The following is a 52,120-nucleotide window of genomic DNA, read 5'->3' as shown; positions in this document are numbered from 1 at the left end:
TTATGGCTGCCGGTTATCTGAATGCCGCCATCAGCCTCTTCTAGAACGGCTTCGGCGTAATAGAGCATCGGGGTCGGCCCCATGCCGACGCTTATCGCATTGATGCCGCTGTCGTTCAGCCCCTTGATCAGCGCAGCCTCGAGCACCGGCGAGCTGACGCGGCCATCATAGCCCACCACCACGCAGGCGCCGCCAGAGCGCGCGATCAGCGTCGCAAATCCGCGACCGATGGCATAGGCATCGGCCTCGCCCAGCGTCTCGTCGATAATCCCCCGGATGTCATATTCACGCAAGGTGGTGGGGTGAAACTCGTGTGCCATAGGAAAAAACTCTTACGGAATAAAGTCGGTCAATAAGTGACGTTTAACGGTGCGATGCCGCCGGCTCGCAGTACTGGCAAAAAATGGGAAACTCAATCGGTTTGCGTACGCGCCAACGCTCCGAGCCGCCGACAGATGGTACGCACCGTCCGGGCGGAGCACGTACTGGCAACCCGGTGAGGATTTCGTGAAAAGGATGCAATATCGCCTAGGCAACCAGAGCTTTTCAACCGGTACCGTTGCGTGAGTCTGCAATGCGGATAGCAGCAAGCTCAGGTGAAGCGGACGATCGTGAAAGAAATCGACAGCGAATGCGGACCCTCAAAAGGCGTTCTTGTGGAAAAGGACTGCCAGCGTCCCCACCAGAATGCGAAGGTCCGACCGCAAATGCCAATCGGACACATATTCCAGATCCGACTGCAGGCGCATGGTCAAATCCATTTCCTGCTCGGTGGCACCGCGGAAACCTCTGACTTGCGCAAGGCCGGTCAGGCCAGGCTTGACCACGTGGCGTTCCCAATAGCGCTCATCGACATCCCAGTACAGCAGTGTTCCGGCGCGCGCGCCCAAAGCGTGCGGGCGCGGCCCGACAAGACTCATATCCCCCAGAACGACGTTGATGATCTGGGGCAGCTCGTCGATGCTCGTCTTGCGCAGGATATTGCCGAGACGGGTCACGCGATCATCGTTCCTGGATGTCAGACGGGAAGCCTGAGCGTCGCACATCTCGGTGCGCATTGTCCGGAATTTCCAGATCATGAACGGACGGTTGCCCAGGCCGATGCGCTCCTGCTTGAAGAATACCGGCCCCTTGCTGTCGAGCTTGATCAAGATTCCGACAAGCACGAAGAGGGGTAGGAGTAGCGGCATCGCAGAAAGCGACAGTACTAGATCGAAGGACCTCTTCACTAGCTGCTGGTTCCACGCCAAGCGACCGCTGTTAAGCAGAAGGCTGGTGTGACCGGAGCGCTTGGAAATACTCAATGCCGCGAAATGGTCAAGCTCAGGAACCACGATTTCGCACCTCACGTCCAAAGTCTTGAGAGCGAGCGCCCATGCCTGGCGGGCCTGCGGTGCACAATGCACCACGACCCGATCCATGCCCTTGGCAAGCCCACCCAGCCGATTGACACCGACAGCGCTGGACAGATCGGGATGCAGACCCATCACCCGTGCATCGACGGCGCCGGGACCAGGGTTCGCGCCCATCGGAATACCGTCATACACGCACAAGATCGCGTAAATGCCTTGCTGGAGGCGTTTGCGGAGGCATAGGCGGGTAATCGTGCGCACGGTGATGATCGTGGTCAGGCTCAAGACAATACCAAGAAAGAAAACACCGCGCGAAAATTCCGCACCGACCTTCAGGAAGAACGCAATCAGCAAAAGGCTGCCAGTGGCCATCATGAAGGCGCCGCTAGCAGCCCCGATGCCGGACCACAGATTGCCCAGCTTACGCACGTTATGCGCGTTATTGTTGAGCGAGAAGATCAGGAACAGGGGGACGCAAACCGCCACCATGTTGGGAGCGTGCTCGCCCGGCGCGCCGCCAAGATAGATGATGCTCGCAGCGTAAAACCCGATGATGATCGACGCCGTATCGGCCACGATCGACCACACCGAGAGCATCGAGCGGAATCGCTTCAGGCCCTTCAGCCGGTCGAGACGATTCAGCGCTTCGAAATCGGGTTGCGGACCACCTGTCTGGATCGGCGAAGGATCGAGATCTTGGCCAGTCAGCAGTGCAGGCGTGGCTTTGGCGGGAAACTTTGCAGTCTTCATGATGGCGAATGGACTCCAGTAAGACACATTGTTTGCACCCGTTCTGTGTCGGCGCATACCAGCGTTTGCCGCATTGCACAATAGGTCCGAACTAGACCTGATCAGTCCGTCGAAGGTCCTTCTTCAACGGGCTGTCCAGCTGCTGCACTGGGCAAACGGCACGGTTTTACGCCGCCTGCGCCGGTATACTCCTGAGGCGGTTGACCCTGGATCCACGCTGCACAACTTGCCTTGTTTGCCGTTAGGCATATCCGTATTGCGGTCGTACCTGCGCCGAAATCTAACCAGTTTTGTACGGTGCTGTATGCTAAAGCCCACCGATATATGCGCCTTCCGGCGGCTTCTGGGCGTAGCCGGTCGGTTCAAATCGGCGTGATCGCCAATCCACGCTGGACGTTTGCCAGCGGCAGTTTGAAAAGGAACGATATGATGCAGGCACGCCAGGCGATTTTCACGCGCACCGGTGGTCCCGAGGTGATCGAGTGGCAGACTGTCGATGTGCCCGCGCCGGGTGCAGGAGAGGTGACGCTCAAGCAGACCGCGGTTGGGCTCAACTATATTGACACCTATCACCGGCGCGGCATCTATCCGGTCGATTTGCCGAGCGGGCTGGGGCTGGAAGCCGCCGGCATCGTGGAAGCGGTGGGAGACGGTGTCGAGGGACTGAGCGTCGGTGACCGGGTCGCGACCTTTGGGCCGGCGCGCGGGGCTTATGCCGATATCCGCAATGTCGCGGCCAGCAGCCTGTTCAAGCTGCCCGATGCCATTTCTGACGACGTCGCCGCTGCCGCTCTTCTCAAGGGCTGCACCACCGAGTTTCTGGTCGAGCGCTGCGCCAAGGTCGAACCCGGCCAGGCGGTGCTGGTGCATGCAGCAGCGGGCGGCGTTGGGCTGCTGCTGGTGCAATGGCTCAAGGCCGTGGGCGCGACCGTCATCGGGACGGTGAGCAGCGAGGAGAAGGCCGCGCTCGCGCGCGAAGCCGGGGCCGACCATATCGTGTTCTACACCCGCGAGGACACGGCCAAGCGGGTCCGCGAACTCACCGGCGGCGCGGGTGTGCGCGTGGTGTTCGACGGCGTCGGGCTCGACACCTGGGAGGCCTCGCTCGACAGCACTGGCAAGCGCGGGCTGATCGTCTCGTATGGCAATGCCAGCGCGCCGGTGACCGGTATCAGCCTGGGCGTGCTCGCCACCAAGGGCTCGCTGTTCAACACGCGCCCCACGCTGTTTGATTATTACACCGACCCCGCCGAACGCGCTGCAGGCGCGGCACGGCTGTGGGAGATGATCGCATCGGGCAAGGTCAAGGTCACGATCGGCCAGACCTATCCGCTAGAACAGGCCGAGCAGGCGCACCGTGATCTTGAATCGCGCGCAACCAGCGGCTCGACGGTGCTGCTGCCGTAACGCGGAGATGCCGGTCTCCTGCAGTGCAGGGGACCGGATGCGCTCAGGAGGCGATGCACACCGGGCAGTCTTCGGCCACCTCGCCTGCCACTGCGTCCACCATCGCGCGGAGCAGGGCCGGACGGCCGTCGCGGGTCTGCGGAACCTGGGTGAGCGGCGGAGCGGCCAGAGCGGCGCGCACCCCGGCGGCGAGCGGATTGACGATGGGTACGCTGGCGGCGCTCGCAATCGTATCGGCCATGCCCGACATGCACGTGCAGCCCAGCAGAACCGCCTCTGCACCGCGCGCCGCGAGGTCTGTCACGCCTGCCAACACCTTGCCGACCACCGCCGCGCGACCTTCACGGACCTGCGAGAGATAGCCATCCGGGCCGGAGAGCAGTTCAGTGTCGGCATCCTCGCCGACATTGACGATACCAACGCACGATCCGGTGACGCCGCACGCCTGCAGCCGTTCTGTAAGGATGAAGTTCATCGATTCGGGCCACACGCTGACGATGCCGAACGGGCGTCCGCCGCGCGCCGCCTTGGCGAGGCCCGCCTCGCCTGATCCCACCACCGGAATGGGCAGCATCGCGCGCATCGCGGCAAGGCCATAATCGCCGACGCTGTCGATCACGAGCCTCTCGCAGCCCTGCTCGGCGGCGGTCAACGCAGCTTCGGCATGGCCCAGCGCCTGCATCGCCTGTTCGAGCGGGGTATAAGGGAAGGCCGGCACGCGCGAGGGGAACGCGATCAGTTCGACACCGGGAAACAGCGCCGCCAGCTCGGGCGCAGGCCCGCCAAGCACCAGCGGATTGTGCGGCGTTCCGATCAGCCCGATCCGCATCAGGACAGCCCGGTCTCGATCAGCTCGACCAGTTCACCCGAGGGGCCGCGCACCGTTGCTGCCATGTTGCCCATGTACAGGTCGCCATGGCGCAATACCGGGGGCGTAATGAATTCGACATCGAGGTCTTCAAAGCTCTCGACTGCCAGCGTCACCAGCGCGTTGCCCGGCGGCAGCATGCCGAGATGGGCAGGCCGCTCGGTCGCCTCTGCGGGGTAATCGTCGATCTCGAGGATCGGCAGCCGCTCGTTCTGCACCATGGTGATGACTGACTGCGTGCCTGCAGGCTTGCCGAACGCCGCATTGATCATCGTGTATTCGAGCGTGTAGCTCTCGCCCTCATCGAGCCGCAGCGCGTGGCGGTACCAGTCGACCGAGGCCATGCGGTCCTGCGCTGCGAGGATGACGATGAAGATATGGTCGGTAAGGCTCTGCGCCTTGGGCAGGTCTGACGAGGGCGTGTCCATTGCCACCTCGTTGAGATAGATCATCTCGTCGCCGCGCCCCAGCACCTGCATCGGGATGAAATAGGGCAGGCCTGCAATCTCCCTGGGCGGGCCGATGACGCGAAAGCCGCTGCCGTCGAGCCGATCGGGCCAGCCGAACACATCCTTGACGGTCAGCTCATAGGCCGCCCAGCCATAGGTGCGCGTCGGACGGAAATCGGGGTGGTCTGCCTGCTCGACCAGCCGGATGAAGCAATGCGCGCCGCTGGTCGGGCGCAGCATCGCATAAGGCGCGCCTGCGCTTTCCGGGCAGCCCCAGGCGGCGGCGAGATCGGCGGGCAGCGGGCCTTGCTCGACCAGATCGAGCCCCAGCCGCCCCTGATAATCGGCGAGCGAGGCGGTGAGGTCGGGCGTGACGACAACGCCGCCCATGATCGTTCCGTGCTTCAGGTGATGCGACATGATCGGACCTTTCGGGTTAGGCAGACAGGACGGGGGCATTGGCGCATTCGGGCAAGGCCAATGCGCCAAAGGGGTCGGCAGATGCGCCAAGGAAGCTCTCGACCAGGGCTGCAGCTTCCAGCGCATGCAGGTCGAGAAAACCATGGCCCCAGCCATCGAGCATGACCATGCGCGCGTGCTTGAGCAGCGCGGGCGCTGGCATGCTATGGTCGCGCAGATCATCCTCAGGGTTCAGCAGCAGCACCGGCTGGGTGACCTCTTCGAGCCGCATGCCGGGGACGAAGCCGAACGCGGCATCATGGCCCCAATGCTCGATATTACGGCCCATCAGCCCGTCGGGGAACGCCGCGTTGATCGCGTCGAGCGACAGGCCGCCCGCTGCAAAATGATGGTGGAAGCGCTGCCAGCGGTGCAGGATGTGGCTGCCATCGGCTTGCGGTGCGCGATGCTGGTACTCGGCGCGCATCGCGGCGAGATCGTCTGCGCTGAACACCGGGGCGGAGATCAGCACCAGCCGTCGCACGAGATCGGGATGCTCCGCCGCCAGCTGGCAGGCGATCATCGATCCGGTGTGATAGCCCATCAGGTCAACAGGCCCGGTGACGCCGCACGCGGCGATTCCCGCCAGCAGCGCGTCGGCATAATCGGCGATCGATGGCGCATTGGGCGGCGCGTCGGACATGCCGAAGCCCGGCGTGTCGAACGCCAGCACATGCCTGCCGCTAATCGCTGCCAGCACGCCCATGAACGCTTCGAATGTGCGTCCGGTCATCGGGCTCATGTGGAAGCAGGCGAGGCTGGCCCTGTATGCGCTGGCCGTGCCCGATTCGCGGACATGTAACTGGCCGAACGGGCCATCGACATAGTGGCGGCGGACGGGGAGGGTCTCAGCCATCGCCTCAGAACTCCGGTTTGCGCTTGCCCAGAAACGCTTTGACCCCTTCGCGGAAATCGGGGCCGTCAAAGGCATCGGCGAACTGCGCGAGCGTATTGGGGTCATCCTCTGCCTGGCCGTGCACGATGCGCGCAATCATCGCCTTGCTCGCGCGCACGCTGTGCGGCGAGACGCTGGCGATCTGCGCCGCGAGCGCCCCGGCGGCGGCAGCTGCATCGTCGGCGATCTCGTCGATCAGGCCGATGCGGAACGCCTCGCTGGCGTCGACCAGCCCAGCGGTGAACAGGATGCGCTTGGCCGCCGAGGGGCCGACCAGATCGACCAGCAGCTTGGTATCGTGCAGCGAATAGACGAGGCCAAGCTTGGCCGGCGTGATGCCGAACCGCGCGGCCGATGTCGCGATGCGAAAATCGCAGGCGAGCGACAGTCCGCAGCCGCCGCCGATGCAATCGCCCTCGATCTGTGCGATCACCGGCTTGGGCGCGCGCGCGAGCGTCTCCATCGCGCGGCGGATCGCGGCCTGGTTGCGGATGCGCCAATCGGGATCCTGCGCGCCCGCCCCGAACTCGGCGATGTCCGCCCCGGCGCAGAACGCCCCTGGCGTACTCGCGCGCAGGATCATCACGCGCACATCGGGGTTGATCATCGCCTGGTCGATCAGGCCGGGCAGCGCCTCCCACATCGCTTGAGTGAAGGCATTGCGCTTGTCGGGCCGGTCGATGACGAGGTGCGCGATTGCCCCATCGAGGGTGAGGGAGAGGGTCACATCTCCTCTCCCTTTACGGGAGAGGACAGGCTTGGCTTGGCAGCTTGCTGCCTAGCAAGCCTTGGAGAGGGCTTTATGCAGCGCAACCGCCGCTGCCCCCTCTCCCAGCTTCGACTAGGCGGCCAAGCCGCCAAGTCTGCGCAACCCTCTCCCTCGGGGGGAGAGGAGGATATCGCGAACCCCCTCACGCTGGCACCGTTGCAGCGAAGTGGCTGGCGATGGCGCGGCGTGTCGTCACCCACACATCAGGCTTGCTGCGGACATGGCGGAAGAACTCCTCGAGCGCCCAGATGCGGCCCGGCCGGCCGATGATGCGCAGGTGCAGCCCCAGCGACATCATCTTGGGATTGCCCTCCTCGCCTTCGGCATAGACCTGATCGAAGCAGCGCACCGCGTAATCGAGCCATTGGTTCGGCGTCATCGCCGGGTCGGTCCACATCTTCATGTCGTTGGTATCGAGCTGATAGGGCATGATGACCATCGGTTTGCCGGGCACCGTCGCGGTGTCCCAATAGGGAATATCGCCTGAGTAGTCGTCCATATGGTATTCAAACCCCGCCTCACTCAGCAGGCGGCGGGTGTTGTCGGTGTGCAGATAGCGCGACAGCCAGCCATAGGGCCGCGTGCCGGTGGTCTTCTCGATCGATGCGACCGCTTTCTGGATGAACTCGCGCTCGGTCGCCTCGTCCATCTTGAACTGGTGCACCCAGCGCCAGCCATGGCTGACCGGCTCGTGGCCCAGCTCGACGATGGCCTCAGCAATCTCGGGATGGTTCTCGAGCGCCATCGCGGCCACGGTCCAGCTCGCCAGGATGTCATAGCGCTTGAGCAGTTTGACCACGCGCGGCGCGCCCGCCTTGATCCCGTAGAGATAGTTGCTCTCGTTGCCATAGTTGCGGATGGCGGACTTCACGAACACGCCCAGCTCGTCGACCGGCTCCATCCCCCGGTCGCCGCGCGCGATCGTCATCTCGCTGCCTTCCTCGACATTGACGACGACGCTCAAGGCCATCTTCGCGCCGTTCGGCCAGTCCATTCGCTCTTCGATCATCTCAATGCATCTCCTCGCCGCCGCTCACGTTGAGCGCCTCGCCGGTTATGTAAAAACTATCGTCGCTCGCCAGCCACGCGCAAGCAGACGCGGTGTCGCTGGCCAGGCCCGGGCGTCCCATCGGGTTCTTCGCCTTCATGTTGGCGAGATACGCCTCGACACTGGCGAAGCCCAGGAGCTTGGAGAAATATTCGTTCTGCTGTGCGCCCAGGCCCGTGGTGACATGGTTGGGGCAGACCGCGTTGACGGTGATGCCGTGCGCGCCGAGTTCCACCGCGCTCGCGCGCGTCAGCCCGACCATGCCGTGCTTGGAGCTGACATAGGCGGGCAGGTGCGGAAAGCCGGTCTTGGCGGCCTGGCTGGCGATGTTGATGATCCGCCCGCCGCGCCCCCCTGCGATCATCGCCTTGGCGGCGGCCTGCGTGCAGTAGAACGCGCCCGACAGGTTGACGGAAAGCACCTGGTCCCAATCGGCCGGATCGACATCGAGCAGCGGCTTCATCATGAAGCCGATCCCGGCATTGTTGACGAAGACATCGACCGATCCGAACGTAGCGACCGCGCCATCGACCAGCGCGCGGCACTCGTCCACCTTGGCGACATTGCACGCGATCGCCTCGACCTTCGCGCCGCGCCCGCGCAGGTCTTCCGCGACCTCATCGGCCTCGGCGTCGATGACGAGGTCGGAGAGCACGCAGTTTGCGCCTTCATCTGCAAAGCGCTGCAGGATCGCTTGGCCCAGCCCCTTGTGCTTGCCCGAGCCGGTAACGACGATCGTCTTGCCTGCGAAGCGGCGCATCACAGGTCCTCGGTGAGGATGAACTGCGGGTTGTCGGCATAATCCTGGAACGGCGCGGCCATCGCCTGGAACTCGGGCGTGCTGATATCGGCCACGAACGGATCCATGCCGGTGATGTCGATGATCTCGACATAGTCATATGGCGAGGCGGCATCCGATCCGAACAGCCCGGTCGCGCGGTGGACGGTGAAGCTGCTGACCGAGGACAGCGCATTGACCCCCGGAATGTCGCGGGTGCGCGCCCATGCCTCGTAATCGGATGCCGAAACGCCGGGCTTCAGGTTGAACAGCACGATGATCTTCATGGGGGTTACTCCTTGTGGGCAACGGGCGGATGATAGCCGGCGAGCGCAGTGTCGAGCATGCGGGCGCGGGCGAACAATGCGGTTTCCTGACCGGGCAAGCCGATCAGCTGCACGCCGATGGGCAGGCCCTCGGCACTCATGCCCGCAGGCAGGCTGAGCGCGGGCAGGCCTGCGACATTGGCGAGGCAGGTGAAATCGGCCTGGTTGGCAGGCGCTGTTGCAGAGTGCGCAAAGGCGGTCTGCGGCGCAGTGGGCAACAGCAAGGTGCCGTGGCGGGCCAGCGCCGCCTGCAGTGCGTCGGCGGTCTCAGCGAGGATGCGCTGGTCCTCGGCCCAATCGACATCCGACCGACGCGGGCCATAAGCGATCAGGCGTTTGAGGTGATCGGACAACAGCGCCGGGTCGGCATCGGCAAACTGCGCGGCCATGAAGCGCACCGTCCGGATGAAACCGGCAAAGCGGACGCGCGCGAGTGGATGGGGCAGGGTGAATTCGGCGACCTCGCCCATCGCGGCTTTTGCGGCGTCGAAGCCTTGCAGCACGCTTGCGTCGCATTCGACACCGCCAAGGTCGGCGAGCGTCGCGCAGCCTTGCGGGGGTTCTTCATCGCCAACGTCCGAGATAACGCGCGCGACACGTTCGAGCAGGTCGAGCGAGCGTGCGAGCGGGCCGATTGCGTCGAAGCCGGGTTCGGCAAGCTCGAGCCCGTGCTGGCTGACACGGCCGGGCGCGGGCTTGAAGCCATAGACGCCGCAATAGGCCGCCGGGATGCGGATCGATCCCATCGTGTCGGTGCCGAGCGCCGCATCGCACAGCCCTGCCGCCACGGCAGCCCCGCTGCCGCCCGACGAGCCGCCGGGGGTGTGGCCGGGCGAGTGCGGATTGTGCGTCGCGCCGAACCAGGGGTTGTCTGTCTTCGCGCCTAAAGCGGCTTCCTCCATGTTGAGCACGCCGGTGATGCTGGCGCCTGCGGCTCGCAGTCTGGCCACAACCTCGGCATCCTGTTTGGCGATGCGGTCGCGGAACAGCGCCATGCCGGCGGTCCAGTGCATCCCGGAGACGGCAATATTGGCCTTCACGCCGATGGTGATGCCGGCGAGAGGGCCGGTCGCCGGTAGCGTATCGGGTGCGCGTTCGACGAGTGCGTTGAAGGGATCGAGAGTCACGCTCCCCTCCCTGCAAGGGAGGGGTTAGGGGTGGGTAGGCGGGAGCATACGAACCTCGGCGCGCTGCACCGCGACCCACCCCCAGCCCCTCCCTGTCCAGGGAGGGGAGCAAGATAGGTAGACTTCATAGCCCCCGCTCGTCGATCAGGCGGATCGGCTTTTGCCGTACCTCGATCTGCGTCAGCGGTGCGGTGCCGCCGGGTGCGACAAGGTCGATCTGGACCTCGACGCCCAGTCCGCGGCGCAGCAGTTCCGCAAGTTCGCCGATGTCCGTCCCACCGCGGCTTTCGAGCGTCACGGTCATGTCGTCGCGCTGGCTGGCAGGGTCGCGCACCAGGCGGCAGACGAACTCGCCGGTCAGGTCGGCGCGGTTCTCGATCAGCGCGCCGATGGCGTGCGGGAAGACGTTGATGCCGCGCAGCTTGACCATGTTGTCGCTGCGCCCCTTGAAGCCCGCGATCCGCTTGAACGCCATGCCGGTGGCGTTGGTGCCGGTCAGTTCATGCGTGATGTCATGCGTGTTGAACCGGATGCACGGCGCGATATCGTCCTTGAACAGACAGGTCACCACCATATCGCCGGTCTCTCCGGGGGCGACCGGGTGGCCCGAATCGATATCGAGTAGCTCGAGATACTGCGCGTCCTCCCAGACATACAGGCCGTCGCGCTCGGGCCCTTCGCCCGCAATCGATCCGGTATCGCCGACGCCATACCAGTCGAACGCCTTCGCTCCGCCCCAGGCGGCTTCGACCGAGGCGCGGTCTTCGGTGCCGAGGTGCCCGACGATCATGCGGATGTTGATCCTGTCGAGCAGCTGCTCGGCTGCGGCGGTATCGGCGAGCTTGCGGATGTAGTCGACGAAGCCAACCAGCACGGTGACGCCGAAATCGGCCATCAGATTGACCTGACCCAGCGAACGCGTTTCGATTCCGGTGCCGGCGGAAAGGAACAGCGAGTTGGTGAAATGGGTCACCGCCTCGCGGATGTAGTGGCCGCCGTTGATCATGCCATGGCCGTAGACCGACTGGATGACGTCCGAGGCTTCGAGCCCCTGCCAGCGGTACATGCGCCCGACCAGCAGGTTGGTGACCTCGCGTCCCTTGGGTCCGAACAGCAACGCCTGCGGGCGGCCGGTGGTGCCTGATGTGGTGTGGAAGATCGACGGCGCGCGGGCAGGGTCCTGCATGTTCAGCCCGGCAAAGTCGCCGAACGGCGGATGGTCGGCGATCGAGGCCATCAGGTCCGATTTGTCGTACACCGGCACCTTGGTGATATCGGCCAGGCCGTTGATATCCCCCGGCTCGAGCCCGGCATTGCCCCACAACCGCTGGTAGAACGGGATCTGCCAGCCGCGCTGCATCAGGCGGCGGAACTGGCGGTCCTGGATGCTGAACAGCTCATCGCGGCTCATGCCGGTGTAACGCTGCGTGAACGCATCGCCGACCGGATAGTCGGCGAGCATCTGTTTCGCATCAAAGGCTTCGAAATAGCTGGGGAAGGTCATTGCGGCTCCCTGCCACGGGGTTGAGTGAAATAGGCGAGCGGATCGTCGAACAGCCGCGCATCGGGCACTTCCCCCGCCAGCTCGCGGGCGAGCGCGCGCTTGGCGGCGGTGGCATGGGCTGAGAGCGGCGCATCGGGGCTGCCCAAGGTGTGCGGGATCGCGCGTTCGATCACGCTGCCATCGGTGAGGCGCACGATCAGCCGTTGCGGGAACAGCGCGTTGGGATCGGGATTTGCATCGACGGTGAAGGCGAGCTTGTGCGCCAGCCCCTGGGTCGCAGGGTCGGCCAATGTCTCGGGCGCAAAGCGTCGAGGGTCGATCCGGCCATCGGTGATCATCAGCGCGGCGAGCATCGGCAGGCACAGCCGCGCATAGGCGGGCGTCATGTCGGCGATCACCGGACGGCCCACCAGCCGCGCGATCAGCGGTGGGACAGAAGCTTCGATAGCTTCCAGCGAACCGGGGTCGAGCTGCAGATCGGCAAGCGTGCCGAGCACCGCATGGCTGGCGCGGCCCGAAGGATAGGGCTTCACGCTGATCTCGGCGATCCGCCAGATCTTGCCCAGATCAGCTGTGTAGCTGGCGAGATTGCCCGAATCGAACAGCTGGAAATATCCGAACGGCCCTTCGAGCGCGTCATGCGGTCCGCTGAGCCCCGCCTTGACCAGATCGACCGCAGCGATCGCGGCGCGCGCTGCGTTGGCGATCTGCAGCGGCAGCGCGATCGATCCTTCGACATGCGCCTGCATCGTGCCGGCGAGCGAGGAATAGGCGAGGCCGAGCACGTCTTCGAGCGGTTCGACGCCTTCGATCCGCGCCACGGCGAGCGCCGCGCCGATGCAGCCTGCGGTCGCGGGGCGGAAGAACGAAAGCGGGCTGGTCGCGGCCAGCCCAAGGCCTGCGGCGATATCGACGCCAACCGCGAGCGCGGTGAGCGCGTCATCCGGATCGCAGCCCCCCATCCGGTCGATGCTGGCTCCCAGCGCGGCGGTGACCACCGACAGTGCGTGCACCACCGCCGGTTCGTGCACCGCGTCCCATTCCAAGCAATGGATGCGAAAGCCGTTGACGAAGGCGGCGGATGCAGCGGGGAGCCGCTCGTCCGATCCGATCAGCCGCGCGTCGTCGCCCGCACCCCAGCCGCGTGCGGCGGCAAGCACGCCATCGGCCCCCGGAGCCGTCGCGCCCGCCGCGCCCACGGCAAGCGTATCGCCGAGCAGATGCAAAGCGGCTTCGCGCACTGGCGCGGGCAGCACATGGCGTGCGCGGACAAAATCGATCAGGTCGCCGGTCGCGCTCATTCCAGCCAGTCCTCGAGCAACGCGAGCAGCGGGCCGATGCTGGTGCCGTTGAGCGCGATCTCTTCGGCGCGATCGGCCTCGACCGGCTTCAACCCGCCCCAGCGAACCAGGCTGTCGAGCTTCGCGCGCAGCATCTGCGGGCTTGCCGGGCGCTCGGGGTCGCCTCGCGTGTCGATCAATGTGACCTGTTCCCCTCCCTGCAAGGGAGGGGTTAGGGGTGGGTTGGCGGCTGGATGCAAGGTTGGCGCAGTCGACCCACCCCCGGCCCCTCCCTGGCCAGGGAGGGGCGCGCAAAGGACACGCGCGCCGAAATGTTCGGGGTAACGATCGGTGAACTCCGCCGTCTCGCGCACCGTCACGAGGGCGCGTTTGTCCGCGAGCGCAGCGATAGCCTCGGGCGTGAAGTCCTCCGGCGTTGCATTGCGGCCATCGGCAATCACCGCGACCGCGTGCTGGATCGAGAACTTGGCGTCAAGTTCGGTGGCCGGGTGCGGGCGGTCGCAGAATTTCAGCGCGTCGGCATAGGTCTCGACCGTCACCGGCAATGTCAGTGCGCCGCGCGCGCGCAGTTCCATCGCGCAGTCGATCGCCGCATGCGCATGGCGGCACGCGGCCCAGGGCTTGAAACTGACCGCGTGGATCAGCCAGTCTTCGCCCAGCACCATTGGCTTGGGCTCGCGCACCATCGCCGCGTACAGGCCCTGTTCGCCCTCGAGCGCCGCAACCGGTCCGGTAAAGCCCTGCCGCGCCAACCGTGCGATCCACAGCCCTTCCAAGGCTGCGCGCGCGGCGTGCATCGCCTTGGTCATCACGTCCTCGTGCCGCATCCGCCACAACCCACCGGTGACCGATGCGGCATTGCCCAGCGCCCAGCCGGTCGCGGACTCATCGAGCCCGAAGATCGAGGCTGCGGCTGCCGCGCCACCAAAGCCGCCTGCGGTCGAGGTCGGGTGGAAGTGCGCATAATGGTGCGCATCGAAGGTCGCGCCGACCGCGATCATCGCCTCATAGCCGCGCACCGCGCCATCAAGCATCGCATCCATGTCGCACTTTTCCTGTCGCGCGGCGGACAGTGCTGATGGCCAGATCACCGGACCGGGGTGGAGCAGGGCGGTGCGGTGGACATCGTCCATCTCGAGCACATTGCCCAGCAACGCGGCGCGGGTGAGGATGTCGGGTTCGGCCATCCGCGCGACGGCGGCGACCGGCGATTGCCGCGCGCCAGCCACGCAGGCCAGCCAGTCGAGCAGGTGCAGCCGCGCGCGCGCGCGGTCGCTTTCATTTGGCGAACGGGCCAAATGTGCGCTAAGCCGCTGGATGAGGCTCGCGGCGGTCATGCACCGAAATCCGCAGAGCGAACCTGGAGCAGGAGCACGCGTTGAACAGCCCCGCAGAGGCCGCCGAACCCCTGATCGACAAGGCGCCAGACCGTTCGTCCGACAAGACCGTCGACAAGCCCCGGTACCAGCAGCTGGCCGATGAATTGCGCGCGCGAATTCTCTCGGGCGAGCTGGCGGGGACGACGAGCTTCCCCACCGAAAGCGTCCTGTGCGCCGAATATGGCGTCAGCCGCTTTACCGTGCGCGAGGCGCTGCGCCGTCTGCAGAACGAAGGCCTGATCGCGCGCAGGCGCGGGTCGGGCACCGTGGTGCAACCGGCGGCGGCGCGCGGTGGCGCGCTGCACCAGCCGCTGTCCAACGTCGGCGAAATTCTGCAATATGCGCGCGATACCCGCATCGCCTACGACCATCTGGGGATGCAGTCGCTGCCCAAGGCGATCGCGGTGCAGATCGCGATGCCGGTCAGCGACAAATGGTTTCGGTTTCGCGGGGTGCGCCGCCAGGTCACCGACGGCCAGCCGATCGCGCTGACCGAAGCGTATGTCATTGCCGACCTTGCCGACGCGGTCGCCGAGATCCTGCCGCCCGCCGATGCCGCCGACCAGACCATCAATCCGGGCAGCGACACCTTGTTCCAGATTATCAGCAATGCGGCGGGCCTGTCGATGTCGCGGGTGACGCAGGATATCCAGGCAGTCCCCGCGAGCGCCGAAGTCGCGGCCGCGCTCGACATTCCCCGCCGCTCTGCGTGCCTGCGCATCCTGCGCTGCTATCACGATCAGGACGGGCGGATGTTCGAAATGTCGGTCAGCCACCATCCTGGCGACAGCTTCGCCTACTCGATGCACATCGACGTCGAGGGGTAACACCCCGCTCATTGAGCGCTTCCCAGCTCGGGAGCGTCTTGCGGCTGCCAATCGGGCTCGCCGGCAAAGCGGATCGCAGGCGCGATGTGGTGCGCACCGCCCGCTTCGACCAGCAGGCCACGCGTTTCAACGTGCTCGCTGGCAAAGGCTTCGGCAAAATCGAGCACGGGTGAGAACGCGACGTCCTTGTCCTCGAACCACGCCACCCATTCGTCGCGCGTGCGCGTCGCGAACGTCTCGCGCAGGAACGCGACCAGCGGGGCCTGCGCGGGGCCAGCGTCAGCTTCGCCCAGCGGGATCAGGTCTGCACGGTCCAAGGCAGTCAGCAGCACCGTCACGAACTTCATCTCACGCCCGCCGAGCGCGACATGGCGGCCGTCGCGCGTCTCGTACACCTGATAGAAGCCCGCGCCGCCCAGCGAGCGCTGCGTCGCCGAGCGCGGAGCCTCGCCGCCCGCGATCGCGCTGCCGGCGATATGCGCGCACCACGGCAGCATGCTGTCGAACATCGCGATGTCGACATAGTCGCCCTCGCCGGTGCGCTCGCGCCCGATCAGCGCCATCAGCACCGCCGACAGCCCGGTCAATCCTGCGGCCATGTCGGCAGACGGCACGCCCGGCACCACCGGTGTGCCATCGGTCGCATCGTTGACCGATAGGAAGCCCGAGAGCGCCTGCACCGCAAGATCGTGTGCGGGATGGTGCGCCAGTGGCCCGCTCTGCCCGAAGGCGGAGATCGAGCAATAGATGATTTTCGGGTTGATCGCGCGCACCGCCGGATAGTCGAAGCCAAGCCGCTGCATCACACCGGGGCGAAAGCCCTCGACGAAGACATCGGCGGTCGCGATCAGCTCTGTCAGCCACGCACGCCCTGCATCGCTCTTGAGGTCGATCACCTGTGCCTGTTTGCCGCGATTGAGATTGCGGAACCAGACCGACTGGTCCTGCTCGAAGGGGGCCATCTGGCGCGCAGGGTCACCGGTCTTCGGTTCGATCTTGATGACGTCGGCGCCCTGGTCGGCCATCATCAGCGTCAGCATCGGCCCCGGCAGGAACTGCGACAGGTCGATCACCGTGATGCCCGATAGCTTGCCCATAAGTCAGATGATTCCGTCGCGTTTGAGGTCTGCAATCTCGGCTTCGGAAAGCCCGATATCGGCCAGCACGCCGTCATTGTCCGCACCCAGCAGCGGCCCGGCGCGGGCGGGCAGGCGTTGCCCATCGACGCGGATGGGGCTCGCGAGCACGCGCAAGTGTTCGCGGTCGGGATGCGCGACGGTCTGCATCATGCCGGTTTCGACGAGATACGGGCTGTCCATTGCGCTGGCGAGGTCATGCACCGGTGCGACCGGCACCTTGCCCGAGAGCAGATCGACCCAATGCTGCGTAGGCTGCGTGCCGAACACCGTATCGAGCACCTGTGTCAGCGTATCGCGGTTGGCGAGCCGGTCGGCGGGCGTCTTGAAGCGCGGATCGCCCTTGAGCTGGCCCTGCCCGATGGCATCGACCAGGATCGACCAGAATTTGGGTAGCTGCGCCATCACGAACATCCAGCCATCGGCGGAGCGGAACATCTGGCTGGGCGTGACCGAGGGATGCGCCGAGCGCGGCGCGCGCGGGGTGACATCGCCTTCGTTGAGGTACCAGACGGCAGGGTAAGTCATCTGGTGCGCGGCAACCGACATCAGATCGACATCGATATCGCAGCCGATCCCCGAGCGCTGCGCATCGAGCATCGCGGCGAGCAGGCCGACCGCCATCTGCGTTCCGGTCATGAAATCGACGATCGACAGGCCAAAGCGCACCGGCAGGCCATCGGGCTCTCCGGTCAGAGACAGAAAACCGGCCTCGGCCTGCATCAGATAGTCATAGCCCGGCCATTTGGCGCGTTCGTTGTCGCGGCCATAGGCGGACAGATGCGCGCAGACGATCGCCGGGTTGATGTCCGCCAACGCGGCATAATCGAGGCCCAGCCGGGCGGGCAGGTCGCCGCGCAGGTTGTTGACCATCGCGTGCGAGCTTGCCGCCAGCGTGCGCAAAATCTCGCGCCCGCGTTCGCTTTGCAGATCGAGCGTCAGCGATTTCTTGTTGAGATTGAAGCTCTGGAAATACAGGCTTTCATTCTCACGCAGGAAATGAGGACCCACCGCGCGCGCGGTGTCGCCGCCCGGCTGGCCAGGCTTACTGGGGGGTTCGATCTTGATGACCTCCGCCCCCATCTGCGCGAGGAACATGGTGCCATACGGCCCCGCACCATATTGCTCGGCAGACAGCACGCGATAGCCGGTGAGCGGCAGCCTCATGCGGAAATCTCCTCAAAAACCCCTCTCCCTGTAGGGGAGAGGGAAAGGCGCAAAGCGCCAGGGAGAGGGGTTGCAACGTCAACATGCCGCAAGATTGATTCAAGCACGTCGGAACAACTCCTCAAGACATCATGGTTCCAGAACCGGATCACCCGGTATCCTTCACTCACCAGAAATTCCGTCCGGCGCGTATCATAGCTCTGCTGGTCCGCGTGCTGACTGCCGTCGAGTTCGACGATCAGCTTCGCAGCTGGGCAGACGAAGTCGGCGATGTAATTGCCGATCGGGACCTGCCTGCGGAATTTCGCTCCGTTCAGTCGACCGGCGCGCAATCCGGACCAGAGCTTTGCTTCCGCCTCGGTCGGTTCACTTCGCATCCCTCGGGCACGATTCAGCAGCAGGTCGGGGGTTTTGCCGCGACGCAGCGGCCCCTCTCCCTGGCGCTGCGCGCCTGTCCCTCTACCCTGGAGGGAGAGGGGTAAAGGATGCTCGCTCGTCACGCCGGGTTCCGCTTGACCCATTGCTTCGAGATGATCATGCGCTGCATTTCGTTGGTGCCTTCGCCGATGCACATCAGCAGGGCGTCGCGGTAATAGCGTTCGATCTCGTATTCCTTGGAATAGGCATAGCCGCCATGGATGCGCATCGCCTCTTCGGAATTGCGCACCGCAGCCTCGGACGAGAAGTATTTCGCCATGCCCGCTTCCATGTCGCAGCGTTCGCCGCGGTCATAGGCTTCGGCAGCATCCAGCGTCAGAAGGCGCGCGGCGCGGGCGCGGGTGACCATTTCGCCGATCTTGAGCTGGATCGCCTGATGGTCGGCAATCGGCTTGCCCATCGTCTGGCGCAGCTGCGCATATTCGGTCGCGAGGCGCAGTGACCCATCGGCCAGGCCCACGCCGCGCGCAGCCACGTTGATGCGGCCCAGTTCCAGCCCGCCGGTGGCCTGGAAAAAGCCCTGGCCCTCGACGCCGCCGATCAGGTTGGCGGCGGGCAGGCGATAGTTGTCGAAGATCAGCTCGGCGCTGTCGATCGCCTTGTAGCCCATCTTGTCGAACTTCTTGCCGACGGTGAAGCCATCCTGCTTGGGTGCGATGAACAGGCTCATGCCCTTGTAGCGCGGGTCCGCCTTGGGGTCGGTCTTGACCAGCAGTGCAAAGCAGCTGCCCTTGATGGCGTTCGAGATCCAGGTCTTGGTGCCGTTGATGACATAGTCGTCGCCATCGCGAACTGCCGTGGTGCGGATCGCCTGGAGGTCGGTGCCAGCATTGGGCTCGGTGAGCGCAAGGCCACCGCGGATCTCGCCGCTGGCGAACTTGGGCAGCCACAAGGCCTTTTGCGCAGGCGTGCCGAAGCGTTCGACCGCGCAGGCCATGATCAGGTGCGAATTGAAGATGCCGGTGATCGCCATCCAGTAGGACGAGATGCGCGCGACGATCTTGGCATAGGTGGTCGCCGGTAGGCCGAGGCCGCCGTATTCATGGCCGATGGTCGCGCCGAACAGGCCCATCTCGGCCATCTGCGCCACCAGATCCGCAGGCCAGGTGTCGGTGTGGTCGTGGTGCATCGCGACGGGCTTGACCTCGCGCTCGATCCAGCGGTCGATCGCGTCGAGAAATGCTGCTTCCTCATCCGCATCGATCGTGCGGATATCTTCGATTGGCAGGCTTGCCATGCTTGGGTCACTCCGGTTCTTCTGCTCGCTGCCCCCCATAGGGCGGCGAGGATCAATTCTGTTGGTGAGCGTCCCCGCTCAATCGTCGGACGGGCCGAAACCGCGCTTCCAGATCAGCATGGTGCGGCTGAAGGTGCACACCACCTGCCCATGCTGATTCTTGCCGATGGTCTTGACCGTGACAATGCCCTGTTCGGGGCGCGAGGAGGACTCGCGCTTTTCGAGTACCTCGCTCTCGGCATAAAGCGTGTCGCCAGGGAACAGGGGGTTCGTCAGGCGGATATTATCCCAGCCCAGGTTCGCCACCGCCTTCTGGCTGACGTCGGACACGCTCATCCCCACCATCATCGCGACGGTGAGCGGCGAGGCGACCAGAGGTTTGCCGAATTCGGTCTTCTTGGCGTATTCGTAATCGAAATGCGCCGGGTGGGTGTTCATCGTCAGCAATGTGAACCACACGTTGTCGGCATCGGTGATGGTGCGGCCGGGGCGGTGTTCGTAGATGTGGCCGACGACGAAATCCTCGTAAGCGCGGCCAAAGGTCTCGCGAAAGCGGCCCGGCGATACTTCCACTGCTCCATCACGCATCGATTGTCTCCCTGTTGTCCTTCTGGGCCTCGCGGGCCAGCATCGCGCGCATCCGCGCCACGATCGGTGCCTCGAGCATCTTTCCGTTATGGCGGATTGCCATGCCGCCTGCCGCTTCATAGGCCGCAATCGCGTCCTTCGCTTCGGCAATCGCGGCCTCATCCGCGCCGAACGCGGCGTTGATCGCAGCCACCTGCGCCGGGTGGATCGCGGCCTTGGCGGCAAAGCCCAGGCTGCGCACCTTGCGGCACTCGTCGGCAAGGCCATCGGCATCGTCGAGCTTGACGAACGGCACATCGATCGCCGGCACGCCCGCATCGGCGCAGGCCATGATGAACTGGCCGCGCGCAACCAGCAGCGGATCGAAGGCAAGGTCTACGCCCAGCTGTGCCGATAGATCGCCGCCGCCGAACATCATCGCGGCAACGCCCGGCTGGCCCGCGATGCGGTGCGCCTCGCGCAGGCCCCTGGCGGTCTCGATCAGCGGAACCAGGCCGATGGCGGGGTTGTCGAGCACGCGCGCAACCTGCGCGATCTCGCTGGCGTGCTCGACCATCGGCACGAACACCAGTGAAGGCGCGGCGGCGGATTCGGCAAATGCGATCATGTCCTTGATGCCTGCCCGGGTCATGGTCCCGTTGATCCGCACGGCGGTGCGCGCGCGGTCGAAACCGGCGAGGCCTTCTATCACCGTGGCGCGTGCGGTGTCCTTGTCGGGCGCGGCAACGGCGTCTTCCAGATCGATGCAGACAAGGTCTGCAGCGCTGGCAAGTGCCTTGCCGATACGGTCCGCTCTGGACCCCGGCACGAACAGGATGCTGTTGGCAGCGAATAGCATGTTTGACCAAAACCCCTTTGTAGACGGATAGATATGGCTCACAATTTGTCCGGACAAATCCAAAGTCAAGCACAAATGGCAATCATCATGTCGCGAGCACGCTTTTGCGTGTCGGAACGCTCGCTTCGACAGGCTTTTGGGTTGCCGCCCCCATCAGCTTTGGCGCCAGCGCGCATCAGAAGCCGGGTTTCACCGCGCCCAGCCATGACGTGACAACCAGCAGGACGTAGATTGCCATCACCCAGATGCGGGTGCGGTCCATCGTGCGGCGCAGCGGCACCTCGGTGGCATCGCTCGACCCTTCGGTGAGCAGCCTGACCAGCTGTGGCCCCACCGGCTTGAAGGACAGGTCGATGCCGATCGCGGCGACGAAAATGCCGCCGAACAGCATCGCCTTCCACGCCAGCCAGCCCGGCGCCAGCGGCGCGCCGGTCAGCACCGACTGGCCGCCCAGCCACAGGTAGAACGCGGTGAGCGCGTATTTCAGGCCGTTCTCGTAGAACCGGTCGCGTGCTGCACGCGGCGTCTGGTCGTGAGTGTGCGCATCCCACACCAGCCACAGCCAGACCCCTCCGATGGCCCAGGCCGCCGCGAGAAGTGCCACCGGCAGATCCCACCAGCCGCCCATCTTGAGCACCGAAAGCGAAACCGGAACCATCAGCGCCCAAGCGCTGCGCGGGGTCATGTCGACCAGCACGAGCAGCTTCAGAAGTGCGATCCGCTGGTCGAGCGAATAGACATGCCGCTTGCGGAAATGCTGGCCCAGCAGGAACACGCCGACGTCTGCCCCCAGCCACAAAACGAACAGTAACAGATGCACGTACACCAGCGAGGGGTACGCAATTTCAGACCATGCCAATGAGCGTCTCCCGCACGAATGTTCCACAAAGCCAATTGACAATGCAGATTTGTCCGGACAATTTGCAAGAAAAAAATGAACGTCAGGCGGACCGCCACAACCGGACATTCAGGGAGTTTCAACATGATCAAATTACATATGGCCACTGCCGTATCGGCGCTCGCGGTTGCACTCGCCGCCCCTGCCTACGCCCAGAACGGCGAACAGGCGGGCACTGGCGAGTCGCAGGCTCAGGAGGGGCTGAGCGAGATCATCGTCACCGCCCAGCGCCGTCAGGAAAGCGTGCAGGACGTTCCAATCGCGATCAGCGCGTTCAGCGCCGAACAGCTGCGCGACCAGGGGGTATCGAACACGTTGCAGCTGGGACAGTATGTCCCCAATCTGGTGGCGCAGAACAATACCGGCATCGGTTCGGCCAACGCCTACTTCCTGCGCGGCCTGGGCTCGACCGAGACGATCGCGACGTTCGACCCGCCGGTCGGCACCTATGTCGACGACATCTACCTTTCGCGCCAGAACGCCAACAACCTCGCGCTGTTCGATGTCGCGCGGGTCGAGGTGCTGCGCGGTCCGCAGGGCACCCTGTTCGGTCGCAACACCACCGGCGGCGCGATCAACGTGATCATGGCGGAACCTGGCGACACGATCGGCGGCTATGCCGAGGTCGGCTATGGTCGCTATGACAAGAAGATGGTGCGCGGATCGATCGACCTGCCGCTGGCGGACAGTTTCGCGATTAAGGTCTCGGGCTATTGGCAGGATGACGACGGCTATGTGAAGAATGTCACCACCGGCGAGCGGCTCAACGACGACGATGGCTGGGGCGTGCGGCTGGGCATCAAGGGTGAGCTGGCCCCCTGGGCGCGCTGGCGGGCAAGCTATGCACATGTCGTGTCCGAAGGCGAAAACACGCTCAACTTCACCTGCAACCCGGTCAATCCTACCGATTGCAAGGGACGCTTTTCCACCACGGGTCTGAGGGAAAATCCCCAGAGCGCCACGCCGTTTGCGCCGCTGGTGATCCAGGGCCGCAAGGCAGGCTATGGCAATGGCCAGAAGGCCGACACCGACATCATCACGTCGAACCTGGCCTTCGACATCGCCGACAAGACGACGCTCAGCCTGATCACCGGCTATGTCAGCCTGACCCAGCAGTTCGCGCTCGACTTCTTCGATGGCCGCGGCGGGCCTTCGGTCAGCGTGCCGTTCCCCACCGTGCAGCGCTATGCACGCGGCGGCTTCACCATCGTCAATGATGGCAGCCACCAGCAGTTCACGCAGGAAATCAAGCTCGACGGCAGCCTGGGCAATGGCCTGATCGATTATGTCGCGGGCTTTTTCTACATCGATGAACGCAACCGCACCAACCTGGCCGATGTGTTCTCGATTTCGCCGGCCACCTCGCTGCTGCTGGGCGACCGGATCGTCCGCAACCGGACCGAAGCCTATGCAGGCTATGTCCAGGCCGATCTCAACATCACCGAGCAGCTCAAGCTGACCGCAGGCGTCCGCTACACCGACGAGACCAAGACGCTGTCGATCTCCGACAACCGTCCCTCGTGCAACGACGGCACGGTCGAGGTGACCTGCATGGTCGATGCGAACCTGCGCGCCAGCAACGGCGTGATCATTCCGACCAGCCAGACCGCCAAGATCTGGACGCCCCGCTTCGCGCTCAACTTCAAGCCGAACGAGGATATCCTGCTGTTCGCCTCGGCCACCAAGGGTTTCAAGTCGGGCGGCTGGAATGCGCGTGCCACGTCGCCGGCGCAGTTCCTGCCGTTCGACGAGGAAAAGGTGTGGAGCTATGAGGCGGGCCTGAAGACCGAGTTCTTCGATCGCAGGGTGCGCGCCAACATCACGGCCTTCTGGATGGATGTCAGCGACCTGCAGATCCTCGCCGGTCTGCTCAACCCGGCCACCGGCGCGATCACCTTTCTCACCCGCAACTTCGCCGACTATCGCAACAAGGGGATCGAGGCGGAGCTGACCGTGGCCCCGGTCACCGGCCTGACGCTCTATGCCAATGTCGGCTACCAGGATGACAAGTATCGCGTGCCCGATGCGCCGGCGGGCAACGACATCTACGGCATCCAGAACGTGCAGGCACAGCTTGCGGCCTGCCGGACGCAGCTGGCTGCGGGGCAGATTCCGGGCAGCTCCAACTCGGCGCTCGCCGGTACGCCGGTCAACAACGCGCCTGCCTGCGCTGCCGGGATCGTCACCGCCAATGGCACAATCTCAACCCCGGTGCGCACGCCCGACTGGTCGCTGGCCATCGGCGGCAGCTATCGTGCGCCGCTGGGCGACAGCGGCCTGACCCTGGTTCCCTCAGTCAACGCCAGCTATCGCTCTGCCCAGGAGGTCGCGATCGCCAACCTGTCGATCTACAACGCACCGGTCACGCGCGGCGGGCGCACCACGCCTGCCAACCCGTTCGGCGATGGCGCGTTCATCACCGGGTCGGAGAGCCCGGCAGCATGGCTGGTCAATGCGGGGCTCGCGCTCAACGGCCCCGACAACGCCTGGCAGCTCGCGGTGGAATGCACCAACTGCTTCAACGAGGAGTTCATCCAGTCGTCGCTGTCGAACTACAGCTATCTCAACCAGCCGATGATGTGGACGGTGCGTGCGCGCTACAATTTCTGAGCGCACGTTTTTGCCGTCTGGCGGATGGAGCATCGCACATCCTTGTGCGATGCTTCTCACCCGGCGCATGATTTCCAATCAGGCAGACGATAACCGGGAGCAGCGCGTTGGCGACTAAGGCAGACGAACTGGTGACAGGCGCAGGGACGCCCGCGCGCGGCGAATTTTCGCTCGGGTGGAAGGTGCTGCTGGCCGGCATCATCGGGGTTGCCTGCGGCGCATCGCCGATCCCGTTCAATGTCATCGGCTTCACGATTGCGCCGCTGACGCAGGAATTCGGCTGGACCACCACCGAAATCCTCACCCCCATCACCATCTTCGGCGTGGTCGCAGCCCTGCTCGCGCCGGTGTTCGGCTGGCTGGCCGATACCTATGGCGTGCGCCGCATCGCCTTGTGGTCGCTGTTCGGCTTTGGCGTGACCTTTGCCGCGCTGTCGCTCACGCCGCCGGTGCTGTGGGCCTATTATGCGCTGTGGCTGATGGTCGGGCTGGTCGGCATCGGATCGACGCCTGTTACCTGGAGCCGCGCGATCAACATGTGGTTCTACAAGAGCCGCGGGCTGGCGCTGGGCCTGCTGCTGCTGGGAACCAGCCTGGCGGCGCTCACTGTTCCCAAGATCGCGGTCTGGGCGATCGAGGTCCATGGCTGGCGCGCGATGTTCGCTATCGTCGGCATGGTGCCGCTGCTGGTCGCGCTGCCGGTGTGCGTCTGGCTGTTTCGCGAGCCACGCCCCGAAGAGCAGCCGCGCGGCATCAAGACCGCAAGCGGCGCGCTGACCGGCGTGACCTTGGGCCAGGCGCTGCGCGACTATCGCTTCTGGCTGATCTGGGCGTCGATCTTCTTCATCGCGCTGACCTTTGGCGGCGCGTTCATCAACATGCCCGCGATGCTGGCAGACCGGGGCATCCCGGCGCAGGGCGCGGCATCGGTGATGGGCATCGTGGGGCTGGGCATCCTGTCCGGACGGATCATCACCGGGCTGCTGCTCGATCGCTTCTGGGCAGGCTTCGTTGCGTTTCCGCTATTGTGCCTGCCGGCGATGTCGAGCTGGATCCTGCTCGATCCCGCGCCCGGCTTCACGCTGGCGGCGCTGTCGGGCTTTCTGCTGGGCTTTGCCGCAGGCGCGGAGAGTGACCTGATCGCGTATCTCACCGGCCGCTATTTCGGCATGGCGCATTACGGCAAGATCTACGGCATGCTCTACATGCCCTTCGGCGTGTTTTCGGCGATCTCGCCGCTCATCTATTCCTCGGTTCGCGATGCGACCGGCAGCTATGACCAGGTGCTGTTCATCGCGATCTTCGGATATATCATTGGCGGCGCGTTGCTGATGCTGCTCGGCCGCTATCCGGTGTTGACCGAGGCCCCGGCGAGCGGGCCTGCGCCTGCCGCCCCGGACATGGAGACTGCATGATGGCCACACTCGTGAAAGACGACACCGGCGCAATCGACTCGCTGATCGCGGCGGCCGGGGCCGATGCGGTGCTGACCGATTCCGGCACGCGCGATTTCGTTTCGCACGATGTCTACAGCTCGGGACAGCCGCCCTTGGCCGTGCTGCGTCCCGCCACCGTCGATCAGCTGGCGCGCGGCATTGCCGCTGCGACCGCGCACGGCCTTGCCATCGTCCCGCGCGGCGGCGGCATGAGCTATACCGGCGGCTATCTGTATTCGGGCGGCGGTTTCGTGCTGGTCGATACCTCCGCGCTCGATGCCATCGTCGACATCAACCCCACCGACATGACGGTGACGGTCGAGGCCGGCTGCACCTGGGCCAAGCTGCACGATACGCTGAAACCATTGGGCCTGCGTTGCCCCAGCTGGGGCACATTGTCGGGCCTGCGCGCGGCGATTGGCGGAGGGATGAGCCAGAACGGCACCTTCTGGGGTGCGCGCCAGGGATCGGTGGTCGACAGTGCATTGAGCTTCGACGTCGTGCTCGCCGATGGTCGGATCGTCAGCACCGGCAGCGCGTTCTTCCGCCCGTTCGGGCCCGATATCACCGGGCTGTTCGCTGCCGACACCGGCGCGTTCGGGGTCAAGGCGCGGGTGACGCTGCGGTTGGTGAAAGAGGCAACCGCCTTTGCTTATGGCTCGTTCTCGCTGCCCGACCACAACGGCCTGCTGGGATCGATGAGCGCGATCGCGCGCGAGGGGCTGGCGGCGGAAAATTTCGCGTTCGATCCCTATCTGCAATCGCAGCGGATGAAGCGCGACAGCCTGGCCAAGGACGCCAAGTCGCTGCTCAACATGATGAAGTCGCAAGGCTCGGCATGGAAGGCGATCAAGGAAGGCGCCAAGGTGGTCACCGCGGGGCGCTCGTTCCTCAAGGACGTGCCGTTCTCGCTCCACACCATCGCCGAAGGGCGACATCAAGGTGCCGTGGATGCCGAGATGGCCGAGATTGGCAGGATCATCGCCGCGCACGGCGGCACGGCGATCGAGAATTCGATCCCCAAGATCCTGCGCGCCAATCCGTTCCCGCCGCCCAATTCGATGCTCGGCCCGGATGGCGAGCGCTGGGTGCCGGTGCATGGCTTCCTGCCGCACTCGCGGCTGGTCGAAGCCTGGGAGCGGATCGAGGCGCTCTATGCGCAGCACGCCGAAATCATGACGCGGCTCGACGTCAATGCCGGCGCGATGCTCGCCGCTGTCAGCCGCTCGGCCTGCCTGATCGAGCCGGTGTTCTTCTGGCCCGATGCGATGAACTCGCTGCACCGCGCCGCCGTCGAGCCCGACCACCTCAAGAAGCTCAAGGGCTTTCCCGAGGGGCCGGAGGCGCGTGCGCTGGTGGCGGAACTGCGCGGCGGTATCATCGCGATCTTCCGTTCGCTCGAATCGGTGCACGTGCAGATCGCGCGGACCTATCCGCTCAAGGCCGCGCACGATCCCGCCGCCTGGGACATTCTGACCGCGCTCAAGCGCGCAGTCGATCCCAACGGGCTGATGAACCCTGGGAGCCTGGGGCTGGAATGAGCGCAGATGGACCTCGAACGCCGCACGCTGCTCGCCGCGATGATCGCCAGCGCGCTGCCACTGGATGCGGCGCTTGCCGCTGCGGAGCCGCCGGTGGCTGAGTCCGCGCCTTTTGCCGCGGTTGCGATGCAACTCGCCGCCCGCTCGATCGAGCGCGCGCCCGATCGCGCAGCCGCGAGCGCGCAGGTGCTCGCCATGGTCGGCGAGGTCGAGGCCAAGATCCGGTCGTCGCGAATCTTCATCGAGCAATATGGCGGCCATCCGGTCAGGCTCGCCGTGCTGCCCGAGTATCTGTTCACCAGCTATCCCGGCCGCATCTCGATCCCCGATTTCGCCGCACTCGCTGCGTTCGAGATGCAGGGCGAAGAATACGAGGCGCTGGGCCAGGTCGCGCAGAAGCTCAACCTGTTCCTTGCGGGTAACGCCTATGAGGTCGATCCCAACTTTCCCGGCCTGTATTTCCAGGCGAGCTTCCTGATCGCGCCCTCGGGCGATGTCGTGCTGCGCTATCGCCGCCTCAACTCGATGTTCGCGCCGACGCCGCACGATGTGTGGAGCAAATATCTCGACGTCTATGGCATTGATGGCGTCTTCCCCGTGGCGCGCACCGAAATCGGCAACATGGCCGCGATCGCGTCGGAGGAAATCCTCTATCCCGAGATCGCCCGCGCGCACGCGCTGCGCGGGGCGGAGATCTTCCTGCACTCGTCGAGCGAGGTCGGATCGCCAATCGATACCAACAAGGCGATCGCCAAGCGGGCGCGGGCTTTCGAGAACATGGCCTATGTGGTGTCGGCCAACACGGCAGGCATCGAGGGCACCGGCCTGCCGCTCGCCAGCGCTGACGGCAACAGCCAGATCGTCGACTACAAGGGCCGCGTTCTCGCCGAATCGAACAGCGGCGAGACCTTCACCGCCTTTGCCGACATTGATTTGGGTGCATTGCGCACCGCGCGGCGGACGCCCGGCATGACCAACTATCTCGCGCGCCAGCGGCTCGAGCTGTTCGCAGCGGCCTACGGGACTGTCCGTCATCCGGCCGACGGCATGCTCGAAGATGGGGCCGTGAAAGTGCCTGACCGCGACTATTTCAAGCGCGTGCAGGAAGAGGTTATCGAACGGATGGTGAAGGACGGGCTGATCTAACAACAATTAGCCACCCACCCCCGTTTGTCCCGAGCGAAGTCGAGGGACGTATGCGGCAAGGTTTGCGAAACGTCCCTCGACTTTCGTTTACCCTGAGCGGCTGGCTTGCCAGCCAGCCGAAGGGCTCGGGAACACGGAATGCGGCAGTAAAGAAGGATGAAGACATGACGCACCAATTCGATGTCGCACCGCCCTACACCGCCGTGGCGCTGCACGGCGTATCGCCGCAGCCCAGCCATGACGAGGCCGCGCGGTTCGACTTTCTGGCGAACCTCAACAAGTACCTTTCCGGTAAGCTCGGCCCGGGCAACAAGCAGGCGTATGACACGCGCGTACTGCCGGGCTTTGTCGCCGAGCATGGCCGCGAGCCCAAGGACCGGTTCGAGATTCGCCATGCGATGAACCGCGATCCGCATCACCGCTTTTGGTCGGCGCTCAAGCGCAACAGCATGGAAATGCGCCAGCAGAACGGCCGCGCGATGGTGCTGCGCCAGCTCGACGAACTGAACGCCAAGGCGCGCCAGTATAACGAGGGCCGCAACACGCTCGAGTTGAACCCCGATGTCGCGGTGCCGCGCTACCAGAGCGCGATCGACATCCACTGCATGCCCGGCAGCTATCATGGCGAGGAAGTGCCAGGCGATGTTTCCGCCGGGGCGAACTATGACTGCGGCATCTTCGCGACCACCGCAGGCGGGCTGGGCGCGCTGTCGGATGGCGGCGGCCAGGCCTTGGTCAAATGGGCGCGCGAACAGCGCCCCGGCTGGCAGCCGCAGCGCATCCTCGATATCGGCTGCACTGTCGGGCACAATATCGTGCCGCTGGCGCTCGCCTTCCCCGACTGCGAGGTCATCGCGATCGACACCGCCGCGCCTTCCTTGCGCTATGCGCATGCGCGCGCGCAGTCTTTGGGCGCGACCAACATCCGTTTCGTCCAGGCCAATGCCGAGGACCTGTCGCGCTATGCCGACGAGAGCTTCGACTGGGTGCAGACGACGATGTTCCTGCACGAGACTAGCGGCACCGCGCTGCCGCGCATCATCCGCGAGGGATTTCGTGTGCTCAAACCGGGCGGGCTGATGCTGCATCTGGAACAGCCGCAATATTCGGATGCGATGCCGCTGTACGAGCAGTTCATCCGCGACTGGGACGCGTTCAACAACAACGAGCCGTTCTGGTCGGCGATGCATGCGCTCGATCTCAAGTCGATCCTCAAGGACGCCGGTTTTGCCCCCGACGACCTGTTCGTCACCGGCGTGCGCGCGGTGGTCGATACCGATATCTTCCCGTCCGCGGGCGACGAGAAGGAAGAGGACCACGGCCGCGCCGCCGTGTGGAATGCCTATGGCGCCTGGAAGGGCGGACGGCCCGCGTGACCTTTCCAACGGAGAATGAAGTGACCGAACCCGTCGACTGGATGATCCGCGCCAATGCGCGTGCCAAGGGCAAGCGCCCCGACTTCCTGGGTGATCCCGACAAGGAACGCATGCTTTCGATGCTGATGGCGGTGATCGGCGAGGTGTCGGTGATGCGCGAGCGGATGGACACCATCGAACGTCTGCTCGAGGCCAAGGGCACGATCAGCCGCGCCGATATCGAGGGCTACAGGCCCGATCGTGAGGCGGGCTATGAGCGCGCCGCGATGATCCGCGAATATATCGCGCGCGTCATGCGCGGGCCGCAGCAGATGATGGAAGCCATGCAGGCCGACGACAAGCCGGTCGAAGAGCTCAGCCGCGAACTGAAGGACCTCTAATGGAACACCGCACCATCAGTGGCAAGATCCGCTACACCAGCAAGAAGCCCGAGATCATGGACCAGGAGCGCGGGCGCGAATGGTTCAGCTTCACCCATCACAGCGACGGCCGCACGATCATGCGCGCGCGCTGCGAGATCGAGGAGCCCGAGCCCAAGGTGCTGCGCGACATCGTCTACGGCATCGGTCCGAACATGGTACCCGAACATCTGCATGTGCACCTCACCGTGGATGACACGTTCATGGGATCGGGCTGGATGCGGCACGATGCCGCCGCCGGCGTGATCGAATGCGAAAGCTTTGGCCCGTCGATCGGCCGCGTGTCGCAGCGTGTCGCGGTGGGCGGCGCATTTGACGGCTTCGGCACGCACCCGATCGCGGGCGACGGGTTCATGACCCGCGTGATGGACGTGAGCAAAGGCCCGCACCGGCGCAATGTCCGCTGCTTCCTGCCCTCACCCGACCATCGCGGCGCAACACCGCCGATGATCGCGGAAGTTCTCATCGGCCTCGAATATGTCGGCGAGGAGGAAATGACCGTCGAGGCGGGCACGTTCGCCTGCCGCCACTACCGCTATATCGACGATCTCGGTCCCGGAATGGGCGGCAAGACGCACCCGACCTATGACATGTGGGTTACGGCGGATGTGGATTCGGTGTTTGTCTATGGCGCCATCGATGGCGGAATGATGGCCCGCTATGAGCTGGTCGAGTTTCAACGTCCTTAGTCCGGCGCGTACAACGCGCGCCAGCGTTCGCGAGCAGGCGCATTGCCAGCGATAGGGACTCGATGTCAAGCTTGGCTGCGAGCTGCGCGAGGGCAGCGATGAATACGCAGGCGACGTTGCATTGGCTGAAAGTTTCCAGCGGGCCGGCATATCGGCAGCAGAAGAAGTCTGCACTTTCCAGCACTGTATCACCGAAGGAAGCGATATCGTAGTCTTTGCCTAGCGCTGCGATCTTGCCCAGCCGTTTGCCGGAGCCTGATGGCGACCTGCCCGTCTGGCTGGTCTGATTTCCGAGGTGGCGTTGAGCGAGATCACCTTCGAGATCGTCTTGGCCCAAAACAATTCTATGGCCTCGACAGCACTCCGTCCTCGGCTCAGGATCCTGTGCGGGCGCGCCAACGCCTGGCGCGCGCGCACGAGCGCATTGCCTAAGATGGATGTCTGGCGCGATCGTTTTGATGATGATGCCTATCACTGGGTCGTCCTTTTTCATAACCCGGGCAGAACAACCGTGGCCGTGGCGGCTGCCTAGATCCACCGGGGAGCAGGCTCAAGTGGGCAACCAAACGCACTTTTGCTCAGGTGCATTACGGAATATCGTAAGTTTTGGCTAAGGCTTACGATATTCCGGTTGACATTGCATGGCAATGTCTTACGAAATTCCGTCTTTTAAGAACATAAAATACGGAATAGCGTATGAATCAGGCCATATTTTCCGATTTAGGCCGCCAGTTGCGCATCCTGCGGGAGCAGCGCGACTGGACCCAGCCCGATATGGCCAGCCGCGTCGGCCGCAGCCCTGCTCGTATTTCCGAATTGGAGCGCGATCTGTTGAACGTGCGATGGGGTCGAGATCGTCTGACGCTATTTGCCGAAATGTGCGATGCGCTGGGCGTTGTACCCATTCTAGTCCCGCAAGAACGGGCGATGAGTGTGCGCGACATTATCGGCGCAAGCACCAAACACGTCCATTCCTCCGAAGCGCCTGGTTCGGCATTCGACGATTTGTTCGTCGATCTCGGCGATAATGACGAGGATGGCCTCTGATGACGAGCAAGGCTCCCGCCATTCTCGGCGTCCATCTCTTCGATGGCGATCGCCGGCCCGTCCGCGTCGGCACCATCACACGCGATGGCGACGGTGCCGTCGCGTTCAACCCGTCGGAAACCTATGTCCGCGACACTGAACGCCCCATCCTGAGCCTCGCCTGGTATGTCCCGGAATCAAACGCACAGAGCATCGCCCGCATGGGCGCGCGCAATGACAAGATCGGGGTCAATGGCTCGCTCCCGCCATGGTTCGCTGGCCTCTTGCCCGAAGGATCTTTAAGAGAGCTGGTGCTCACCGAAATGGGACCTGGGAACCACGACGAATTCGACGTCCTGACCCGGCTGGGCGCCGATTTACCGGGCGCCGTGCTGATCATTCCCGAGACCGATACGCCTCCGTCGGTCGGTCCTCTCGATCTGATGGATGTCGCTGGTTTCGAGGCGGCCGTCCCTGGCGGTATGGTCAAATTCTCGCTGGCTGGGGTCCAGCTCAAATTCACGGCCAATCCGCATGCCGACAAGCTGACCGTGCCGGGCCGCGGGGAGACCGGACGCTGCATCATCAAGGTCGGGACCCAACGCTACCCGGGCCTTCCCGAGGCCGAATATGGTGCGATGCAGCTGGCGAAGCTGATCGGTGTAAACACCGCCGACTGTCGGCTCGTTCCGCGCGCGCAGATAGATGGCATTCCGGAAGACCTCCTTGCCCACAATGATACTGTGCTCGTGGTCGATCGTTTCGATCGAACCGCCGCAGGCCTTCGCGTGCACATCGAGGATGCCGCGCAGATATTCGGCGCGCTGGGCGAACGAAAATATACCATGGCAACAACCGAGACGATCATTCGCATGGTCGGCAGGTTCAGTACTGACCGCCGCTTTGATATTCTCGAGGCGGTCCGCCGCGTCGTTGCAGATATCCTGATCGGCAACGGCGACAATCACCTCAAGAACTGGTCATTTCGATTTCCAGGGCCTGGCGAAATCCGCTTGTCGCCGGCTTATGATATCGTGCCGACAATCCTGTTCCAGCCGCGCGATAGGATGGCGCTTAAATTTGTTGGCACCAACGATTTTGACATCGTTAACCTGCACCGTTTCGAGCGCGTCGCAAAATATCTGGACCTAGACCCGAAACAGCTGGTGGGCGAGGTCGTCAGAACAGTAAGACGGGCGATCGACCTTTGGCCCGAAGCTGCCCCAGCGTTGCTCGGCGATGAGCGGGCGGAAAAGATCCTTGCAAGGCTCTGCTCACTAAGGCTGGTTGATGAGGTCACAGCCGCCAGGGTGCCAACGGCGCGCGACGTCGGCGACAAACCACTCGCCCAATGACGGCTTTGGCCACCGGGCGGCCAGGAGCTATATCGTCCTCATGAACCGCCACAAAACAGCACTCGCCGAGATGTCCACCCCAGAACGAGTGTTGCGGATATCATGTGCGGCGTCACAGGTGCTGCCGACAGGAATGCGATGCGACTGCATTTCATCAGGCTTCCATTGTGTCACGTGTCGCGACGTCCAGGATGCAGTCTTTAAGGACGACAGATCAACCTGATGATACGTGGACAGTCGTAAGCAGGGGTCAGTCCCTCCAGTCAGCGCGCCTCTTTCTAAAGTCATGGCTGTCCCGACGCTGCCGACTGATGACTTGATACCAGCTTTGGTGAGGCGTTCAGGGTAGTTTACGAACGCATATTGCGGTTCACGGTCGCCATGATGAACTAAGACGCACCCGACCTATGACATGTGGGTCACGGCAGATGACGATTCGATCTTCGTCTATGGTGCCATCGATGGCGGCATGCTGTGCCGCTACGAACTGGTCGAGCTGGAGCGCTGACTTGATTTGCCGCACTATCTGACGTTATACAGCGTCAGATATCGCGGAGATTTCCGATGCCGATCCAGAATTATGCCGAACATGGGGCCTTTGCCCCGCGCAAGATCATCGAGGCGCTGCGCACGACCAGCGACGAACTGGCCCGCTCGCTGGGCCTTGGCAAGGACGCGATCCAGCGCAAGGACCGGATCGCGTCGGACCGCACCCAGCGCCGCATCCGCCAGATGGTCGAAGTGCTCAACAAGGTCGAGCCGCGCTTCGGTTCGGCGCTGCTGGCTTATGCCTGGTATCGCTCCGAACCGCTGCCCGGCTTTTCCGGCCAGACCGCGATGCAACTGGTGCAAGGCAACCGGGCAGACGATGTGCTAAGCTATATCGATGCGGTCGACGCCGGCGTCCACGCATAGGGCCGTGCATTAGATCATGCATTATAGGGGGCTGCTCTATCGTGCCCACAATCCGGTCTGGTACTGCACGTCGCTGTCGGGCGAGGGCGCGGCGCGATTTGGTGGACGCTTCAACCGGATCGGGCGGCCTGCGCTCTATACCTCGCTTGCCCCCGAGACGGCGCTGCGCGAGGCCAATCAGGTCGGCACGCTGCAGCCCATCACGCTCGTCGCGTACCAGGCCGATATCGGGCCGCTGCTCGATGGCCGGGATGCGGCTGCATTGCAGCCGTTCAATCTCACTCCAATAAACCTTGCCGATCCGGCATGGCGCGATTCTATGCTATCGGGCAAACCGGCCCCGACCCAGCAGCTGGCGGAAGCCGCGATCGCGCAGGGCTATGCCGGGATCATTGTGCCAAGCTATGCGCGCGGAGCCCCGGCAGAAGCGCTCAACCTGGTACTGTGGAACTGGGACGGGCGGATCACGCTGGTCGATGACGACGACCGGCTGGGTTTGCGCAAGTCCTAAGGCCTGGGCTGGATCTGCTCGACACCCGATGGATCGAAGTCCGCCGTATAGCCATTGTCGCCCACCTTGCCCGCCAGATCGGCGCGCAAGGGCGCTTCGGGATAGACGGTGACGATATAATCGCCCGCCGACGGGTCCTGCCGCAGCGGCTTGATCTTTTCCTGATACTCCTTCGAGTTCCAGAAGGCTTGCGCATTGGCGAGGCTCGGGAAGCGGATCATCAGCACGGTATAGCCCGCAGGCGGCGTGCCCTCGAACGTCGCGAGCGGGCGCGGCACGTTGATATAATAGCCGCCGAGCCTTTCGTACAATCTACTCTCGGCGATCGCCTTGCCATAGGCGGCCATTCGCTCGCGGTCGTGGGTGGGGCCGGCGACGACTATCACCACCGGCGAATCGCTTGGCGGAGCGGTGGTCGAGGTGCCTTCGCTCGCGGCAGGCATCATCAGCAGGGGGGACATCACAGTTCAGCCTCCGGATCGCGCGAGACGCGCCTTTCATCGCACAAGGTCCGCTTGAACGGCGTGCCATCGCGAAACCACTGCCAGGTGCGCGCGCGCGATTCGCCATCATCGGAAATCTGGATCATCTCGGTAAAGCGCACGCCCGGATCGTCCTTGCGGTGCAGGGTGAGCATCAGCACGTTGTCGAGCGTCTCCCAGCCGTGGCCATGGAAGCGGTCAGTATCCCACCACAGCCGTCCATCGCGGAACACGCCGCCAAAGCTCAAGCGTTGCTCGCGGCCATCGGGCCAGATCAGGTGGTTGTGCTGGATATAGGCAAATTCGCCTGTCGCGGGAAATTCGCAGCGAGTGCGCATGCGGTGCTGGTCGATTAGCTGGCCCTCTGCATCGATATGGCGATAGGTGCCGTCCCACAGCCCCTCGTGCGCGAACAGCGCGGGCATGGCGTTGGTAAGCGTGTCTCTCATCGGGGGGCATCCTCGGCATAAGAGGCGAGCGGGAGCGGGGCGGCGGTCTGGCGGATCAGCGCCTGCTTGCGGAAAAAGCGCAGCAGCCCGCTCTCTCCCATGCGCGAGGGGCCAAGCCCCGAAAGCTTGAACGAGCTGTTCTCCGCATCCCAGACCATCGAGGTCATCGAACCATCGTTGATCGACACCGCGCCCGCTTCGAGCCGCACTGCCACGGCCTCGGCCTCTTGCGCGCTTGCGGCGACCACAGCGGCGGACAGGCCGTAGAGGCTGTCATTGGCCTGTCGAATCGCATCTTCGACATCGTCGAACGCGATCACCGGCAAAACGGGTCCGAAGGTCTCGTCGCGCACCACGGCCATCTTCGATGTGGCATCGGCGATGACGGTGGGCCTCAGATACTGGCCTCCGCCGAGCGATTCGATGGTCCCGCCGGTGAGCACGCATGCGCCCATCGCCACAGCTTCGTCAATCTGCGCCTGCACCTTGGCGCCCTGGGGTCCGAAGATGAACGGGCCGATATCGCCCACCGCTATGTCGGGATAGTTGAGCCGGACCTTGTTCGCCGCCTCGACCAGCGCATCGAGGAACGGCTGGTAGATGCTGCGCGCGACGTAAATGCGCTCGATCGACTGGCACGCCTGGCCGGTGGCGACGATGCTCGCGCGCAGGGCCAATTGCGCGGCGGCGACGGGATCGGCGCTGGCCAGCACGATCATCGGGTCCTTGCCGCCCAGCTCCAGATTGGCGGGGATGAACGCGCGTGCGGCGGCCTCGGCCACCTTGCGCCCGGTTGCGACCGATCCGGTAAAGCAGACGTAATCGACCGCCTCGACCAAGGCCTGGCCGGTCGCAGCATCGCCTTCGATGAAGCTCAGGACGGCGGCGAGTTCGGGGACCTGCGCGATCGTTTCGCGCAAAGGTGCGATAAAGCGCGGGGTCACCTCGGAAGGTTTGACCAACGCCGCGCAACCTGCGGCGAGCGCGGGGATCGCATCGATGGTCGAGAGCACGACCGGGAAATTCCACGGCGCGATCGCCCCGAACAGCGCATAGGGCACCAGCCGCGTCGAATTGCGCACGGTCGGGTGCGCGCTGGGCATGTCGCAGCGGCTGTGTTCGGCGATCAGACGGGGGGCAAGATCGGCCCAGCGGCGGATGGTGCCGGGCAGCCCGTCGATCTCGATCTCGGAAATCCGCTGCCGCCCGGTATCGAGCATCAGCGCGGTGAGCAAGGGTTCGCGGTGCGCCACCACCGCATCGGCCCAGCGAAGCAGGATCGCTGAGCGTGCCGCCGGCTCCATCGCCGCCCAGGCCGGTTGCGCCGCCCGCAGTCGCGCAGCTTCAGCCTGCACTGCGCCAGCATCGAGCGGCGCGATCGTATAATCCGCCTCGCCAGTGCGCGGATTGATCACTTTCACTCTTGCGCGCTCCAGTGATCGAGGATGTCGCTGCCGGTGGCAAACCACGCGCCCGGCTGTTCGGCCAGCCAGCGCACCAGCCCCTCGAACGCGTCGATGCGATAGGGAAGCCCCATGATGTACGGCGTCAGATGCAGCGGCAGCATCCGCCCGCCATGCGTTTGCGCCTCGTTCGCCAGCCAGCCATAGGCATCGCGCATCTGCTGCGCATAGCTGTCGACCGATTGCTGCTGGACGTTGATGATCTGCCGGTCGGACAGCTCATGGTTGAGCGGCACGTTGACGATGGCGCCCGCCTCGGTGCTCATCGCATAAGGCAGCTCGTCGTTCACCCAGTCGCACATATAGGCAACGCCAGCCTCGGCGAGCAGCCGGGGGGTGTTGAACGACTGCGAGCGCGCGATTGACAGCCAGCCGCGCGGGCGCGTGCCGCTCGCCGCTTCGAGCGCATCGAGCGAGCCTGCGATCAGCGCGCTTTCCTCGCCTTCGGCGAGGCCCGAGGCGATCGTGCCGTTCATGTCGGTCGAGTGCGCGATGATCTCGTGCCCGCCTGCCTGCAATGCCTCGATGATCGCGGGGTAGCGGGTCGCAATCGCACCGTTGCACGCGACCGAGACCTTGGCCCCGACCGCCTCGAACGCATCGAGCAGCCGGAAAAGCCCGATCCGCGTGCCATATTCGCGCGCGGTATAATGGCGGTAGTCGGGATACGCGGTCTGCATATGCCCCGGCGCGCGAAACGGCGTGTCGGATGGGACCATCGGGAACCATTCGAGGCTGATCACCGGCCAGATTGCGACGCTCTTGCCCGCAGGCCAGGCGATGGGCGGGCGCGTGAACAGGTTGCTGTACGGGTACAGCGCATGGTCCATGCCCGGGCGGCGGTGCGGATATTCGAGATAGCTGGGGTCAAGGCTCATGGCTGCTGCTCCCGCCAGGCATCGACAATCTCGCCCGCGGTCGCGATCCAGGCGCGGCCATCATTGGCGATGTGACGCAGCACCTCCTCGAAGGGGCCGATGCGGTGCGGCTGGCCGATCAGATAGCTGTGCAGCGGGATGCACATCACCGTTCCGCCGGGGCCGTCTTGCGCCTCGCCCTCTTTCGCGAGCCGCTCGAACTGGCGGATCAGCGTATCGGCATAGTCGCGCGGGCTCATGTTGTAGATGAAGAAGCCATAATGGTCGTTGACCTCGAGGCTATAGGGGATCGCGGTCAGCCGCCCCGATGCGGTCTTCACATCGGTCGGCTGGTCGTCGTGATAGAGGTCGCAGGTATAGTCGAGCCCGTATTCGGCGATCAGATCGAGCGTGCGCGGCGTATGCGTGAGCGCAGGCGCAAGCCAGCCGCGGATCCGCTGGCCGGTCGCGCGCTGCACCGTCGCGATGCTGTCCTCGATGATGCTGCGCTCCTGCGCCTCGTCCATGCCATAGCTGTAGCGGGTGTTGTAGATGCCGTGGCTGAAGAACTCCCAGCCGCGCTGGCGCGCGTCCTCGACCACCTCGGGAATGTGATCGCACAAGGCGACCGACAGGCTGACCGATCCGGGAAAGCCGTGCCGCGTCATCACATCGGCCATCCGCCAGTGGCCGACGCGGTTGGCATGGTCGCGGTGCGCATAGCCGACGACATCGGGATGCGGCTTGGTCCAGCTCTTGCGGTGCGGGTTGGCGGGCGGGTCGAGCTCGTAGAACTCGAGATTAGGCGCGACCCAGACGGCGCAGCTCTTGCCGCCCGGCCAGCGCACCTTGGGGCGGCCGCGCCAGGGGGAAAAGTCGTAGAGTTGCGGGTCGACGTGCACCGCCTCCATCACTTCCCCTCCAGCCATTCGATCACTGTCTGCACCGGTTCGACATCGGCATATTTCAGCTGCAGGTCGGTCAAGTTGGCGAAGTGATAGCTCTCGTGCTTGTCGGCGCAGGTCTCGATCGGGACGATGGTGCGATAGCCGTGGCTCAGCGCATCGACCGCCGTCGCGCGGACGCAGCCCGAGGTGCTGCCGCCGGTGACGACCACGGTATCGACGCGGTGGAAGTTGAGATAGCTCGCGAGCGGCGTCTCGAAGAACGCGCTCGGCATCCGCTTGGTATAATGCAGGTCGTTTTCGCCGAACTCGCAGCGCGGGTCATAGGCGTGGCGTTCGCTGTCATAGCGGATGTTCTGCAGGCTGTCGGGGGTGTCGGTGCGAGTGCCCCAGACCCCGGCGTCGGCGGCATCGTCCTTGTAGGCGACGCGGCTCCAGATCACCGGCATGCCCTTTTCGCGCGCGAGCCGCGAGATCGTGTTGATATGCTCGATCTGCCGGGGGTCGGTCTCGTACGCGGTCTTGAACATGTCGATCCGGGTATAGGCCTGCTGCACATCGACATTCACGATGGCGAGCTTTTGCCCGAAGCCGAACTTGTTGCGCGCCGGATTGGCCATCACCGCCTCGAACAGTTCGCGCGCGGTCTTGTCCTCGCGGATCATCCGGGTGCCGACAATCTCCATGGTTCCTCCGTTTATTTTCGATTCGAGAGCATAATAGCAAAAAAGGGCTTGTCGAGATGAATTTGTCCGGACAAATTGAGGCATGACTCTCATCACTCGCCATTATGTTGACGTAGCGCAGCCAGACGGCCAGCGCCGCCGCGTGCATTACCGACAGGCGGGCAGTGGGCCGCCGCTGCTGATGATCCACCAGAGCCCGCGCAACAGCGGCGAATATGCCCCGCTGATGGAACGCTGGGCTGCGCACTTCACCTGCATCGCGCCCGATACGCCGGGTTTCGGCCAGTCCGATCCGCTGCCCGGCGAGCCCGAGATCGATGATTTCGCTGATGCGCTGGTGGCCACAATGGATGCGCTGGGGCTGACGCCGTGTCCGGCTTATGGCTTTCATTCGGGCGGCATCATTCTGGTGACCGCGCTCAAGCGGCACCCGCAGCGGTTTACCGGCCTTGCCATCGGCGGCTATGCCATCTGGACGCCGCAGGAGATGGCGCTGTTCGGGCAGTCCTATCTGCCGCCGTTCGAACCGGCGGCTTATGGCGAGCATCTGGTCTGGCTGTGGAACCGGATGATGGAACAGAGCTGGTTCTTCCCCTGGTTCGATACCCGCGATGCCGCGCGGCTGCCCGGTGCGCATGCCGATGTCGCGCGCGTCGACATGGCGGTGCGCGAGATGCTCGATGCCGGCAGCGCCTATCGCGCAGGCTATGGCGCAGTGCTGCGCGCGCCCCGCGACATTCCGCCGCCCGATGCGGTGACGCCGCCGGTGCTGATCAGCGCCTATGATGGCGATCCGCTGCAGGCGCATCTGGACCGGCTGGGCGACATGCCGGCACGCTGGCGCGCGGAACGGTGCGCGACGCCTGCCGATCATCAGGCGCTCAGCCTCGCATTCCTGCAGGGTCTGGCGCAGGGCGATATCGTCGTTCCGCAACAGAGTGCCGATGCGGGCTTTGTCGCCATCGAAACGCCGGAGTTTTCCGGGCTGATCCACTGGCAGGGCGATCCTGCGTCAGGTGTGCTCGTCGTGCATGGTCCCGGCGAGGAATTGCAACGCGATACAACAGGCGCGCTTGCCATCGATCTTCCCGGCCATGGCCTGTCCGATGGCTGGGCGGGCGCAGCGCCCACCGACTGGGCGCCATGGCAGCGGGTGATCGATGCCATTGCAGGCCATTTCGGAGCGGCCGAGGTGCGATTGCCCAAGGTGCCGCAAGGCGATCCGGCGCTGCTGTTCCCCGACCTGTCAGCCGATCGCTACGGCACGCATCTGGTGCGCGCGTGGCAGATCGTGCGCGCGCGGCATTTCTTTGCGCCGCATCATGCGGTGGCGGCTGCCAATGCAGTTCCCTTCGACCCGGTGGAGATCACGCCGGAATGTCTGGCAGGCGAACATCGCGCATTGCTGCGAGCGACAGCGGCGCGGGCATATTATCAGGCGATCATTGGTCAATAAGGAGACACGGATATGGGTATTCGCGAGGACATGCCGATCATGGCGCGGCACGAAGGCGTGTGGGACGGTGTGTATACCTATTACAATGCTGCCGGAGAGAAGATCGACGAGCACCAGAGCCGTCTGCTGTGCCGTTTCCCCGACGAAGGGCCGTATCTCTATCACCAGACCAACCATTATACCTGGCCCGATGGCCGCAAGGAAATCCGCGAATTCCCGGCCGAATATCGCGACAAGCGCGTGTGGTGGGACAACGAGCTGATCGTCGGCTGGGCCTCCGAAGTTGGGCTCGACGAATACAGCCGCACCATCATGCTCTACTGGCAACGCCAGGGCGATCCGTCGCTGTATCTGTACGAGATGATCCAGATTTCGGACGACGGACAGTCGCGCTGCCGCACCTGGCACTGGATCCGCAATGGCTTGCTCGAGACGCGCACCGCGATTCAGGAGACTCTGGTCAGCAAGGACTGGCGTGCGATCGAAGCAGAAATGAACGCCAGCACGTAAAGGCTCGTCGTGACCACGCTGTTTGATCGCATCTGGGACGCCCATGTCGTCGCCCCGCTTCCGGGCGGGGCGGCGCTGGTCGCGATCGACCGGGTGCTGCTGCACGAGCGCACCGGGGCGGCGGCGCTCAATGCACTCGCCGAGGCGGGGCGCACGGTCGCCGATCCGGCGCGCGTGTTCGCGATGATGGACCATATCGTCGATACGCTGCCGGGCCGCACCGACCAGACATTGATGCCCGGCGGTCAGGCATTCATCACCGAGACCCGTGCGGCAGCGCAGGCGGCGGGGATCACATTGTTCGATGTCGGCGATCCCGATCAGGGCATCATGCATGTGGTCAGCCCGGAGCTCGGCATCGTGCTGCCCGGCCTCACGCTGATCGCGCCCGACAGCCATACCTGCACGCAGGGGGCGCTGGGCGCGCTCGCCTGGGGGATCGGATCGTCCGAGGCCGAGCATGCGATGGCCACCGGCACGCTGCGGCTGACCCGACCCAAAACGATGCGCGTCACGTTCACCGGCACGCTCGCGCCGGGGGTGACGGCCAAGGACATGATGCTGGCCTTGATCGCGGCGCATGGCGCGGGCGGCGGGGCAGGGCATGTCGTCGAGTTTGCGGGGCAAGCCGTGACCGCGCTCGACATGGAAGCGCGGATGACCCTGTGCAACATGGCGACCGAGTTTTCCGCCTTTGCTGGGCTGATCGCGCCCGATGATGTGACCTTTGATTGGCTCAAGGGTCGTCGCTATGCGCCGAAGGGTGCGCATTGGGATGCTGCGCGCGCCGGTTGGCGGGACTTGCGTTCGGACGCCGATGCCGTGTTCGATTCCGAGATCGAGATCGACGCGGCCAGCATCGCTCCGATGGTCAGCTGGGGCACCAGCCCGCAGGCGAGCGTGGCGGTGACGGGCAGCGTCCCCGAGGACGCGACCTCCGCAATGCTCGATTACATGGCGCTCACCGCCGGTGCGCCGCTAGTCGGCACCCCAATCGATGCCGCGTTCATCGGCAGCTGCACCAACGCGCGCCTGTCCGATCTGCGCCGCGCCGCAGCCTTGCTCAAGGGGTGCAAGGTCGCCCCAGGCATCCGCGCGATTTGCGTCCCCGGTTCAAGCGCGGTGCGCCGCGCTGCCGAGGCCGAGGGGCTCGACCAGGTGTTTCTCGACGCGGGCTTCGAATGGCGGATGAGCGGCTGTTCGATGTGCTTCTTTGCCGGCGGCGAGAGCTTTGCCGAAGGATCGCGGGTGATTTCATCGACCAACCGCAACTTTGAAAGCCGCCAAGGGCTGCGCGTGAAGACGCATATCGCCAGCCCGGAGACGGTCGCCGCCAGCGCCATAGCAGGCGCCATCGCTGATGCGCGGGAGCTTGCCGGTGGCTGAACCTTTCACGACGCTCACCTCGATCGCCGCGCCGTTGCTGCGCGACAATATCGATACCGATGCGATGATCCCCTCGCGCGAGATGAAGAGCACCGGCAAGACCGGGCTGGCTGGTGGGCTGTTCGCTGGCTGGCGCTATCTCGATGCGGCGGCGCGCACGCCCGACCCCGATTTCGTGCTCAACCAGCCGCAATTCAGCGCGGCGACCTTGCTGCTGTGCGGGCGCAATTTCGGCTGCGGGTCAAGCCGCGAGCATGCCGTCTGGGCGCTCGCCGAATATGGCATCCGCTGCATCATCGCGCAGAGCTTTGCGCCGATCTTCCAGAGCAATTGCGTGCGCAACGGCATCGTGCCGGTGGTGCTGCCGCCCGAGGTCATCGCGCAGCTGGCGGGGCAGGCGGTCGAAGTCGATCTGGCCGCGCAGACCGTCAGCGCCGACGGGGGCGTCTGGTCGTTCGAGATCGAGGGTGAAGCCAAGGCGATGCTGCTCGAAGGGCTCGACGCCATCGATCTGACATTCAAGCACCGCGAGGCGATTGCCGCCTTCCAAACTGCCGACCGCGCCAAGCGGCCTTGGGTCTATCTGGAGCAAAACCATGCCTGACGTGCTGATCAGCGAGGTCGGCCCGCGCGATGGCCTGCAGAGCATCGACCGCGTGATGCCGACCGAAGCCAAGAAACGCTGGATCGCAGCCGAAGCCGCCGCCGGCGTGCGCGAGATCGAGGTGGGCAGCTTCGTGCCGCCGTCGCTTCTGCCCCAGATGGCCGACAGCGCCGAGATCGTGGCGTTCGCGCGCACCATCCCCGGGCTCAACGTCGTCGCGCTCGTCCCCAATGCCAAGGGCGCTGCACGCGCGATCGAAGCGGGCGCGCACGCCATCTCGATCCCGTTCTCGATGTCCGAAACGCACAGCCTGAAGAATGTGCGCAAGAGCCATGCGCAGATGCTCGAAGAGATCGCGACCATCGCGGGGCTGGCACGGGCAGGCGGCGTGCACTTCGCCGTGGGCCTGTCGACCGCGTTCGGCTGCACCATCGAAGGTCCGGTCGACGAGGCGCAGGTGGTGCGGCTGGCGGTCGCCTCGGCTGAGGCCGGCGCGCAGGAGTTCAGCCTCTCGGACACCACCGGCTATGCCAACCCCGCGCAGGTCAGACGGCTGGTGCGCGCGGTGAAGGCCGAGGTCGGCGCGGACAAGATGACGACGCTCCACCTGCACAACACGCGCGGGCTAGGCCTTGCCAATGCGCTCGCGGGGCTCGACGAGGGGATCACCACGCTCGATTCGTCGCTGGGGGGGCTGGGCGGTTGCCCGTTCGCGCCAGGGGCTTCGGGCAACATCGTCACCGAAGATCTGGTGTTCATGCTCGAAGCGATGGGCGTGGATACCGGGATCGATCTCGACGCGCTGCTTGCGGTGCGCAGCATCCTCGCCGAGGCGCTGCCGGGCGAACCCTTGTACGGCTTCACCCCCGATGCGGGGCTGCCGCTCGGCTTTGAAAGGAAACGGGCATGACCGGGCCGCAACCGCTCAAGAACCTCAAGGTCGTCGAGTTCACGCACATGGTGATGGGCCCGGCAGTGGGCGCGATCCTCGCCTCGCTGGGGGCCGAGGTGGTGCGCGTCGAGCCGATCGGTGGTGACCGGACGCGGCGGCTGATCGGGTCGGGCGCGGGCTATTTCCCAATGTATAACCGGCACAAGGCGAGCATCTGTCTCGACCTGAAGTCGGCGGACGGGCTGGCGGTGGCGCGCGATCTGGCATCGAGCGCCGATATCCTGATCGAGAACTACCGTCCCGGCGCGATGGACCGGCTGGGGCTGGGCTATCAGGCGCTGTCTGCCACCAACGAACGCCTGATCTATTGCAGCGAGAAGGGCTTTCTTCCCGGCCCCTATGAAGAGCGCACCGCGCTCGATGAGGTCGCGCAGATGATGGGCGGGCTGGCCTACATGACCGGACCGCCGGGCAGGCCCTTGCGCGCAGGATCGAGCGTGATCGATGTCACCGGCGGCATGTTCGGCGTGATCGCGATCCTCGCAGCGGTCGAGGAGCGGCACCGCACCGGGCGTGGGCAGAAGGTGCAAAGCTCGCTGTTCGAAACGACGATCTACCTGATCGGCCAGCATATGGCGCAACTCGCAGTGACCGGAAAACCGGCGGCGCCGATGCCCGCGCGGATCAGCGCCTGGGCGATCTACGATGTGTTCGAGACCGCCGACGACAAGCCGATCTTCATCGGCGTGGTCACCGATGCGCTATGGGAGAAGTTCTGCGCCTTGTTCGGGCTCGACGATCTTTGGGCCGACGAGAGCATCCGCGAGAACACCGCGCGCGTGCTGGCGCGCGAGCGGATCATGCCGCAGATCCGCACGCTGGTGCAAACCTGGAAGCGCGATGACCTGATCGCCAAGCTCGAAGGCACCGGTTTGCCCTTCGCGCCGATCGGTCGGCCCGAGGACATGTTCGACGATCCGCATCTGCTCGCCAGTGGCGGGCTGGAACCGGTGACCTTGAGCGATGGCAGCACAACGATGCTGCCCAGCCTGCCGATCGAGATGAACGGCGCGCGGCCATCGGCCGAGGCGGTGCTGCCGCAGGCGGGCGCGGATACCAGAAGCGTGCTGTCGAGGCTGGGCTATGATGCGGCGCGGATCGAGGCGCTGCTGGCAAGCGGAGCGGTCGAAGCGGAGGGGTAAGGCCTCTCAAAACCCATAACCGGCCCGCCCGCCAGATTCTCTTGCACCGCATGCATCACATGCTGCGTCGGCGCGTAGGTGGCGCAACGGCGCGAGTGCGCCTGGTTGGCGCGCGACCGTGACAGGCAAGTAAAAGGCCGGTGATCCGTGCGTTGATCTGTGATCAGCAGGAGCTACGCATGACGAAATCCCCCCACGAGACAAGCACCGGCCAGGGCGGTGAAACCCATCAGCAGGCCAGCGGCGACGCGCAGGTGCTCACCACCAACCATGGCATGCCGATTTCGGACAACCAGAACAGCCTGAAGTCGGGAGCGCGCGGCCCCACGCTGCTCGAGGATTTCGTGCTGCGTGAGAAGATCTTCCACTTCGACCATGAGCGGATCCCCGAGCGGATCGTCCACGCGCGCGGCACCGGCGCGCACGGCGTGTTCGAGGCGACCGACGACATCTCGGATCTCAGCAAGGCAGCCGTGTTCACCAAGGGCGAGAAAACCGAAGTGTTCGTGCGCTTTTCCACGGTCGCAGGCGGCGCCGGTTCGGTCGATACCCCGCGCGACGTGCGCGGCTTTGCGGTCAAGTTCTACACCCGCGAGGGCAATTGGGACCTCGTCGGCAACAACATCCCGGTGTTCTTCATCCAGGACGCGATCAAGTTCCCCGATCTGGTCCATGCGGTGAAGATGGAGGCCGATCGCGGCTATCCGCAGGCCGGCAGCGCACACGACACCTTCTGGGACTGGGCCTCGCTGATGCCCGAATCGACGCACATGCTGATGTGGGCGATGTCCGATCGCACCCTTCCGCGCAGTCTGCGCATGATCGAAGGTTTTGGGGTTCACACCTTCAAGATGGTCAATGCCGAGGGCAAGGCGAGCTTCGTCAAGTTCCACTGGAAGCCCAAGCTGGGTCTTCAGTCGACGATCTGGGACGAGGCCTTGAAGCTGCAGGCGGCGGACAATGATTATCATCGCCGCGACCTGTTCGAGGCGATCGCCGGCGGTGATTTCCCCGAATGGGAGCTGGGAATCCAGGTGTTCGACCAGGCATTTGCCGATGCGCAGCCTTATGATGTGCTCGATGCGACCAAGCTGATCCCCGAAGAGGATGTGCCGGTGCGGATCATCGGCACGATGACGCTCAACCGCAATGTCGACAATTTCTTCGCCGAGACCGAGCAGGTCGCGTTCCTGCCGAGCAATATCGTTCCGGGAATCGATTTCTCGAACGATCCGCTGCTGCAGGGACGGCTGTTCAGCTATCTCGATACGCAAAAGTCGCGGCTGGGAACGACCAACTTCCACCAGATCCCGGTCAACGCGCCTCGCTGCCCGTTCGGCAATTTCCAGCGCGATGGCATGATGCAGACGATGGTCCCCAAGGGCCGCGCCAATTACGAGCCCAACAGCCTTGCCGAACATGGCGAGGAAGCAGGCCCGCGTGAAAGCGCGGCCAAGGGCTTTTCCACCACCAACCTTGTCAGCGGACCCAATGAGACGGGCGACAAGCTGCGCGTGCGGGCAGAGCTATTTGCCGACCACTACAGCCAGGCGCGGCTGTTCTACCGTTCGCAGACCGCAAACGAGCAGGCGCACATCGCCTCATCGTTTGTGTTCGAGCTATCGAAGGTCGCCGATCTCGACCAGGTGCCCGCCCGGATGGTCGCCAATCTGCGCAATGTCGATGAAGACCTCGCCAAACGGGTCGCCGACGGGTTGAACATCGAACTGCCCGCCAAGGCCGAGGCCGCGCGCAAGCCGGTCGACATGAAGGCTTCGGATGCGCTGTCGATCCACAAGAACATGAAGGCGACGCTGGAAGGCCGCAAGGTCGGCGTGCTGATTGCGGACGGCACCGATGCAGGCGAGCTCGATATGCTGACCAAGGCCATCGAAAAGGCCGGGGCCACCGTGTTCATCGTCGCACCCAAGGTGGGCGGGGCGAAGCTCTCTGATGGCAAGATGCGCAAGGCCGATGGCCAGCTCGCCGGTAGCCCGAGCCAGCTGTTCGATGCGGTGGCGATCGTGCTGTCGGAGGACGGCACCAAGATGCTGCTCAAGGAAGCCGCGGCAGTCCAGTTTGCGATGGATGCCTTTGGTCATCTGAAGGCGATCGGCCACACCAAGGCGGCCAAGCCCCTGCTCGAGAAGGCAGGTGTCGAACCCGATGCAGGCGTCACCGCAATCGGCGACGACTTCATCAAGGCTGCATCGACGCGCTTTTATGATCGCGAGCCGGGCGTGCGCATGCTCGCCTGATCGACCTCACCTGATCCGGGGCGGTGCCAGCGGCACCACCCGGATCGGCCTGTCAGACATCCTCGCCGGCTGCGCGAGCGCGTTCGACCACCGTGCGCTCAGCCAGCGGCACGGCGCGATAGGCCAGCACCAGCAATGTGATGCCCACCGGCACGATCACCAGGATCGAGAGCACGCCTGTCGAAAGGCTCCCCGAGATTACCGACATCTGCCCGGCCAGATACGGACCCAGCGCCAGCCCGAACAATGTTGTCGCCAGAAAGAAGGTCGCTGTGGCAGTGCCGCGCATCCGGGGCATCACCAGATCCTGCGTTGTGGCCGCCGCTGCCCCCAGCGCCGAACTTGCCAGCATGTTGGCGAGCGATACGAAGATGGCGAAGCGCACGAAGTCCATGTCCGATGCCGGATCGGACACGGTTGTGAAGGCCAGATAGATCGGGATGACCGGCGCGAGCAGGCCAAAGGCGATCACCATGATCCGGCCCGATGCGTATCGCCCGCGCAGCCAGTCCGACAACCGTCCGCCGATGATGACCCCCAGAAAGCCCCCCGCCGCCCCGCCGCCGCCGAGCCAGAAGCCGATCCGCGCGGTCGATTCGCCGAGCACCTGCGCGGCATAGCTGGGGCCGAAGGCTGTCGAGGCATAAGACAGGAACGCGACGCAGCCATAGCCGAGGATCGTGTAGAGAAAGGCCGGCGAGCCCCAGATCAAGGCAAACGTGGCCGAATCGCGCTGCCTGAGCGAGGATGCCCAGGAGAACACGGCATAATAGCCCACGCCGATGCAGATCCATTGCAGCGTTGCCCCGGTCAGCCAGATCAGTCCGGAGGCAGCGAGCGCGATGATGGCGACGGCCGCCACGTTGGTGACGAGCGCCGAGGCGCCGCGCTGGGCTGCCGCAATCAGCGTGAACGGCGGGATGACGGCAAACAGTTCCTGCACGAAACCGCGAAACGGCTCTGCGGTGGGCGGCGTCGGCAGGCCGTCGACCAGCCCGCGCACCGGCTCGCGCAGGGTGGCGACCCAGGCCGCGAGCAGCAGTCCGGGCAGCCCCACCGCCATGAACGCCGCCTGCCAGCCAACCAGCCCGAGCGGGCCACCGCCCGGATAGGCCTCGTTCCAGCCCGCAACAATAAATCCGCCGATCATCAGCGAAATGCCGCCGCCGAAATACAGCCCCGCCGAATAGATCGCCAGCGCCGTGCCGCGCATCCGCTTGGGGAACATGTCGGAGATCAGCGAATAGGCTGACGGGCTCGCCGTCGCCTCGCCGATGCCCACGCCCATGCGCGCGAGGCCCAGGGTCGTGCCGTTCTTGGCAAAGCCGGACAGCGCGGTCATCGCCGACCAGATCGCAAGGCCTGCGGTCAGCAGCCGCACCCGGTTCCAGCTATCGGCCAGCCGCCCGAGCGGAATGCCGAACAGGGCGTAGAACACCGCAAAGGCGGTGCCATACAGAAAGCCGATATCGGCATCGTCCAGCCCAAGGTCCGCCTTGATGTCGGGCGCCAGGATGGTGATGATCTGCCGGTCGATGAAATTGAGCACATAGACGAGGAACAGGATGCCCAGACCATACCAGGCATAGGGGCTGGCATGGGTGGCGGGCGAAAGGCCGGATGCGGCCGGATCATGTTGCTCGACTGGATCCGACATGCGGCTGGCTCTCCCGTTGCTTGTTATTGTTGAATGCCTTGGCTAGCAGAGCCGTGCCCGCGCGCAAGCGTCAAACGGCAGAGCGAGATCGCAACGGAGAACGCATGACCACGCCATCGATCCTGTTCGTGTGCCTGGGCAATATCTGCCGTTCGCCGCTGGCAGATGGCGCGCTGCGCCACGCCGTGCGCCAGCGTGATCTGGGTTGGACGGTCGATTCAGCCGGTACTGGCGGATGGCACAGCGGCGATGCGCCCGATCCCCGTGCCATTGCCGTGGCCCGGCAGCATGGCGTCGATATCGCCATGCTGCGCGCACGCCAAGTCCGGGCCGAGGACTTCACCCGTTTCGATCTGATCCTGGCGATGGACCATGATAACCTGGCCGGGCTGCGTGCGATGGCGCCGTCACACCCTCGCGCCGAGCTTCGCCTGGCGCTCGATCTGGTCGAAGGGCGCGCCGGCCAGGCGGTGGCCGACCCCTATTATGGCGATGCAAGCGGCTTTGAGGCGACGTGGGCCGATGCCAGTGCAATTGCCGATGGTGTGCTCCGCCATTTCGATGCTGCGAGGTGAGGCAGAGCCTGGCGGGCCCGCCTGCGGTATGGCGGACCTTGCCAGAGTCTAGGCGAGCTCGCTTGCCATGGCCTTGCGCATCACGCCGCGAACGATCCCGACCAGCGGCGAGACCAGCCAGTCGGGCTGGGTGAGTGCCAGCGGCACACAGGCGGGGCGCAGCGGCAATACATCGCGCAGGCTGACGATCCGCCAGCGCAGCGCCGGGCGCACCAGTGTCCACCACAGCCTGGCATATTCGCGGTCAATGATCCGGCGGCTGGCCGCATCGGGTGTGCAGCGCTGGAGAAACTGACGGTGCAGCGTCGCCATGATGTCCGCCACCTGCCTGAGCGTCGACAGATCGGGGACCGGCAGACCGTGCATCAGATGCTTGCCGACCAGCGCGCCGCAGGCCTGCGCCCGCTCGCCGAAGATGGCGCCATAGTGATCGCCCAGCACCCGGGCCGCGCTGGCGCACATCGCGTCTTCATATTTCTTCGATGCGCCCTCGGGGTGGCAGCGATAGACCAGCAGCGGCGTATCGATCCGGGCAATCCGGCCATGCTTGCGGATCCGGTGGTAAAAGTCGAAATCCTCGGCATACAGCACCTCCTGCCGTTCGAACGGGACGAGCCGTCGCGCAGCCTCGGCGCGGAACATGACCGAAGACCAGGCCAGCGGATTGCACAGCATCAGCAGCCAGTCGATGGCGTCAGGGGTGAACAGGCGCATCCCCGACCAGTCCTGCTCGCGCCCGTCCCGCAATAACCGGCAGGCGCTGGCGACCAGGGCGAAATCGGGATGCGCGTCGAGAAACGCCACTTGCTGGGCAAAGCGGTCGGGCGTGCAAAGATCATCCTGATCCAGCCCGACGATATAGCGCCCGCGCGCCTGGCTGAACGCCAGGTTGCGCGCCTGGACAGGCCCGCCATTCACCGGGGCCCTCAGGCAGCGGATGCGAGGGTCGCGATAGCCCTGCAGCACATCCCAGGTCGTGTCCGTCGAACAATCGTCGACGATCACAAGCTCGAAATCCTCGAAGCTCTGCGCCAGGACGGACTGGATCGTCTCGCCAATCAGTCCCGCGCCGTTATAGGCGGGCATGATGACGCTGACCACCGGTGAGGTCATGCGGCCCTGCGCTTGCGCTGGCGGCCGGTGACGATCTGTTTCACGATCATCTGACCGACATCGTTCTGCCAGAGCCACAGGCCATTGGCCTTGCCCTTGAAGCTGCGCTCGCCGCCCAGCGGTCCTTCGGGGACGAAGCCTGCCGCCAATCCGATGCCATAGGCATTGGGCAGGGGTTTGCCGGCAGCGTCGATCACGCGGCATTGCTGGTCGGTCAACCGCGGGCGCCCCGGCGTATCGGTGCAAAGCTCTATCCGCATCCCGTCGGCAGCATACAGCGGCAAGGCATGCGGACGGTAGCCCAGCGCGCCGATCACCACATCAGCCGAATCGAGAATGGCGCCAGCCTGCGCATCGGTGGCGCTGTCCAGCCGGTGCAGGCGCATCCGCGGATCGGGCGCGCGACCGCCCACAGCCAGCATCCGCAAGACAAGGTCACGGGCTTCGAGCCGGAATCCCGCCAGCCGATAGACGAACCCGCTGACAGGGCAGATGTCGTCCTCGCCGAAATCGGTAAATCCGTCGGCCAGTGCGGCTTCGGCGGAGGGATAGAACGGCCGCAAAGCCGTGCGATGCAACAGGGTGAGCGCGCCTTCGCCCAGGGCGAGGTCGGATTTGAGCAGCAAGGCCGCCGATGCCAGCGCGCTGGTCGACGCGCCCACGATGGCCACCTTCGGGGCCGGACATGCAGCCAGTCGTTCGCGCAGGGCATCGAGCCCGCCACGCCGCAGCAAGGCATCGGACGCCAGCAGCCGGGTGCCGACGCGCGCATCCAGGGACTGGCCCGCCACCTGCGCGGCTGCAACGTCGTCGGGCTGCTGATAGCCCCCGGTCGCGATGACCAGGTTGTGCGACAGGATCACGCTTTCATCGCCCGTGGTGCAATCGCGCAGACGTGACTGCCAGAGGCCGCCGGTGGTGCGGCGCGATTCGATCACCTCATGCTGCATCAGCACAGTGCCGCCGTTGGCCGTGACGATATCGCCGAGGCGGCTGCCCAGCGAACCGAGGAACACCCCGGTCCGCGCGAGCGGCACGCCGAGCCTGCCGATATGGCGGG

At 64.8% G+C, this 52,120-nt stretch carries 49 protein-coding genes and 2 pseudogenes; 22 read left to right on the top strand and 29 right to left on the bottom strand.

Features of this window, described 5'->3' with window-relative positions; all coding sequences use genetic code 11:
* Both D618_RS0112365 and D618_RS0112360 read right to left on the bottom strand, forming a co-directional pair.
* A pseudogene (locus tag D618_RS0112365) lies at positions 1 to 320 on the bottom strand (phosphomannomutase); the annotation flags it as partial.
* A 321-nt stretch (positions 321 to 641) separates the two neighbouring features.
* Positions 642 to 2,102 (bottom strand): sugar transferase, encoded by a 1,461-nt coding sequence (locus D618_RS0112360; protein WP_017671838.1) that lies wholly within the window; start codon positions 2,100 to 2,102, stop codon positions 642 to 644.
* A gap of 429 nt (positions 2,103 to 2,531) precedes the next feature.
* Here D618_RS0112360 and D618_RS0112355 point away from each other — a divergent pair, with 429 nt between their 5' ends.
* Positions 2,532 to 3,509 (top strand): quinone oxidoreductase, encoded by a 978-nt coding sequence (locus D618_RS0112355; RefSeq protein WP_026091624.1) that lies wholly within the window; start codon positions 2,532 to 2,534, stop codon positions 3,507 to 3,509.
* Positions 3,510 to 3,552: 43 nt separating this feature from the next.
* Here D618_RS0112355 and D618_RS0112350 read toward each other — a convergent pair whose 3' ends face one another.
* From D618_RS0112350 to D618_RS18305, 11 genes are all read right to left on the bottom strand, one after another.
* On the bottom strand, positions 3,553 to 4,338 hold the full coding sequence (locus tag D618_RS0112350) for an aspartate/glutamate racemase family protein (protein WP_017671836.1): 786 nt from the start codon (positions 4,336 to 4,338) through the stop codon (positions 3,553 to 3,555).
* Complete coding sequence (locus D618_RS0112345; RefSeq protein WP_017671835.1) at positions 4,338 to 5,246, bottom strand: hypothetical protein; 909 nt, start codon at positions 5,244 to 5,246, stop codon at positions 4,338 to 4,340. The genes D618_RS0112350 and D618_RS0112345 overlap by 1 nt, the downstream gene beginning before the upstream one ends.
* 16 nt (positions 5,247 to 5,262) lie before the next feature.
* Positions 5,263 to 6,141, bottom strand: coding sequence for an alpha/beta fold hydrolase (locus D618_RS0112340; RefSeq protein WP_017671834.1), 879 nt, complete (start codon positions 6,139 to 6,141; stop codon positions 5,263 to 5,265).
* A 4-nt stretch (positions 6,142 to 6,145) separates the two neighbouring features.
* Positions 6,146 to 6,907 (bottom strand): enoyl-CoA hydratase-related protein, encoded by a 762-nt coding sequence (locus tag D618_RS0112335; RefSeq protein ID WP_017671833.1) that lies wholly within the window; start codon positions 6,905 to 6,907, stop codon positions 6,146 to 6,148.
* 184 nt (positions 6,908 to 7,091) lie between these two features.
* On the bottom strand, positions 7,092 to 7,958 hold the full coding sequence (locus tag D618_RS0112330) for a polysaccharide deacetylase family protein (RefSeq protein ID WP_017671832.1): 867 nt from the start codon (positions 7,956 to 7,958) through the stop codon (positions 7,092 to 7,094).
* 1 nt (position 7,959) lies between these two features.
* Positions 7,960 to 8,757 carry an SDR family NAD(P)-dependent oxidoreductase gene (locus tag D618_RS0112325; RefSeq protein ID WP_026091623.1) on the bottom strand — a complete coding sequence of 266 codons (798 nt, stop codon included), beginning with the start codon at positions 8,755 to 8,757 and terminating at the stop codon, positions 7,960 to 7,962.
* Positions 8,757 to 9,062: a hypothetical protein gene (locus D618_RS0112320; RefSeq protein WP_017671830.1), complete on the bottom strand. Its 306-nt coding sequence runs from the start codon at positions 9,060 to 9,062 to the stop codon at positions 8,757 to 8,759. The genes D618_RS0112325 and D618_RS0112320 overlap by 1 nt, the downstream gene beginning before the upstream one ends.
* A 5-nt stretch (positions 9,063 to 9,067) precedes the next feature.
* Entirely contained in the window at positions 9,068 to 10,228 is a 1,161-nt protein-coding gene (locus D618_RS19940) for an amidase (RefSeq protein ID WP_017671829.1), read from the bottom strand.
* Positions 10,229 to 10,352: 124 nt separating this feature from the next.
* A complete protein-coding gene (locus D618_RS0112310; protein WP_017671828.1) occupies positions 10,353 to 11,732 on the bottom strand; it encodes a phenylacetate--CoA ligase family protein in 1,380 nt (459 codons plus the stop codon).
* A complete protein-coding gene (locus D618_RS0112305; RefSeq protein ID WP_017671827.1) occupies positions 11,729 to 13,033 on the bottom strand; it encodes an MmgE/PrpD family protein in 1,305 nt (434 codons plus the stop codon). Before D618_RS0112305 ends, D618_RS0112310 begins: the two co-directional genes overlap by 4 nt.
* Positions 13,030 to 14,331 (bottom strand): MmgE/PrpD family protein, encoded by a 1,302-nt coding sequence (locus D618_RS18305; protein WP_238550667.1) that lies wholly within the window; start codon positions 14,329 to 14,331, stop codon positions 13,030 to 13,032. Before D618_RS18305 ends, D618_RS0112305 begins: the two co-directional genes overlap by 4 nt.
* Before the next feature lie 80 nt (positions 14,332 to 14,411).
* Between D618_RS18305 and D618_RS0112295 the strand changes: the two genes are divergently transcribed.
* Positions 14,412 to 15,239 carry a GntR family transcriptional regulator gene (locus D618_RS0112295; RefSeq protein ID WP_017671825.1) on the top strand — a complete coding sequence of 276 codons (828 nt, stop codon included), beginning with the start codon at positions 14,412 to 14,414 and terminating at the stop codon, positions 15,237 to 15,239.
* A gap of 8 nt (positions 15,240 to 15,247) precedes the next feature.
* Here D618_RS0112295 and D618_RS0112290 read toward each other — a convergent pair whose 3' ends face one another.
* The 7 genes from D618_RS0112290 to D618_RS0112260 all read right to left on the bottom strand — a co-directional run bounded on the left by D618_RS0112290 (position 15,248) and on the right by D618_RS0112260 (position 21,502).
* Entirely contained in the window at positions 15,248 to 16,336 is a 1,089-nt protein-coding gene (locus D618_RS0112290) for a CoA transferase (RefSeq protein WP_017671824.1), read from the bottom strand.
* A 3-nt stretch (positions 16,337 to 16,339) separates the two neighbouring features.
* Complete coding sequence (locus tag D618_RS0112285) at positions 16,340 to 17,542, bottom strand: CoA transferase (protein WP_017671823.1); 1,203 nt, start codon at positions 17,540 to 17,542, stop codon at positions 16,340 to 16,342.
* Positions 17,539 to 17,919 (bottom strand): endonuclease domain-containing protein, encoded by a 381-nt coding sequence (locus D618_RS19420; RefSeq protein ID WP_081590505.1) that lies wholly within the window; start codon positions 17,917 to 17,919, stop codon positions 17,539 to 17,541. The genes D618_RS0112285 and D618_RS19420 overlap by 4 nt, the downstream gene beginning before the upstream one ends.
* 119 nt (positions 17,920 to 18,038) lie before the next feature.
* On the bottom strand, positions 18,039 to 19,217 hold the full coding sequence (locus tag D618_RS0112275) for an acyl-CoA dehydrogenase family protein (protein ID WP_017671821.1): 1,179 nt from the start codon (positions 19,215 to 19,217) through the stop codon (positions 18,039 to 18,041).
* A 78-nt stretch (positions 19,218 to 19,295) separates the two neighbouring features.
* Positions 19,296 to 19,805 carry a MaoC family dehydratase gene (locus D618_RS0112270; protein ID WP_026091621.1) on the bottom strand — a complete coding sequence of 170 codons (510 nt, stop codon included), beginning with the start codon at positions 19,803 to 19,805 and terminating at the stop codon, positions 19,296 to 19,298.
* Positions 19,798 to 20,643, bottom strand: coding sequence for a CoA ester lyase (locus D618_RS18300; protein ID WP_017671819.1), 846 nt, complete (start codon positions 20,641 to 20,643; stop codon positions 19,798 to 19,800). Before D618_RS18300 ends, D618_RS0112270 begins: the two co-directional genes overlap by 8 nt.
* A 175-nt stretch (positions 20,644 to 20,818) precedes the next feature.
* Positions 20,819 to 21,502, bottom strand: coding sequence for a hypothetical protein (locus tag D618_RS0112260; RefSeq protein WP_017671818.1), 684 nt, complete (start codon positions 21,500 to 21,502; stop codon positions 20,819 to 20,821).
* A gap of 123 nt (positions 21,503 to 21,625) precedes the next feature.
* On the opposite strand from D618_RS0112260, the gene D618_RS0112255 reads away from it, so the two are divergent.
* The 12 genes from D618_RS0112255 to D618_RS0112195 all read left to right on the top strand — a co-directional run bounded on the left by D618_RS0112255 (position 21,626) and on the right by D618_RS0112195 (position 34,565).
* Positions 21,626 to 24,151 carry a TonB-dependent receptor gene (locus tag D618_RS0112255; protein ID WP_152414697.1) on the top strand — a complete coding sequence of 842 codons (2,526 nt, stop codon included), beginning with the start codon at positions 21,626 to 21,628 and terminating at the stop codon, positions 24,149 to 24,151.
* Positions 24,152 to 24,258: 107 nt separating this feature from the next.
* Entirely contained in the window at positions 24,259 to 25,566 is a 1,308-nt protein-coding gene (locus D618_RS0112250) for an MFS transporter (RefSeq protein WP_017671816.1), read from the top strand.
* The gene (locus D618_RS0112245) at positions 25,563 to 27,128 is read left to right on the top strand and encodes an FAD-binding oxidoreductase (protein ID WP_017671815.1); all 1,566 of its coding nucleotides are present in this window, start codon (positions 25,563 to 25,565) and stop codon (positions 27,126 to 27,128) included. The genes D618_RS0112250 and D618_RS0112245 overlap by 4 nt, the downstream gene beginning before the upstream one ends.
* Before the next feature lie 6 nt (positions 27,129 to 27,134).
* A complete protein-coding gene (locus D618_RS0112240) occupies positions 27,135 to 28,274 on the top strand; it encodes a nitrilase-related carbon-nitrogen hydrolase (protein WP_017671814.1) in 1,140 nt (379 codons plus the stop codon).
* A gap of 164 nt (positions 28,275 to 28,438) precedes the next feature.
* Positions 28,439 to 29,650 carry a class I SAM-dependent methyltransferase gene (locus D618_RS0112235; protein WP_017671813.1) on the top strand — a complete coding sequence of 404 codons (1,212 nt, stop codon included), beginning with the start codon at positions 28,439 to 28,441 and terminating at the stop codon, positions 29,648 to 29,650.
* A gap of 20 nt (positions 29,651 to 29,670) precedes the next feature.
* Complete coding sequence (locus D618_RS0112230) at positions 29,671 to 30,030, top strand: hypothetical protein (protein WP_040370693.1); 360 nt, start codon at positions 29,671 to 29,673, stop codon at positions 30,028 to 30,030.
* Complete coding sequence (locus D618_RS0112225; RefSeq protein ID WP_017671811.1) at positions 30,030 to 30,758, top strand: hypothetical protein; 729 nt, start codon at positions 30,030 to 30,032, stop codon at positions 30,756 to 30,758. The genes D618_RS0112230 and D618_RS0112225 overlap by 1 nt, the downstream gene beginning before the upstream one ends.
* A gap of 301 nt (positions 30,759 to 31,059) precedes the next feature.
* The gene (locus tag D618_RS0112220) at positions 31,060 to 31,290 is read left to right on the top strand and encodes a hypothetical protein (protein WP_152414696.1); all 231 of its coding nucleotides are present in this window, start codon (positions 31,060 to 31,062) and stop codon (positions 31,288 to 31,290) included.
* Between the two features lie 164 nt (positions 31,291 to 31,454).
* Positions 31,455 to 31,805 (top strand): helix-turn-helix transcriptional regulator, encoded by a 351-nt coding sequence (locus tag D618_RS0112215; RefSeq protein WP_017671809.1) that lies wholly within the window; start codon positions 31,455 to 31,457, stop codon positions 31,803 to 31,805.
* On the top strand, positions 31,805 to 33,139 hold the full coding sequence (locus D618_RS0112210; protein ID WP_017671808.1) for a type II toxin-antitoxin system HipA family toxin: 1,335 nt from the start codon (positions 31,805 to 31,807) through the stop codon (positions 33,137 to 33,139). Before D618_RS0112215 ends, D618_RS0112210 begins: the two co-directional genes overlap by 1 nt.
* Before the next feature lie 564 nt (positions 33,140 to 33,703).
* A complete protein-coding gene (locus D618_RS0112200; protein WP_017671806.1) occupies positions 33,704 to 34,054 on the top strand; it encodes an antitoxin Xre/MbcA/ParS toxin-binding domain-containing protein in 351 nt (116 codons plus the stop codon).
* Between the two features lie 16 nt (positions 34,055 to 34,070).
* On the top strand, positions 34,071 to 34,565 hold the full coding sequence (locus D618_RS0112195; protein WP_017671805.1) for an RES family NAD+ phosphorylase: 495 nt from the start codon (positions 34,071 to 34,073) through the stop codon (positions 34,563 to 34,565).
* Here D618_RS0112195 and D618_RS0112190 read toward each other — a convergent pair.
* Genes D618_RS0112190 through D618_RS0112165 form a run of 6 tightly spaced genes read right to left on the bottom strand, consistent with a single transcriptional unit; the run spans position 34,562 to position 39,407 of the window.
* Positions 34,562 to 35,026, bottom strand: coding sequence for a DUF1330 domain-containing protein (locus tag D618_RS0112190; RefSeq protein ID WP_193746716.1), 465 nt, complete (start codon positions 35,024 to 35,026; stop codon positions 34,562 to 34,564). The two genes, D618_RS0112195 and D618_RS0112190, sit on opposite strands and share 4 nt — an antisense overlap.
* A complete protein-coding gene (locus D618_RS0112185) occupies positions 35,026 to 35,496 on the bottom strand; it encodes a hypothetical protein (protein ID WP_026091618.1) in 471 nt (156 codons plus the stop codon). The genes D618_RS0112190 and D618_RS0112185 overlap by 1 nt, the downstream gene beginning before the upstream one ends.
* Complete coding sequence (locus D618_RS0112180) at positions 35,493 to 36,917, bottom strand: aldehyde dehydrogenase family protein (RefSeq protein ID WP_017671802.1); 1,425 nt, start codon at positions 36,915 to 36,917, stop codon at positions 35,493 to 35,495. Before D618_RS0112180 ends, D618_RS0112185 begins: the two co-directional genes overlap by 4 nt.
* Positions 36,914 to 37,837, bottom strand: a complete 924-nt coding sequence (locus D618_RS0112175; RefSeq protein ID WP_017671801.1) for a polysaccharide deacetylase family protein — start codon at positions 37,835 to 37,837, stop codon at positions 36,914 to 36,916. Before D618_RS0112175 ends, D618_RS0112180 begins: the two co-directional genes overlap by 4 nt.
* Complete coding sequence (locus D618_RS0112170) at positions 37,834 to 38,745, bottom strand: polysaccharide deacetylase family protein (RefSeq protein WP_238550666.1); 912 nt, start codon at positions 38,743 to 38,745, stop codon at positions 37,834 to 37,836. The genes D618_RS0112175 and D618_RS0112170 overlap by 4 nt, the downstream gene beginning before the upstream one ends.
* Positions 38,727 to 39,407 carry an isochorismatase family protein gene (locus D618_RS0112165; protein WP_017671799.1) on the bottom strand — a complete coding sequence of 227 codons (681 nt, stop codon included), beginning with the start codon at positions 39,405 to 39,407 and terminating at the stop codon, positions 38,727 to 38,729. Before D618_RS0112165 ends, D618_RS0112170 begins: the two co-directional genes overlap by 19 nt.
* A gap of 82 nt (positions 39,408 to 39,489) precedes the next feature.
* Between D618_RS0112165 and D618_RS0112160 the strand changes: the two genes are divergently transcribed.
* From D618_RS0112160 to D618_RS0112130, 7 genes are all read left to right on the top strand, one after another.
* Complete coding sequence (locus D618_RS0112160) at positions 39,490 to 40,863, top strand: alpha/beta fold hydrolase (RefSeq protein ID WP_017671798.1); 1,374 nt, start codon at positions 39,490 to 39,492, stop codon at positions 40,861 to 40,863.
* A 12-nt stretch (positions 40,864 to 40,875) separates the two neighbouring features.
* Positions 40,876 to 41,373 carry a hypothetical protein gene (locus tag D618_RS0112155; protein ID WP_017671797.1) on the top strand — a complete coding sequence of 166 codons (498 nt, stop codon included), beginning with the start codon at positions 40,876 to 40,878 and terminating at the stop codon, positions 41,371 to 41,373.
* A gap of 9 nt (positions 41,374 to 41,382) precedes the next feature.
* Positions 41,383 to 42,759 carry a 3-isopropylmalate dehydratase large subunit gene (locus D618_RS0112150; protein ID WP_017671796.1) on the top strand — a complete coding sequence of 459 codons (1,377 nt, stop codon included), beginning with the start codon at positions 41,383 to 41,385 and terminating at the stop codon, positions 42,757 to 42,759.
* On the top strand, positions 42,752 to 43,363 hold the full coding sequence (gene leuD, locus D618_RS0112145; protein WP_026091617.1) for a 3-isopropylmalate dehydratase small subunit: 612 nt from the start codon (positions 42,752 to 42,754) through the stop codon (positions 43,361 to 43,363). Before D618_RS0112150 ends, leuD begins: the two co-directional genes overlap by 8 nt.
* Positions 43,356 to 44,273, top strand: coding sequence for a hydroxymethylglutaryl-CoA lyase (locus D618_RS0112140; RefSeq protein WP_017671794.1), 918 nt, complete (start codon positions 43,356 to 43,358; stop codon positions 44,271 to 44,273). The genes leuD and D618_RS0112140 overlap by 8 nt, the downstream gene beginning before the upstream one ends.
* A complete protein-coding gene (locus D618_RS0112135) occupies positions 44,270 to 45,457 on the top strand; it encodes a CaiB/BaiF CoA-transferase family protein (protein WP_017671793.1) in 1,188 nt (395 codons plus the stop codon). Before D618_RS0112140 ends, D618_RS0112135 begins: the two co-directional genes overlap by 4 nt.
* A 179-nt stretch (positions 45,458 to 45,636) precedes the next feature.
* Positions 45,637 to 47,715: a catalase gene (locus D618_RS0112130; RefSeq protein WP_017671792.1), complete on the top strand. Its 2,079-nt coding sequence runs from the start codon at positions 45,637 to 45,639 to the stop codon at positions 47,713 to 47,715.
* Between the two features lie 52 nt (positions 47,716 to 47,767).
* Here D618_RS0112130 and D618_RS0112125 read toward each other — a convergent pair whose 3' ends face one another.
* A complete protein-coding gene (locus tag D618_RS0112125; protein ID WP_017671791.1) occupies positions 47,768 to 49,372 on the bottom strand; it encodes an MFS transporter in 1,605 nt (534 codons plus the stop codon).
* A 104-nt stretch (positions 49,373 to 49,476) separates the two neighbouring features.
* Between D618_RS0112125 and D618_RS0112120 the strand changes: the two genes are divergently transcribed.
* Positions 49,477 to 49,947, top strand: coding sequence for a low molecular weight protein-tyrosine-phosphatase (locus D618_RS0112120; RefSeq protein WP_017671790.1), 471 nt, complete (start codon positions 49,477 to 49,479; stop codon positions 49,945 to 49,947).
* 48 nt (positions 49,948 to 49,995) lie between these two features.
* On the opposite strand, the gene D618_RS0112115 is transcribed toward D618_RS0112120, so the two are convergent.
* Positions 49,996 to 51,060 carry a glycosyltransferase family A protein gene (locus D618_RS0112115; RefSeq protein ID WP_017671789.1) on the bottom strand — a complete coding sequence of 355 codons (1,065 nt, stop codon included), beginning with the start codon at positions 51,058 to 51,060 and terminating at the stop codon, positions 49,996 to 49,998.
* Positions 51,057 to 52,120: pseudogene (locus D618_RS19890) on the bottom strand (aminotransferase DegT); the annotation flags it as partial. The pseudogene D618_RS19890 and the gene D618_RS0112115, both read right to left, overlap by 4 nt.

Source organism: Blastomonas sp. AAP53, assembly GCF_000331245.1.
Taxonomy (GTDB): domain Bacteria; phylum Pseudomonadota; class Alphaproteobacteria; order Sphingomonadales; family Sphingomonadaceae; genus Blastomonas.
This window is presented reverse-complemented; position numbering and strand designations above follow the sequence as displayed.

Coding starts and splice junctions, on each gene's coding strand:
- D618_RS0112360 (WP_017671838.1), bottom strand. CDS start 2,102: ATGAAGACTGCAAAGTTTCCCGCCAAAGCCACGCCTGCACTGCTGACT.
- D618_RS0112355 (WP_026091624.1), top strand. CDS start 2,532: ATGCAGGCACGCCAGGCGATTTTCACGCGCACCGGTGGTCCCGAGGTG.
- D618_RS0112350 (WP_017671836.1), bottom strand. CDS start 4,338: ATGCGGATCGGGCTGATCGGAACGCCGCACAATCCGCTGGTGCTTGGC.
- D618_RS0112345 (WP_017671835.1), bottom strand. CDS start 5,246: ATGTCGCATCACCTGAAGCACGGAACGATCATGGGCGGCGTTGTCGTC.
- D618_RS0112340 (WP_017671834.1), bottom strand. CDS start 6,141: ATGGCTGAGACCCTCCCCGTCCGCCGCCACTATGTCGATGGCCCGTTC.
- D618_RS0112330 (WP_017671832.1), bottom strand. CDS start 7,958: ATGATCGAAGAGCGAATGGACTGGCCGAACGGCGCGAAGATGGCCTTG.
- D618_RS0112325 (WP_026091623.1), bottom strand. CDS start 8,757: ATGCGCCGCTTCGCAGGCAAGACGATCGTCGTTACCGGCTCGGGCAAG.
- D618_RS0112320 (WP_017671830.1), bottom strand. CDS start 9,062: ATGAAGATCATCGTGCTGTTCAACCTGAAGCCCGGCGTTTCGGCATCC.
- D618_RS0112310 (WP_017671828.1), bottom strand. CDS start 11,732: ATGACCTTCCCCAGCTATTTCGAAGCCTTTGATGCGAAACAGATGCTC.
- D618_RS0112305 (WP_017671827.1), bottom strand. CDS start 13,033: ATGAGCGCGACCGGCGACCTGATCGATTTTGTCCGCGCACGCCATGTG.
- D618_RS0112290 (WP_017671824.1), bottom strand. CDS start 16,336: ATGGGCAAGCTATCGGGCATCACGGTGATCGACCTGTCGCAGTTCCTG.
- D618_RS0112285 (WP_017671823.1), bottom strand. CDS start 17,542: ATGAGGCTGCCGCTCACCGGCTATCGCGTGCTGTCTGCCGAGCAATAT.
- D618_RS19420 (WP_081590505.1), bottom strand. CDS start 17,919: ATGCGAAGTGAACCGACCGAGGCGGAAGCAAAGCTCTGGTCCGGATTG.
- D618_RS0112275 (WP_017671821.1), bottom strand. CDS start 19,217: ATGGCAAGCCTGCCAATCGAAGATATCCGCACGATCGATGCGGATGAG.
- D618_RS0112270 (WP_026091621.1), bottom strand. CDS start 19,805: ATGCGTGATGGAGCAGTGGAAGTATCGCCGGGCCGCTTTCGCGAGACC.
- D618_RS18300 (WP_017671819.1), bottom strand. CDS start 20,643: ATGCTATTCGCTGCCAACAGCATCCTGTTCGTGCCGGGGTCCAGAGCG.
- D618_RS0112255 (WP_152414697.1), top strand. CDS start 21,626: ATGATCAAATTACATATGGCCACTGCCGTATCGGCGCTCGCGGTTGCA.
- D618_RS0112245 (WP_017671815.1), top strand. CDS start 25,563: ATGATGGCCACACTCGTGAAAGACGACACCGGCGCAATCGACTCGCTG.
- D618_RS0112240 (WP_017671814.1), top strand. CDS start 27,135: ATGGACCTCGAACGCCGCACGCTGCTCGCCGCGATGATCGCCAGCGCG.
- D618_RS0112235 (WP_017671813.1), top strand. CDS start 28,439: ATGACGCACCAATTCGATGTCGCACCGCCCTACACCGCCGTGGCGCTG.
- D618_RS0112225 (WP_017671811.1), top strand. CDS start 30,030: ATGGAACACCGCACCATCAGTGGCAAGATCCGCTACACCAGCAAGAAG.
- D618_RS0112215 (WP_017671809.1), top strand. CDS start 31,455: ATGAATCAGGCCATATTTTCCGATTTAGGCCGCCAGTTGCGCATCCTG.
- D618_RS0112210 (WP_017671808.1), top strand. CDS start 31,805: ATGACGAGCAAGGCTCCCGCCATTCTCGGCGTCCATCTCTTCGATGGC.
- D618_RS0112200 (WP_017671806.1), top strand. CDS start 33,704: ATGCCGATCCAGAATTATGCCGAACATGGGGCCTTTGCCCCGCGCAAG.
- D618_RS0112195 (WP_017671805.1), top strand. CDS start 34,071: ATGCATTATAGGGGGCTGCTCTATCGTGCCCACAATCCGGTCTGGTAC.
- D618_RS0112190 (WP_193746716.1), bottom strand. CDS start 35,026: ATGTCCCCCCTGCTGATGATGCCTGCCGCGAGCGAAGGCACCTCGACC.
- D618_RS0112185 (WP_026091618.1), bottom strand. CDS start 35,496: ATGAGAGACACGCTTACCAACGCCATGCCCGCGCTGTTCGCGCACGAG.
- D618_RS0112175 (WP_017671801.1), bottom strand. CDS start 37,837: ATGAGCCTTGACCCCAGCTATCTCGAATATCCGCACCGCCGCCCGGGC.
- D618_RS0112170 (WP_238550666.1), bottom strand. CDS start 38,745: ATGGCTGGAGGGGAAGTGATGGAGGCGGTGCACGTCGACCCGCAACTC.
- D618_RS0112165 (WP_017671799.1), bottom strand. CDS start 39,407: ATGGAGATTGTCGGCACCCGGATGATCCGCGAGGACAAGACCGCGCGC.
- D618_RS0112160 (WP_017671798.1), top strand. CDS start 39,490: ATGACTCTCATCACTCGCCATTATGTTGACGTAGCGCAGCCAGACGGC.
- D618_RS0112155 (WP_017671797.1), top strand. CDS start 40,876: ATGGGTATTCGCGAGGACATGCCGATCATGGCGCGGCACGAAGGCGTG.
- D618_RS0112140 (WP_017671794.1), top strand. CDS start 43,356: ATGCCTGACGTGCTGATCAGCGAGGTCGGCCCGCGCGATGGCCTGCAG.
- D618_RS0112135 (WP_017671793.1), top strand. CDS start 44,270: ATGACCGGGCCGCAACCGCTCAAGAACCTCAAGGTCGTCGAGTTCACG.
- D618_RS0112130 (WP_017671792.1), top strand. CDS start 45,637: ATGACGAAATCCCCCCACGAGACAAGCACCGGCCAGGGCGGTGAAACC.
- D618_RS0112125 (WP_017671791.1), bottom strand. CDS start 49,372: ATGTCGGATCCAGTCGAGCAACATGATCCGGCCGCATCCGGCCTTTCG.
- D618_RS0112120 (WP_017671790.1), top strand. CDS start 49,477: ATGACCACGCCATCGATCCTGTTCGTGTGCCTGGGCAATATCTGCCGT.
- D618_RS0112115 (WP_017671789.1), bottom strand. CDS start 51,060: ATGACCTCACCGGTGGTCAGCGTCATCATGCCCGCCTATAACGGCGCG.